The 57671-nt window shown below is 43.3% G+C and carries 51 protein-coding genes and 1 tRNA gene (1 of these 52 only partly in view); 33 read left to right on the forward strand and 19 right to left on the reverse strand.

The window, feature by feature from the left end:
• Positions 1 to 405: 405 nt before the first annotated feature.
• Both EAG18_RS06160 and EAG18_RS06165 read left to right on the forward strand, forming a co-directional pair.
• Positions 406 to 975, forward strand: a complete 570-nt coding sequence (locus tag EAG18_RS06160) for a YceI family protein (RefSeq protein WP_125251514.1) — start codon at positions 406 to 408, stop codon at positions 973 to 975.
• Positions 962 to 1492, forward strand: coding sequence for a DUF1285 domain-containing protein (locus EAG18_RS06165; RefSeq protein WP_125251515.1), 531 nt, complete (start codon positions 962 to 964; stop codon positions 1490 to 1492). The genes EAG18_RS06160 and EAG18_RS06165 overlap by 14 nt, the downstream gene beginning before the upstream one ends.
• A gap of 28 nt (positions 1493 to 1520) precedes the next feature.
• Here EAG18_RS06165 and yihA read toward each other — a convergent pair whose 3' ends face one another.
• Entirely contained in the window at positions 1521 to 2156 is a 636-nt protein-coding gene (gene yihA / locus EAG18_RS06170) for a ribosome biogenesis GTP-binding protein YihA/YsxC (protein ID WP_125251516.1), read from the reverse strand.
• 457 nt (positions 2157 to 2613) lie between these two features.
• Between yihA and EAG18_RS06175 the strand changes: the two genes are divergently transcribed.
• The 4 genes from EAG18_RS06175 to EAG18_RS06190 all read left to right on the forward strand — a co-directional run bounded on the left by EAG18_RS06175 (position 2614) and on the right by EAG18_RS06190 (position 5656).
• Positions 2614 to 3246: a c-type cytochrome gene (locus EAG18_RS06175; RefSeq protein ID WP_125251517.1), complete on the forward strand. Its 633-nt coding sequence runs from the start codon at positions 2614 to 2616 to the stop codon at positions 3244 to 3246.
• A 629-nt stretch (positions 3247 to 3875) separates the two neighbouring features.
• The gene (locus tag EAG18_RS06180) at positions 3876 to 4547 is read left to right on the forward strand and encodes a methyltransferase domain-containing protein (protein WP_125251518.1); all 672 of its coding nucleotides are present in this window, start codon (positions 3876 to 3878) and stop codon (positions 4545 to 4547) included.
• A 6-nt stretch (positions 4548 to 4553) separates the two neighbouring features.
• Positions 4554 to 5141, forward strand: a complete 588-nt coding sequence (yihI, locus tag EAG18_RS06185; RefSeq protein ID WP_125251519.1) for a Der GTPase-activating protein YihI — start codon at positions 4554 to 4556, stop codon at positions 5139 to 5141.
• Positions 5141 to 5656: a DUF2489 domain-containing protein gene (locus tag EAG18_RS06190; protein ID WP_125251520.1), complete on the forward strand. Its 516-nt coding sequence runs from the start codon at positions 5141 to 5143 to the stop codon at positions 5654 to 5656. Before yihI ends, EAG18_RS06190 begins: the two co-directional genes overlap by 1 nt.
• 309 nt (positions 5657 to 5965) lie before the next feature.
• On the opposite strand, the gene EAG18_RS06195 is transcribed toward EAG18_RS06190, so the two are convergent.
• The gene (locus EAG18_RS06195; protein ID WP_125251521.1) at positions 5966 to 6658 is read right to left on the reverse strand and encodes a 4'-phosphopantetheinyl transferase superfamily protein; all 693 of its coding nucleotides are present in this window, start codon (positions 6656 to 6658) and stop codon (positions 5966 to 5968) included.
• Positions 6659 to 7103: 445 nt separating this feature from the next.
• A complete protein-coding gene (locus tag EAG18_RS06200; RefSeq protein ID WP_125251522.1) occupies positions 7104 to 7670 on the reverse strand; it encodes an NAD(P)H-dependent oxidoreductase in 567 nt (188 codons plus the stop codon).
• A gap of 107 nt (positions 7671 to 7777) precedes the next feature.
• On the opposite strand from EAG18_RS06200, the gene EAG18_RS06205 reads away from it, so the two are divergent.
• Positions 7778 to 8659 carry a LysR family transcriptional regulator gene (locus EAG18_RS06205; protein WP_125251523.1) on the forward strand — a complete coding sequence of 294 codons (882 nt, stop codon included), beginning with the start codon at positions 7778 to 7780 and terminating at the stop codon, positions 8657 to 8659.
• Between the two features lie 206 nt (positions 8660 to 8865).
• On the opposite strand, the gene EAG18_RS06210 is transcribed toward EAG18_RS06205, so the two are convergent.
• The 3 genes from EAG18_RS06210 to EAG18_RS06220 form a co-directional block, all read right to left on the reverse strand.
• The gene (locus EAG18_RS06210; RefSeq protein WP_125251524.1) at positions 8866 to 10470 is read right to left on the reverse strand and encodes a S41 family peptidase; all 1605 of its coding nucleotides are present in this window, start codon (positions 10468 to 10470) and stop codon (positions 8866 to 8868) included.
• A 63-nt stretch (positions 10471 to 10533) separates the two neighbouring features.
• A complete protein-coding gene (locus EAG18_RS06215; RefSeq protein WP_125251525.1) occupies positions 10534 to 11154 on the reverse strand; it encodes an endonuclease in 621 nt (206 codons plus the stop codon).
• A gap of 90 nt (positions 11155 to 11244) precedes the next feature.
• Positions 11245 to 11949, reverse strand: a complete 705-nt coding sequence (locus EAG18_RS06220) for a hypothetical protein (protein ID WP_125251526.1) — start codon at positions 11947 to 11949, stop codon at positions 11245 to 11247.
• A gap of 178 nt (positions 11950 to 12127) precedes the next feature.
• Here EAG18_RS06220 and EAG18_RS06225 point away from each other — a divergent pair, with 178 nt between their 5' ends.
• On the forward strand, positions 12128 to 12508 hold the full coding sequence (locus EAG18_RS06225) for a hypothetical protein (RefSeq protein WP_125251527.1): 381 nt from the start codon (positions 12128 to 12130) through the stop codon (positions 12506 to 12508).
• A gap of 118 nt (positions 12509 to 12626) precedes the next feature.
• The gene (locus EAG18_RS06230) at positions 12627 to 13793 is read left to right on the forward strand and encodes a DUF3103 family protein (protein ID WP_125251528.1); all 1167 of its coding nucleotides are present in this window, start codon (positions 12627 to 12629) and stop codon (positions 13791 to 13793) included.
• 93 nt (positions 13794 to 13886) lie between these two features.
• Here the strand turns inward: EAG18_RS06230 and EAG18_RS06235 are convergent, their stop codons facing one another.
• Positions 13887 to 15497 carry an endonuclease gene (locus EAG18_RS06235; protein WP_125251529.1) on the reverse strand — a complete coding sequence of 537 codons (1611 nt, stop codon included), beginning with the start codon at positions 15495 to 15497 and terminating at the stop codon, positions 13887 to 13889.
• A 297-nt stretch (positions 15498 to 15794) separates the two neighbouring features.
• Between EAG18_RS06235 and EAG18_RS06240 the strand changes: the two genes are divergently transcribed.
• From EAG18_RS06240 to EAG18_RS06260, 5 genes are all read left to right on the forward strand, one after another.
• The gene (locus EAG18_RS06240) at positions 15795 to 17609 is read left to right on the forward strand and encodes an assimilatory sulfite reductase (NADPH) flavoprotein subunit (protein ID WP_125251559.1); all 1815 of its coding nucleotides are present in this window, start codon (positions 15795 to 15797) and stop codon (positions 17607 to 17609) included.
• 44 nt (positions 17610 to 17653) lie between these two features.
• Positions 17654 to 19375 (forward strand): assimilatory sulfite reductase (NADPH) hemoprotein subunit, encoded by a 1722-nt coding sequence (gene cysI, locus EAG18_RS06245; protein ID WP_125251530.1) that lies wholly within the window; start codon positions 17654 to 17656, stop codon positions 19373 to 19375.
• Positions 19376 to 19413: 38 nt separating this feature from the next.
• Positions 19414 to 20154 carry a phosphoadenylyl-sulfate reductase gene (locus tag EAG18_RS06250; protein ID WP_125251531.1) on the forward strand — a complete coding sequence of 247 codons (741 nt, stop codon included), beginning with the start codon at positions 19414 to 19416 and terminating at the stop codon, positions 20152 to 20154.
• A gap of 380 nt (positions 20155 to 20534) precedes the next feature.
• Positions 20535 to 21140 carry a hypothetical protein gene (locus EAG18_RS06255; RefSeq protein WP_275557238.1) on the forward strand — a complete coding sequence of 202 codons (606 nt, stop codon included), beginning with the start codon at positions 20535 to 20537 and terminating at the stop codon, positions 21138 to 21140.
• A 165-nt stretch (positions 21141 to 21305) separates the two neighbouring features.
• Positions 21306 to 21842, forward strand: coding sequence for a DUF4124 domain-containing protein (locus EAG18_RS06260; protein ID WP_125251532.1), 537 nt, complete (start codon positions 21306 to 21308; stop codon positions 21840 to 21842).
• Positions 21843 to 21847: 5 nt separating this feature from the next.
• On the opposite strand, the gene EAG18_RS06265 is transcribed toward EAG18_RS06260, so the two are convergent.
• The 3 genes from EAG18_RS06265 to EAG18_RS06275 form a co-directional block, all read right to left on the reverse strand.
• Positions 21848 to 22933, reverse strand: coding sequence for an NAD(P)/FAD-dependent oxidoreductase (locus EAG18_RS06265; RefSeq protein ID WP_125251533.1), 1086 nt, complete (start codon positions 22931 to 22933; stop codon positions 21848 to 21850).
• A 266-nt stretch (positions 22934 to 23199) separates the two neighbouring features.
• A complete protein-coding gene (locus EAG18_RS22325) occupies positions 23200 to 23322 on the reverse strand; it encodes a hypothetical protein (protein ID WP_263972638.1) in 123 nt (40 codons plus the stop codon).
• A gap of 78 nt (positions 23323 to 23400) precedes the next feature.
• Positions 23401 to 23838, reverse strand: a complete 438-nt coding sequence (locus EAG18_RS06275) for a hotdog fold thioesterase (RefSeq protein WP_125251534.1) — start codon at positions 23836 to 23838, stop codon at positions 23401 to 23403.
• A 95-nt stretch (positions 23839 to 23933) separates the two neighbouring features.
• Between EAG18_RS06275 and EAG18_RS06280 the strand changes: the two genes are divergently transcribed.
• The gene (locus EAG18_RS06280) at positions 23934 to 24695 is read left to right on the forward strand and encodes a hypothetical protein (RefSeq protein ID WP_125251535.1); all 762 of its coding nucleotides are present in this window, start codon (positions 23934 to 23936) and stop codon (positions 24693 to 24695) included.
• A 199-nt stretch (positions 24696 to 24894) separates the two neighbouring features.
• On the opposite strand, the gene acnA is transcribed toward EAG18_RS06280, so the two are convergent.
• Together acnA and EAG18_RS06290 are read right to left on the reverse strand one after the other, a co-directional pair.
• Positions 24895 to 27633 (reverse strand): aconitate hydratase AcnA, encoded by a 2739-nt coding sequence (gene acnA / locus EAG18_RS06285; RefSeq protein ID WP_125251536.1) that lies wholly within the window; start codon positions 27631 to 27633, stop codon positions 24895 to 24897.
• Between the two features lie 198 nt (positions 27634 to 27831).
• Entirely contained in the window at positions 27832 to 28203 is a 372-nt protein-coding gene (locus tag EAG18_RS06290) for an RNA-binding S4 domain-containing protein (RefSeq protein ID WP_125251537.1), read from the reverse strand.
• 199 nt (positions 28204 to 28402) lie between these two features.
• Between EAG18_RS06290 and EAG18_RS06295 the strand changes: the two genes are divergently transcribed.
• Positions 28403 to 28672: a hypothetical protein gene (locus tag EAG18_RS06295; RefSeq protein WP_125251538.1), complete on the forward strand. Its 270-nt coding sequence runs from the start codon at positions 28403 to 28405 to the stop codon at positions 28670 to 28672.
• An 80-nt stretch (positions 28673 to 28752) separates the two neighbouring features.
• A complete protein-coding gene (locus tag EAG18_RS06300; RefSeq protein WP_125251539.1) occupies positions 28753 to 29412 on the forward strand; it encodes a hypothetical protein in 660 nt (219 codons plus the stop codon).
• Here EAG18_RS06300 and EAG18_RS06305 read toward each other — a convergent pair.
• Positions 29389 to 30369, reverse strand: a complete 981-nt coding sequence (locus EAG18_RS06305) for an extracellular solute-binding protein (protein ID WP_247652034.1) — start codon at positions 30367 to 30369, stop codon at positions 29389 to 29391. The genes EAG18_RS06300 and EAG18_RS06305 overlap by 24 nt on opposite strands.
• Before the next feature lie 156 nt (positions 30370 to 30525).
• Here EAG18_RS06305 and EAG18_RS06310 point away from each other — a divergent pair, with 156 nt between their 5' ends.
• Together EAG18_RS06310 and EAG18_RS06315 are read left to right on the forward strand one after the other, a co-directional pair.
• Positions 30526 to 33183 (forward strand): EAL domain-containing protein, encoded by a 2658-nt coding sequence (locus EAG18_RS06310; RefSeq protein WP_125251541.1) that lies wholly within the window; start codon positions 30526 to 30528, stop codon positions 33181 to 33183.
• Between the two features lie 98 nt (positions 33184 to 33281).
• Entirely contained in the window at positions 33282 to 34100 is an 819-nt protein-coding gene (locus tag EAG18_RS06315) for an arylamine N-acetyltransferase (protein ID WP_275557239.1), read from the forward strand.
• Between the two features lie 79 nt (positions 34101 to 34179).
• Here EAG18_RS06315 and cysQ read toward each other — a convergent pair whose 3' ends face one another.
• From cysQ to cysG, 6 genes are read right to left on the reverse strand one after another with little or no spacing between them, the layout of a single operon-like run.
• Positions 34180 to 34950, reverse strand: a complete 771-nt coding sequence (gene cysQ, locus EAG18_RS06320) for a 3'(2'),5'-bisphosphate nucleotidase CysQ (protein WP_125251543.1) — start codon at positions 34948 to 34950, stop codon at positions 34180 to 34182.
• Positions 34951 to 34953: 3 nt separating this feature from the next.
• Positions 34954 to 35550 (reverse strand): adenylyl-sulfate kinase, encoded by a 597-nt coding sequence (gene cysC, locus EAG18_RS06325; RefSeq protein WP_125251544.1) that lies wholly within the window; start codon positions 35548 to 35550, stop codon positions 34954 to 34956.
• A gap of 11 nt (positions 35551 to 35561) precedes the next feature.
• The gene (locus tag EAG18_RS06330; RefSeq protein WP_185745561.1) at positions 35562 to 37286 is read right to left on the reverse strand and encodes an SLC13 family permease; all 1725 of its coding nucleotides are present in this window, start codon (positions 37284 to 37286) and stop codon (positions 35562 to 35564) included.
• Between the two features lie 33 nt (positions 37287 to 37319).
• Positions 37320 to 38735: a sulfate adenylyltransferase subunit CysN gene (cysN, locus tag EAG18_RS06335; RefSeq protein WP_125251546.1), complete on the reverse strand. Its 1416-nt coding sequence runs from the start codon at positions 38733 to 38735 to the stop codon at positions 37320 to 37322.
• Entirely contained in the window at positions 38735 to 39634 is a 900-nt protein-coding gene (gene cysD / locus EAG18_RS06340) for a sulfate adenylyltransferase subunit CysD (RefSeq protein WP_125251547.1), read from the reverse strand. The genes cysN and cysD overlap by 1 nt, the downstream gene beginning before the upstream one ends.
• Positions 39635 to 39676: 42 nt before the next feature.
• A complete protein-coding gene (cysG, locus tag EAG18_RS06345) occupies positions 39677 to 41098 on the reverse strand; it encodes a siroheme synthase CysG (RefSeq protein WP_125251548.1) in 1422 nt (473 codons plus the stop codon).
• Positions 41099 to 41448: 350 nt separating this feature from the next.
• Here cysG and deoC point away from each other — a divergent pair, with 350 nt between their 5' ends.
• The 14 genes from deoC to fusA form a co-directional block, all read left to right on the forward strand.
• Positions 41449 to 42204, forward strand: coding sequence for a deoxyribose-phosphate aldolase (gene deoC / locus EAG18_RS06350; RefSeq protein ID WP_125251549.1), 756 nt, complete (start codon positions 41449 to 41451; stop codon positions 42202 to 42204).
• Positions 42182 to 42682 carry a hypothetical protein gene (locus EAG18_RS06355; protein WP_125251550.1) on the forward strand — a complete coding sequence of 167 codons (501 nt, stop codon included), beginning with the start codon at positions 42182 to 42184 and terminating at the stop codon, positions 42680 to 42682. The genes deoC and EAG18_RS06355 overlap by 23 nt, the downstream gene beginning before the upstream one ends.
• Positions 42683 to 42778: 96 nt before the next feature.
• Positions 42779 to 42855, forward strand: a tRNA-Trp gene (locus tag EAG18_RS06360).
• Positions 42856 to 42988: 133 nt separating this feature from the next.
• On the forward strand, positions 42989 to 43366 hold the full coding sequence (secE, locus tag EAG18_RS06365; RefSeq protein WP_010376231.1) for a preprotein translocase subunit SecE: 378 nt from the start codon (positions 42989 to 42991) through the stop codon (positions 43364 to 43366).
• 4 nt (positions 43367 to 43370) lie between these two features.
• Complete coding sequence (nusG, locus tag EAG18_RS06370; RefSeq protein ID WP_010376230.1) at positions 43371 to 43928, forward strand: transcription termination/antitermination protein NusG; 558 nt, start codon at positions 43371 to 43373, stop codon at positions 43926 to 43928.
• A gap of 166 nt (positions 43929 to 44094) precedes the next feature.
• Positions 44095 to 44523, forward strand: coding sequence for a 50S ribosomal protein L11 (rplK, locus tag EAG18_RS06375; protein WP_099642992.1), 429 nt, complete (start codon positions 44095 to 44097; stop codon positions 44521 to 44523).
• A 6-nt stretch (positions 44524 to 44529) separates the two neighbouring features.
• The gene (gene rplA, locus EAG18_RS06380) at positions 44530 to 45234 is read left to right on the forward strand and encodes a 50S ribosomal protein L1 (protein ID WP_125251551.1); all 705 of its coding nucleotides are present in this window, start codon (positions 44530 to 44532) and stop codon (positions 45232 to 45234) included.
• Between the two features lie 335 nt (positions 45235 to 45569).
• Positions 45570 to 46064: a 50S ribosomal protein L10 gene (rplJ, locus tag EAG18_RS06385; RefSeq protein WP_125251552.1), complete on the forward strand. Its 495-nt coding sequence runs from the start codon at positions 45570 to 45572 to the stop codon at positions 46062 to 46064.
• 71 nt (positions 46065 to 46135) lie between these two features.
• Entirely contained in the window at positions 46136 to 46498 is a 363-nt protein-coding gene (gene rplL, locus EAG18_RS06390; RefSeq protein WP_125251553.1) for a 50S ribosomal protein L7/L12, read from the forward strand.
• A 347-nt stretch (positions 46499 to 46845) separates the two neighbouring features.
• Positions 46846 to 50871 (forward strand): DNA-directed RNA polymerase subunit beta, encoded by a 4026-nt coding sequence (rpoB, locus tag EAG18_RS06395; protein WP_125251554.1) that lies wholly within the window; start codon positions 46846 to 46848, stop codon positions 50869 to 50871.
• 109 nt (positions 50872 to 50980) lie between these two features.
• Positions 50981 to 55162 carry a DNA-directed RNA polymerase subunit beta' gene (rpoC, locus tag EAG18_RS06400; protein ID WP_125251555.1) on the forward strand — a complete coding sequence of 1394 codons (4182 nt, stop codon included), beginning with the start codon at positions 50981 to 50983 and terminating at the stop codon, positions 55160 to 55162.
• Between the two features lie 385 nt (positions 55163 to 55547).
• Positions 55548 to 55922, forward strand: a complete 375-nt coding sequence (gene rpsL / locus EAG18_RS06405) for a 30S ribosomal protein S12 (protein ID WP_010387308.1) — start codon at positions 55548 to 55550, stop codon at positions 55920 to 55922.
• A 101-nt stretch (positions 55923 to 56023) separates the two neighbouring features.
• Positions 56024 to 56494, forward strand: coding sequence for a 30S ribosomal protein S7 (gene rpsG / locus EAG18_RS06410; RefSeq protein WP_099031881.1), 471 nt, complete (start codon positions 56024 to 56026; stop codon positions 56492 to 56494).
• Positions 56495 to 56521: 27 nt separating this feature from the next.
• Positions 56522 to 57671, forward strand: the 5' portion of a protein-coding gene (gene fusA / locus EAG18_RS06415) for an elongation factor G (protein ID WP_125251556.1). The gene runs 965 nt beyond the window's last position; 1150 of the gene's 2115 nt are visible here — the first part of the coding sequence; its start codon is at positions 56522 to 56524; its stop codon lies beyond the right edge, outside the window.

Consider the following 57671-nt stretch of genomic DNA (forward strand, 5'->3'; position numbering starts at 1 on the left):
CTTAAATTTGTAGCTTCTGTTAATCTCCAGTAACAAAAAAAAACTTAACGTTGAAAGTTTATCAAATTGGCTTAAGTTTTGCTTTTTGGTGTTTATTTCTGGACATCTATTTGTTAGAGTTCGCGCCGTCCTCATCCTGTAGGACATCCTGTTGATGATGTATCTCTCGTAAGAGGATACAGTGTATTGATAGCTTCTCCCCAGATTGCTATAGCGGCTCGTTATTTTGACGAGCCGTCTTTTTCTCTGCTTTAGTGTCTTCCAATTATCGTCTAAATTTCCTTTTCAGCAATAGTCTGCAACTAGGTATTAAAACCCTTAGCGAGAAGGGCTTTATTTAATTTTAACTGCGTTTTACACTGGGTGCACAAACGTTATGTTCTCTCAATTAATAAGGAAGTCGTCATGCTTAAATACCTACTGTTAGGTAGTGCACTTTTTTCTGCTCAGTCTTTTGCGTCTTGGCAGCTTGATCAACAACATAGTAATGTCAGCTTTGTTTCTGTGAAACAGACACATATTGCGGAAGTACATCATTTCAAGAAAATAGCAGGCTCGCTATCTAAGCAAGGTGAACTTGAGATCAACATTGATCTTGCCAGTGTAGAAACCATGATCCCCATCCGTAACGAGCGGATGCAAACCATGTTATTCAATGTTGCGGATCATCCACACGCGAAGATAACGGCCAATGTCTCTAAATCACTTAGTAATTTAGTTATGGGGCCTCAGACGGTCACTGGAGTTAATGCTGCGCTGACGCTTCACGGTCAAACTCAAGAGATCACCCTAGACTTGCTCGTGACTAAAAATGCTGACGGTTTAGTCGTTACTCCAGTAAACGCGGTTGTACTGGATGCAACACAGTTTGGTTTTAGTGCGGGGATTGAAGCGCTCACTAAGATCGCTGGGTTAAAAACGATTTCCACCAGTGTGCCTATCACCTTTAATTTAGTTTTTGATGAACAAAATTGATGAATTAATTGCACAGTATGTGACAGCCCATGCGCCGACAGAAAGCTGGTCGGCACCTTCGTGTGGCTTTTCCGAGATAGTGATTGATACGGATGGACGCTGGTTTCATCAAAAAAGTGAGATAAAAAGAGCATCGCTCGTTGCGTTATTCGCGAGTGTATTAAGCTATGATGGAACACATTATTGGCTAAAAACTCCGGCAGAAAGCTGCATTGTGAAGGTGATGGCACATCCTTTTGTGATTGAGCAGTGGTACTTTTGTGAACATGCTTCACGTTTGTCACTTGTTCCGTGCATCATTGCTGTGGACAACATAGGACGTGAATGGCCGATTAGTAGCATGTTTCCACTGGCGCTAGAACGAGTAAATGGCGTTGATATTCCCTTTTTGCGGCTCAATTACGGATTAACTGCTAGAGTGTCACGAAATGTCTACTACCAGTGGGTGGAGATGTTGCAAGAAGATAAAAATGGATTTTATCTAATGTCGGCAAAGACGCGCTTCTATCTCGGATAGGCGCGCCTCTATTTCGTTATGGCGCTTTTTACTCTGTAGCTTCAGTCTTGTCTTTAACAAAAGGGCCTAGGTACCAATCGTCTAATTTCCAAGCCAGCTCGTTCAAGCCGATACCTTTCAAAGACGAAAACGCATGTACCGTTATGTCGCCATTTAGTTCTGCTAAGGCACGGCGAACTTGAAGCACTTCAGCTTTGCGCTTACCTTGTTTTAGCTTATCCGCTTTGGTCAGTAGCGCAAGCACGGGTATATTGCTACTAATTGCCCAATTGATAAGATCCATATCAAGATCTTTCAGCGGGTGGCGAATATCCATTAGCACCACAATCCCTTTTAAGCATTTACGACGCTGTAGGTATTCACCCAATGCTTTTTGCCACTTCTTTTTCATTTCTAGTGGTACTTTGGCAAAGCCATAGCCAGGCAAATCGATAAGACGCTGGTCCTCGCCCAAAGAAAAGGTATTAATAAGCTGGGTACGGCCGGGGGTTTTACTCGTTCTAGCAAGCTTTTGATCGGTTAATGTATTGAGAGCACTTGATTTACCTGCATTAGAACGACCCGCAAAAGCCACTTCAATTCCAGTATCCGGTGGTAGTTTACTGATATCTGGGGCACTGGTAATAAACTGTGCCTGATTATATTTCACGCGAGATTTTAGCACGCTGACTCCTAACTGATTAAACTTTCGCGGATTGAATTGCGTATTTTATAACAGTCTGGCTGAAACCAAAAGCGTTACGCTAACAGTTATGGGTGCTGCTTTTTGAGCGTAAGGCGGGGATTGATGCGCCATTATTAATTAATCTAGGTCAAATCCCTGTAAATTATAAGCTTAATATGGGCAGAAAACGTGCCAGAGAAAGTAATATCGTGTAGAATGTAGAAATTGCAATGTCAATCTAAAGAGTATACCCATCAGTAGTCACTACTGAACGAGGCATATTTGGGTGGATCGGTGCTGTTTGGCGTTATTATTGCTGAGTACTGCATGTAAGATTCATCTGATTAAGATAACAACCTAATTTTAGTACTGATTGGTATTATTTACCCAAGCGATAAAGAGAGCGACTTTAGTTCGCATGGGTGCAAATTACAGGGTCGGAAACAGAGAATTTACCATGAAAAAAATAGCATTAACTTTAACAATGTTGCTTGGTACGTTGTCAGCAAGCAACGCATCGGCATTCGATGGTGACGCAGAAGCAGGTAAGGCGAAATCTGCAACGTGTGCAGCATGTCACGGTCCAGATGGCAACGCCCCTGTGACTATGTATCCAAAAATTGCAGGACAGCATGCCGATTATATTTACAAGCAACTGCAAGAGTTTAAGCTAGGAATGACCTCAGGTGGTAAAGAAGGGCGTATGGATCCGGTAATGAGTGGTATGGCTATGCCTCTTTCAGATCAAGATATGAAAGACTTAGCTGCGTATTTCTCTACCTTATCTATGTCTGCTGGTACAACACCTGAAGATGTGGTTGCTGTTGGTCAGCAATTATATAAAGCGGGTGATGCTGAAAGAGGGATCCCTTCTTGTGCAGCATGTCATGGTCCTCGAGGCAATGGTACATCATTGGCTAAATTTCCTAAGATATCTTTCCAGCATCCTGAGTACATCAAAGCCCAGCTTGAAAAGTTCCGCGACGGTACTCGCAATAACGATATGAACGGCATGATGCGTGACATCGCGAAAAAGCTTACTGACAAAGATATCGAAGTACTATCAAAATATTTAGGTGGACTACACTAAAGTCGTATATTGAGTTTATGGCGCTCGTTGTAAACTCCTACTATTGAAAAAAGGGCAGCACACGCTGCCTTTTTTTATATCCTAAAATGTGAGATATATCTCACTTTTTCTGTGAGATATTGTCTTTGCTTAATTGTAAGTTTTAGCTTAATTTTAAGCTTTGGTTCATTGTAAGTTAATGTAATCAATATGATTTCTGTTTGATTAAAAAATTTAAGGTAAGAAATTTGTTATTGAACAGTTGTAACTCAGGCTCAGGAGCGTAAATTATTCGTTGTCGCCAAGCAATACAAAAAAAGGGACAATGCGATACGGAAGCGTAGGTGGCAATATTTAGTATCTAGATTGATACAAAGGACTATCAAGAAAGCGTTAGGAAGACCGAAAATAAGAAATTCATGGAAGTCTCATAACAATAACAATATGGAAATGTCACGGAAGTCTAAAATAAAAACAATACGGACGACAATAAAATAAGAATAATAAGGCTTAAAAGTCGAAGGGAGAAGTGTCCAGTTGTGACGCTCAGATTAGTAGGCGGTAGAGAGTAATCTCTGCCGCCTTTTTATTTGGTTGCTTTTCGCTTACCTGATACAATAGCATTCTTATTAAGCAATTATTGTTAACCATTGCAAGATTCAACTCTGATAAGTTGTGGCCTATGTCTAGGTGAGCAGCTTGAAACCTATCACCAAGACAAACATAGACTATATTGGCAATGTCAGTGCTGCCATCTGGTTATGGCGGATCCAAATTCAAGGCTAACACCAGCGCAAGAAAAAGCGATTTATGATAGTCATGAGAATGATTTGGAAGATGCAGGCTATCGCCGCTTTTTAACTCGGGTTTCTGAACCGCTAATAGCTCGCCTATCGAAGCCAAGTTTAGGGTTAGATTTTGGTTGTGGACCTGGCCCCTTGCTTGCAAAAATGTTGGAAGAGGCAGGACATCAAGTTTCATTGTTTGACTTGTACTACGCCAATAATCCCGAGGTGCTAAAACAACAGTATGATTTTATTGTTAGTACCGAAGTGGTGGAGCACCTTGCCAAACCAAGACAGGTACTACAGCAATTATTAGCACTGCTAGATTGCGGGCAACCGCTCGTATTAATGACTAAACTCGTGATAGATAAATCGCGCTTTGCTAATTGGCATTATAAGAATGACTTAACACATATTTCGTTTTTTAGTCAGAAAACCTTTGCGTATTTTGCTGCGCAACAAGATTGTGATTTAGAATTTATAGGGAATGATGTCATCATTCTCACCAAGCGTAATACACGCCAGAATTTCGAGTAATTGATTATGACCAGAAAGAAAAAGACACGTAAAATTGCGACCAACGGTACACCTAGGTTAAGTAAAGAAAAGCTTCAAGAGTTACGCGCAATGAAAGAGATGCGTAATAAAAAAACGAAAGGTAAAAAGCCTGGTTCAAGAAATGCGCCAGACATATCACCAAAAGCGCAGTCTGAAGTGACAGCAAAAAAAGATCCTCGAACTGGAAGTAAAAAACCTATTTCTCTGGTGGTTGAGTCGCAACCGGTTAAAGAAAATACACAACCTGAAATGAAGCGTCATTTACAGCCGCAAGCGCAGTTACATAACGCCGCTGAGGTGCTGACGCCAGAGCAAGAGTTAGAGCAACTTGAAAATGACGAACGTCTAATGTCGTTACTTGAGCGCCATGAGCAGGGTGAATTACTCACAGGCAAAGATGCTAAATACTTCAATCGTGGTATTGCACGTCATCAAGAATTATGTGAACTTTTAGGTATTGATGATGAATTTGAAGAAGGTGACATGGAAGAAGATGATCCGTTAGATCAATTTATGAGTAATGACTTAGCAAATGAATGGCTAGATGATGACTTAGAGGAAGATAACAAATAATGAACACTGCATGGATTGTCGCACTTTTTATCGGCGCTGTGATCATTGCTGGTTTGGCATTTTACGCTGGTAAATTGCTATGGCAGTTGAAGGTGCAAAAAGAAAAAATTGCCAAGCATCGTGAAGAAAAAGCGATAGAATTAGAGAAATCGCGTCAACAGCGCAATAGCAAGATAGCTGATAGCGTAAACCTTATCGCCCGGGCGATGAAAGAGAAACAGTGTGAGTACTCTGAAGGCTGTCTCAGAGTCTGGGTGCTTATCTCTCAATATAGCTTTGATAATGAGGTGGATTTACAGCTAGATTACCCTGGTGTCTATCAGATGTATGAGGAGGTTAAGGAAATGCCGACTCATGACGCACGCAAGAAATACTCTAAAAAAGAAATCTATAAAATGGACAGTCAGCGCTGGCGAGCAGAAGAGCGTTTGGAATCAGAGATTTTGAAAGATTGTGAGAAATTGATCGTGCGTTTTAAAGCTGCGGCAGGCAGTGAAAACGTGGTGTTTCAATAATACCAATTTAACTCATTACTTGTTCAATTTGAAGGAGTCAATCTGACGCTAACAGCGTTAAAAATTTCTCATTTAGAACAACTAAATAGCAAAATTTTTGCCTAGTTATTGATAAGGTTTTCTCGCCTCAAAATAGACCACTTAATTAAGCAAATTGGTATAACGTAAAACTAGGGTCTGTTGACCCTTGCTATTTGATTTTTGTTCCACTGAGTGCGTTTTGGTCGCAGCGCTCAACTTGCCGCCCAGTAATCTAAGCAAAAATTGAACATAATGAATAAACGCCCAGCGGGGCGTTTATTCATTATGTCATGCTGAGGTGATATGGTATTCACACTCGGTCAAAACCAATCCTGTCGTGCATTGATAAAATACTTTGATAGTTTGACCCATGCTCAATTGTGGATGTAAATTTTCCATAAGAGTGAAATACAAGGTATGGGTATCGAATTGACTCAATTTCACTGCATCGAATCCAAAAAATCGATTTACCGTACCATAAAGTGCTTTGTAGATGCTCTCTTTAGCTGAAAAGATGACGGTTAACGGGCAATGTACGTGTTTTGCTAGTCCACGAAAGCTCTCGAACTCAGCCGGATGTAAAATTTGTCGTTGTAATTCGATTTCTTGTTTTGGCTTCATGTCTCTTTCAATATCAATACCTAAACCAATGGTATGCGTATTGTTAGTGGCAATAGCAGCAGCAATTCCACGGGTATGGGTGATACTCGCGACTACATTGTTAGGCCAAATTGGGGCGCGGTCAGAGCCGTTCAGTACGGTAAAATTATCATGACCTAATGCTGTTAAACTCGCTTTCGCGCAGATCCTTCCAGCTAAAAATTCAGCTTTTCTCTTTGCAACTGCTTTCTCTAAAGTATCAGGAAGGAAGATGTTATGTTGCTCAAAAGACTGCTCAGAATAACTATCTGGGTCAAACTGAATACAATGAAAGTGATGTTGCAAAAACGGGGTAAATAGATGGCTGTGATTGCTTTGCAAAGCTAGCTCCTGTTATTCCTGTCCATAATGCCAGTTTGCGAGCTATCTACTTAGCCTAAAGTTGAGAAGAGCTGGCTGATTGCCCTGTAACGTTCACTGTAAATACTGGCGAGCATGTTTAGTGAGATTAATACAACAGGCGATAAAACCGGCAACCAAAGAGGTGTTCGTTATCGAAACTTAGCGTTATATCAATTTTCTTAATTAAGTGGTCTATTTTGAGGCGAGAAAATCTTGTCGATAACTAGGCAAAAATTTTGCTATTTAATTGCTTTAAATAAGAAATTTTTAACGTGGTTAGCGTCAGATTGACTCCTTCAAATTGAGCAAGCATTAAGTCAAATTGGTATTATTACCTGTTTGGTTAAAGTTGTCATTTGCTTTGGACGCTTAGTGTGCATGAGCTAAACGTCCATAGCAAGATATATGCAAAGCTATCTGTCCGTTATTTTAGTTTACTTGCAACAGATACTAGTTGCAGAGCAAGGTTAGAAACTTTTTCTGCTAGATCTGGGTCTTTAATTTTACCTTGTTCGTCAAAGGTATTAAATGCACTTGGAACCGCGAGCTGATCTGCCAGTACTAGGCTGCCAATTCCTGATAGTACGTCACGAACATGGTTTAAACCACGCAAGCCGCCAAGGCCACCGGGTGATGCGGCGTAAAGTGCAACAACTTTGTTTCTAAACGCAGGTACTGCACCTTGCTCTGTACGCGATGCCCAATCAATTGCGTTTTTGAGCGCGGCGGTAAATGAGCCGTTGTATTCAGGGCTAGCCAATAGGATCCCATCGGCATTACGAAGCTTTTCTTTGAGTAGTTGAACACCTTGTGGTGTACCTTGAGCTTCTAGATCTTCATCAAACATTGGAATATCTAAATCCCGTAATTTTACGACCTCTACCTCGGCACCACTTTCCAGTGCATAATTTGCCGCGGCTTGAATGAGAAGTTGGTTATAGCTGTCTTTTCTTAAACTGCCTGCCAGAGCGATAATTTTAGCTGTAGTCATCTTGCTTATACCTTATTTTGTTTCGTTGAATTTATAGTAGCAAAATTTCACTTGCATAAAAGCTGAATAAACGCAAAGCTTGTGTGCATATATGCACAGAGGTGGTTATGGATAAATTCACAGATTGGCAAGATCTCAAAGTCGCTTACACAGTAGCGAAGCTCGGCACGCTGTCTGCAGCAGCTGAGTATCTGCACATACATCACAGTACAGTACTTAGGCGTATTAATAACTTAGAAAAAGAGTTAGGTACGCGTTTGTTTCACCGTCATGCTCGTGGCTATCAAGTGACACAAACGGGGGAAAAGCTGTTAGCAACGGCGACGATTATCGACGAGCGTTTGATGGAATTGAGTACATCAATCGTTGCATCAGATAGTCAGCTAAGAGGCAAGCTATTAGTGACGACAGTCAGTGGTTTTATGGATATATTGTCAGAGCCTTGTCTTGCTTTTCAGCAGCAGCATCCCCAGGTGCAACTAGAAGTGTTGCTTGATCAAAAGCGTTTGCGGTTAGATCACGGTCAAGCACATGTTGCAGTAAGAGCCGGATCTAAACCGGATGAACCAGATTACGTGGTGCAACAATTGACTACTTTAGAAGCTGGATTATACGCGTCCTCCGATTACATTAAGCGTATGGGAATACCGACGACAGTAGACGCACTACAGGGGCATAATTTCGTCTCGGGGGTGACTGGTTTTAATGCTAGAGTCCCTTATTTTGCTTGGGTCGATGAGCATATTGCAGAGTCTCAAGTCACCTTCAGAGTATCTGAAACATCAGATGCTACACGGGCAATTGTGAATGGCCTTGGTATTGGCGGTGTTCAGCACAATGTTGCGAGACGCTACCCTGATTTACTGCCGATACTAAAAGAGGAGCTAAGGTGGTGTAGTCAGGTATGGTTAGTCACCCATGTATTAGTACATCGCACAGCAAAAGTACAAGCGTTATGTGAGGTGCTAAAGCGCCACTTTAACAACTGACAGCTCTTTAGCGCACGCTTTTCTTTTTTGCTTAGATTATTAGGCGGTAAGTCGAGCAACCATATTTAGGATAAAAAAATCAAACAGGAAAGGTTAACAGACCCCAGCTAGTTTGGCTTTTTATGCTTGCTTATTAGGAAGCGCAAGTAAGTGCATTCTCGCTCGCACTTCCTGTAGACAGTAGCGCAATTAATACAATATGCGGATCACTGTGACTCCTTTGGCTTCAGTAAGATTGCGTTATCGCGTAGAGGGTAATGTGGCAACGTCACAGCATTACCTGGTCTATCTCCTTGTCCATATTGCGTAGGTGCAAGCCTCGGAGCTGATTGGATAGCCTCAGGACATTTACCAGTATCTATATGAGAGAGTGCAGCGGCGAGCAAATCTTCATTTTGACTGCCGAGTGACTCTGAGAAGTCATCAGCCACAATACAACCTGGTACTTGTGACGACAAACCTATCTCACCATTACTGGACGCTCCTGAGGGTGTAAAGCCATCAGCATAGTCATCGAAGCCTTTGGCATTTTCTGAGCCAAACTGAATTGTGTAGTAAACTGTGCCGCAATTTTGTGCTGGTACAAATCCGTATGGTTTACCTCTCGTAGTGGTGCCAATGAGAAACACCTCAACATCAATACCACGTAATCCGTTGATCACATTCTCGCTTGCAGATGCTGTGCCTCGGCTTGAGAGGATATACACTCTAGGGAGGGAAACAGTTGGTAAATTGGTCGATGTAAAGGTGTTTTCAGCCCAGTTAATTACTCTGGACTCGAACTCTGTACGTTCTTCTTCTGCGGTGCGCTTGTCGTTCAAGGTACTAAACGTAAACGTTTTGTTTAGGCTATTATTCCCAGCAATCATATAACCTAGCTGAGCCGCCATAATTACACGACCCCCGCCGTTGTAACGCATGTCTAGTATTAGGTCATCGATTTGTCTTGTTTTGAATAGGTTGAACGCCTCGATTAGACCATCTTGAGCGGTTGGAATAAACTGATTAAATTGCACATACCCTACTTGCTTACCCGCGTAGTTAATAATTTGAGCATTTTGAATGGGGGATGTTTTGAAATCTACAGAGGTCAAAGTAACCGATTTTTGGTTACCTGCTTGGTCTTCAAATACGAACTCATGCTGTTCACTTTGAGCAGGAGACAGCCCTGCATTGAGTGTGGCACTGTCAGAGCTGGAGATAAAGTCGACTCCATCAATGGATAATACTTTATCGCCTCGTTGAATGCCTGCGGCAGCGGCGGGAGAGTTTGGCTCCACCGCAGCAACGGTAAAGTTGCGTGGCGGTAAAGTAGAGATTACTGCCCAGCGAATACCATAGCCAGTTGTGAACCCAGCTTGCGCTTGCTTTTGGAAGCTATCGTAAGACTCATAAAAATGAAATTGATCTTTATCGTTACCTGAAGGCGTTTTTTGGTTCGTTTTCAGTTGATCAAAGTAATCAGTAACCGTGTCAAATTGTGCAGGGTCGTTGTCAATGACCTCGTCATACCATAAGTAAGTTTCGTTGGTAAAAGACCGGAGCCACATCTTTTCGTGCATAGCGGTACCAACCTTATCGGGATAAGGTTGGTCGTTGTTGAATTGGTCGGTGCCAGTGCGTGGCGTTGCACAGTAATTAATGAACTGGCTCGAAGGTGAAAATTGGTTAAATGTCCAAATTGGCGGCTCGGTTTGCCCAGTATTATTGCCAGGGTTGTCAGTGCCTAAGGAGTCGCTACCGCCGCCTCCGCATGCTGCTAATACTAGGCTTATCACTGTTGATGCGAAAACTAGAGTAATACGTTGCATCGTATTTACGTTCCTGTTTTAGTTGTATAACTAAAAGCTAGCATCGCTTTGCTCATCTAGCAATCACTGTTTCTGCCAAGCTGTGAATAACTTTCGTTGTTGAGTCGATATTTTCAAACCATAGGTTTTTTCCATATAAAAATAGGCGTCAGCAATGCGTTTTCTTGCATAGTAAGGCGGCTCGATACGACGTAGTTTAAAGTCGATTTTAACAGGGCAAGCGCCATAATTTGCTTCGGTATTAGGGAGCATAGAAAAACGGTAATTAGATCTATCACCATTTATTTCGCCGATAGCAGGGGCGAGGTTGTGAATGTCAGCTTCCATTTTTCTAAACTTTTCACTCACTTTTCGACAGTGTTTTCTACCTCCCTGTTGCCAACATTGCAGTTGATGACCAAACTCCCATGCCGAGACTATATGCTCCCATTCAATGCGATTTGCTCGAGCATTTTCTTTACCGTTTCTTGTATAAGGCAACCTAGCGGCATACCCACAGCTTGTGGTGTCGGGTACCAGCTTTTTACCCCGCTTGGTGATACCACAGTTACAATATAAGGTGCGGCTATCTTCAGTGATCTGTTTTGAAAGATATTTCTTAGCTTGTGAGAAAGAGCTGAAATCTTGCGCACTGGCGGTTAGTGCAAAGAAGTAGAGCACTATAATGTAGAAAAAGCGTGACATAACCTCTCACCTTAGGGTGGAATACAGGGAATATCACTATATCAAAAAACTCATCAATACTAACAACTAAATAGGGCGGTACACGCCGTATTATGTATACCGTCGGCGTTTACGCCAAGGAGGAGACTGTAGTAATAGCAATAAACCGGTTATGCAGAAAAAGACGCTTGTTGCCGCAAATGAGACAAGTAATGGGTTATTAAAGTCCTCACGTTCGTCGTAATCCATAATGTGTAACATCCAGAAAAAATCGAAAATACGCCAAAGGCTGCTACGCACAGTAATGACTTCTCCATTGCTTGCGCTCAGATAAAGTGTGGTATTGAGCGCATCACCATACTCAACTTTCCATACGTTTTTTCTATAACCTATTTCTCTAGGCCCTTGGGTAAGGTGTGTCGCGCTACTCACCTGTGCAGTGATTAATACATGTTTATCAGCTTGCTGAATTATTTGCATTTTACTAGGTGCTGCCAGAGGGGCGCCAGTTATGCCATTAAATACTTGTGTCTCGTCATGATTTAGTTTGATGATAGGTAAACCAAGAAAGTGACTAAACTGGATATGCTCCAACTTCGTTGACTGCTGTACTAATTTATTGATGTCAGCACGATAGTCAGCAGAGGAAAACGGATTATCGAGTTTGCGCAAAGCAAGATGTTTGCCATGCACTTTTTCTAGAGGAATAGCACTCATCACTAAGCCCCCAAGCAGCCAGGCAAAAATCTGGAGGAAGAGTAAGTAGCCAAGATATTTATGGAGTTTACGGGCAGGCTTTAGCAGTTTTTTAATCATCACAATATGTTATTCTAGTTATTCGTGAATATGATAACGATAACATACGCAGTGTAGAATGCGTCACATTGTCGCATTCTGGATAACCTAAGTGTAGATTAGGTAATTGCTTACTTTTACAAAATCTCAGGTTATTAAGCCATTATAACATTTAGTTTTACAAGGTAGCTTTTAACACATGTCTGAAATTCAATTTTTAAATGTCGATTTGGAACTGGAGTCTAAGCAAGATATCAGTACGTTAGTTTCAGATTTGAAGAAAAACGCTATCGTGTTGCATTATGATCAAGATGATTATCGTCAGTTGGCTAGAATTGAAGCGAATACTACCGAACTAACACCTGATAAGGCGATTAACCAGCTGTGTGAGCTGATTGAGTCCTGCTCCAAGGTCGCATTAAAGCAATGGCTTAGTTGCACAAAACGCACCTTTGATATTGGTTTTAGTTCTGGCAAGTCTCCAAAGTGCTTTTCTCAAGCACTGCATGTTGATACGTTGCTCAGAATTTCTGCAATTGGTGCTGGAATAGAAATAACGCTCTACCCAATTGAAGAATAAAAACTCTAAAACTTAGAATAAATTGTTTTATATGTTAATGTTGTTAACTTGTTGATAAATTATTCCTGTTGTTTTATCTTGTTTGTTCACTAAGACGGATTATTTCTAGGAACGCAAGATGAAACAACATGTAACACTTTCTACCCTAACACTTGCCATGCTTGGTAGTGTAACTTTTTCAAGCGTAGCTGCTGCACAGACGCCAAATGCTTACAGCTCACTTCAAGGGCTTGATGTTTTTAACGCAGCACCTGTTCAGGTGGCAGATATAAAGAAACAGATAGCAAAAAATTTAGCACTATCGTTGCATCAAATTAATACTCAAGTACAGACCCAGCTTAGTGAATACCAAGACACTATCTCATTAGAACAATTACAAGTTGGTGGGGCGGCTGCAAAGTTAATGACAGAGGCTAGTCAATACACTCGTGCGTTGAAAGGGTTAACTGATAACACGTCTAACCTTTATCAACTACGTATTGCCTCAAGCCAAATGCTTACAAAATGGCAGCAAGGTGAAGTGCCTCTAATCGCATTTGCCCCCAAGGGCGATGATAAGTCGTGGCAATATGTCGAAGCATTCGATCAACATGGACAATTGCATTTACTGGATGCACACAAGATGCCTGAGCGGCCAGTGCTTATCGTGGAGCTTGACGCAAAGAAAACCAAAGCTGAAGGGCTTGAGGTCATGAAGCGAGTATTTGCAAAGCAAGGAATGATGATGCCATCGGCTGAAATGCAGACTAATGACGAAGCTACGCCGATTTCTACCAGTGTGCTAAAAAAGATTAGGTTGAATAATGACCAAGAGCCTTGGGTGTCTGGCGCAGCAGAAGTATATGGTATTGTGACAGGTGTTAACCCTTCGCGCGACGAGCCTGTACTTGATATTGTTGATATGCCATATCTAGATCATGATGGTAGAGACTACACACCAAATCAAATTATCATTCACTGGGAAAGATATCGTTGGCAAGCGGCTGATTTGTTATTGATGGAACAGGATGACAACACCAATTATCAAGAATTGGCGACAACTTTCTTAGATATTGTGACACAAGTGATGCGTGCGATCCCTGATCCAAACGTTCAAGGATATGCGCTGATCCCACAGCTAACCAACCAATTGATAAAGGCCATGCCAAGTCACTGGTTTACTAATGACGATGATTACGTTGATGTGTACTACACCTTATTTGAAGGCCAACGCTATAACGACCATATGGGGGCAAGCGGCAACGCCAAGATAACTTTAGAGCCGTTGACGATAAATCCGCGTTAGTGAAACACCACTCAGCAACTTTTGATAAGTTGTGTAGACTAGTCCTCCTCGTAAGGAGGACTAGGTTGTAAAGTCTAATTGTAGACTTTTACATTACCAAATTGCTTCAACAAATTCAGGGTGATCTACAAAAGGATTACGATTCCCTTGGAATTCATAAGCCGCTTGGTTGCGAGCTTGTTCAAGCGCATCAACAGGATCTTCGTTATGCCATCTTTTTAGCATATTAACAACCCAAGTCTCGAACACCTGATCCTGACTGCCATTTAATACAGCATCACTATAGCTGGTGTTATTTTGCCAGTTAGCGATAACATCTTGATAGCGTGTTGCCATATAAAAATAGGCGCGAGCAAAGTCACCTTTAAAAGCATCGATAGGCTCAAATACTGTACCACTATAGTTAATACCTGTAGCAGAACCTACGCGACTACCATTACTTGAGGTGTAAGAGGCACTGCCGACTTCACCAAAAGGGAAGTTACTCCGTTTTGAATTAACATAACCATCAGAGGCGAAAATATGATGGATGTCTGAATTCATCGGCTCTACTTTTCCGCCAAACCAAGATTTAGGGAAAGAGTGCTCACGGTTATAGCAGTCTCCTTCTACACGGTAGGTGCCACACTGTGAACCGGTTGAAACATAAGTGATGCTGTCACTTACCGATGGTTTTTCAGAGTACCTATCAAGAATACTATTATCTTTTTCAAAGTAGTTATCTCGTTCACTTTGATCTATGAAGCCCCAAATTGCCGAGTAGCCCTGAGATTGATGATTTCGGATGATACGGTGCAGTTCCGTTTTAAGTGCATAACCGCTTAGCCCCGCGGTAGTGGCGTAGTATCCATCTCCCGTTGGTGGTGGTAACGTGCTACCAAGGCTAAAGCTATGGTCTTGACGGCTGGTAAACTGTCCCCCAGATGCAATCGTTTTAGAGCCATGTGTTAAAGTATATTGCCCACTACCATTGCTACAACAAATGCCATCACCGTAGCTATCTAAAATAGTGAAGGTGTAATTACCATCGGCAAGGCAAATTCCCTCGTTAACGGATTGGTTGTTGCTATAATTACCGCCACTTGCCATTGTACTACCTGCGGTATTGGTAATTTTCCAACTGGTTTCACTGGCATAGTTATCAGTGATCAAAGCAAGATTTAAGCTGTTGCTTTGACAACTTGTCGGTGGTTCTGGCGTCACATTACTTGGTGCAAAGCCGTCAACATAAACGGTTTCACTGCCATCAAAGCCACTTCCATCATAAAAGCGTAAACCAACATTGATAGTAGTCGTTGCGGTTGCTGTATAGGTGTGATTAATCTGCTGCCATTGTCCGACATTGAACTGGTCTGAGTAACCATGATAGCCATCCACCACTAACCTTGCTTTGACACCACCCTCAGTATGATAAACCCATGCGCTAAATTGATAGCTTTTTCCCGCTTCAACATTAACTTGTTGTTGCAAGTCTGTACTACTTTGAGTTGCAGTATTAACCTGAATTGCGGCAGCATAGTTGCCATCTTTTACAGGGCTTGTGACTGAAGATAGCGTTATCCCAGAATCAATCGTCGTCCATCCACTTGGAGCCTGTCCACTCCAACTTTCAAAGCTGCCATTTTGCACTTGTGCAGTGGCGTTTAGGCTCAATAGTGAACAGCACGACCCGATGAGCAGGTGTTTATATTTCCCGTGTTTCATTTTTACTCTCATTATTATCATTATCTATATTATTGATTTGTCTATTTGACAGGTTGATTTTACATCAACTCTGTTACGGCAATGTTAATACTTTTGAAGGCTAAATATTGCACTTCTTTTAAGTTATTTTCTTTGGACTTTTTCATCTTCAATAACTAAAAGGAATATAAAAGCAGATTCTATTCTTTTTGATCTTATCTTTTGCCACGTATGCTTCAGGCTTATAAAAGCAGGCTCCGCTGTGAGCGAGCCAATGATGCAATGAGCAAGCAAACCTTTTGGGTACGGGGATCCATGATGTTGTTAAGTCAACTTAGTGCTGCAGCAAGTCCGCTGACAAATGAACAACTGCAAAAATTACAAGGCTTAGTTGGGGAGCTAAATCCAATCCAGCAGGCATGGGTGAGTGGCTACTTAGCAGCGACAGCCAATTCAGCTGCTTTATCAGGTGTAGCTGGTCAAGCAACTGCGAGTGTTGGTGATTCTGCACCATTAACTATTTTATATGGTTCACAAACTGGCAACGCAAAAGGCGTCGCAACGCTTATCAAGACCCAAGCTGAAGCGCGGGGATTGACGACCAAGCTCGTTAATATGGCAGATTACAAACCAGCTAACCTAAAAAAAGAAAAGTTTTTGGTGATTGCTGTTTCAACTTATGGTGATGGTGAACCGCCTGAAGATGCTGAAGCATTACATGAATTCTTGGTGAGTAAAAAAGCCCCTAAACTTGCTGGCGTGAAACAAGCTGTTATCGGTCTTGGAGATACCAGTTATGAATTTTTCTGCCAGACAGCAAAAGATTTTGAAGCGCGCCTAGGCGCGTTAGGTGCTGAGATTGCCGTCCCCCGTATTGACTTAGATGTAGACTATGAAGCGCAAGCACAAGAGTGGATAACACAAGCATTAGATATATTTGAGCCAGAGCTCAAAGCGCAGCAAACCGGAGGTGGTAATGTCATCAACATGCCCTTTGGCATGCCAGAGCCTGCCGCCAGTCAATATACCAAACAAAATCCGTTTGCAGCAGAGCTAAATGTGGTTCAAAAAATAACCGGGAGAAATTCCAGTAAAGACGTTCGTCATATCGAGATTTCACTTGAAGGCTCTGATATTACTTATCAACCAGGAGATTCTCTTGGCGTGTACTTCTTAAATGATCCACAAGAAGTGGCTGCTATTCTTGAGGTGCTTAACCTTGATAAAGCGCAAACTGTCAAGCTGGGTGACCTAACTGTTTCAGTAGAAACAGCCTTAATTGAGCATCTTGAGCTAACACAGTCATATCCAGGCTTTGTTGAAAAATATGCGATAGCGACTGGGAATGAGGAACTAAGCGCACTTGCAAACGATAAAGCGGCATTACGTGCCTATATTGAAGAGCGACAGATCTTTGATGTGATTAAACAAAACCCTGCGAACATTGAGGCGCAAGCGTTGGTTGATTGCTGTCGTAAATTGCAAGCGCGTTTGTATTCCATCGCGTCAAGTCAAGCGGAAGTTGAAGAGGAAGTACACCTCACCGTTGGCTTAGTGGAGTTTGATGCTTTTGGTGAAAAACACTTCGGCGGCTGCTCAGGCTACTTAGCGAATCGTGCTGAAGAAGGGGCTAAAGTTAAAGTATTCAGTGAGCATAATGATAACTTTAGGTTGCCGAGTGACAATACAACACCTGTGATTATGGTAGGGCCAGGTACTGGTATCGCGCCGTTCAGAGCCTTCCTACAAGAGCGTGAAGCACGAGACGCTGAAGGTGAAAACTGGCTGTTTTTTGGCAATCCACACTTCACTGAAGATTTCCTATATCAAGTAGAAATTCAAAAATACGTAAAGTCGGGTCTATTGACCCATGTAGATTTAGCGTTTAGCCGTGATCAGGCAGAAAAGATTTACGTGCAAGATAGGTTGAGAGAGAAAGGCGAAGCTGTGTTTGCTTGGCTTGAAAAGGGTGCCCATTTTTACGTTTGTGGCGATGCCACTAGAATGGCTAAAGATGTACATCAAGCACTTATCGACATCATTAAAACCCATGGAGGGAAAGATGATGAACAAGCTGAGCAATATCTTAAAGCATTGCGCAGCGCAAACCGTTATCAGAAAGACGTTTACTAACACGTCTTGTTATACCGTCAGCCAATTTTAATGTAGGAAAGACAATGAGCAATTCTGAAATCAAACCGAATAGTAAGCTCGATGCAAACGCAAAGTTTTCTGATAATGAGCGTTTGAAGTCACAAAGTGCCCACTTACGTGGCACAATTTCAACGGATCTGACCGATCAGCTAACCGGTGGCTTTACTGCGGATAACTTCCAATTGATCCGTTTCCACGGTATGTATCAGCAAGACGACCGCGATATCCGCCCTGAGCGTACTAAGCAACGCCTTGAGCCACTGCATAACGTGATGCTTCGCGCTCGTATGCCTGGCGGTATCATTAAACCACATCAGTGGTTGGCGATTGACGAGTTTGCAGCGGATAAAACTATGTATGGGAGCATTCGTCTAACAACGCGTCAAACTTTCCAGTTCCACGGTGTATTGAAGCCAAACATCAAAGGGATGCACCAGCTGCTGAATAGCGTAGGTATTGATTCTATTGCGACGGCAGGTGATGTAAACCGCAACGTGTTATGTACAACTAACCCGGTCGAGTCTGAGTTACACCAAGAAGCGTACGAGTGGGCGGCTAAAATTTCAGAACACTTGCTACCAAAAACCAAAGCTTACGCGGAGATCTGGTTGAATGGTGAAAAAACGGAAACAACGGCCGAGCCGATTTTGGGTGATACGTATTTACCACGTAAGTTCAAAACCACGGTAACCATACCACCAAATAACGAAGTAGACGTGCATGCTAATGACCTCAACTTTGTTGCTATTGCAGATGAGGGCAAGCTAGTTGGCTTTAATGTGCTTGTGGGTGGTGGTTTGGCGATGACCCATGGTGATGTGAATACCTATCCACGCAAAGCTGATGACCTTGGCTTTATTCCGCTTGAGCACACGCTTGCCGTTGCTGAGCATGTGGTCTCCGTGCAACGTGACTGGGGTAACCGAGTAAACCGTAAAAATGCAAAAACTAAATATACGCTAGATACATTTGGCACTGAGGCGTTTAAAGCGGAAGTTGAAAACCGTGCCGGTATGAAATTTGAGCCAAGCCGTCCTTATGAATTTACCCACCGTGGTGACCGTTTTGGTTGGGTTGAGGGGATTGATGGTAAGCATCACTTAACGGTGTTTATCGAAAATGGTCGTATTTTAGATTTCCCAGATAAACCGCTTAAAACAGGTTGTCGCAAAATTGCAGAGATCCACAAAGGGGATTTCCGCATGACAGCAAACCAAAACTTAATAATTGCTGGAGTTGCAGCTGAGGATAAAGCGCAAATCGAACAAATTGCCCGCGAGCATGGTTTGATAGATAGCGAGCATTCAGAGCAGCGTAAAAACTCGATGGCGTGTGTATCGCTACCGACGTGTCCACTTGCGATGGCAGAGGCGGAGCGTTATTTACCTGAGCTTGTGACAAAGGTAGAAGGGTTGCTTGCCAAGCATGAGGTTGCTGAAGAGAATATTATCCTTCGTGTAGTCGGCTGCCCCAACGGCTGTGGCCGAGCGATGTTAGCTGAAGTTGGATTCGTGGGTAAAGGACCTGGTAAATACAATATGTATTTAGGCGGTAACCGCGCGGGTACTCGTATTCCTAAACTGTACTTGGAAAATGTCGGTGAAGAGGTCTTTCTTCCCGCTCTTGATGAGCTGATTGGGCAGTGGGTTAAAGAGCGTAACGAAGGCGAGTGTTTTGGTGATTATGTTATCCGCAAAGAAATTGTTGCGGAAGTCAAAGTATCAAAAACTGATTTCCACGCTTGACTTAGAACGGGCAGCTAAGCTGCCCATTGGATGAGAAAATGAGTAATTTTAAACAAATATTAACTCTTGATGGTGCAACCCAGCAAATGTTACTTGCTGATGCTAATGCCTTATTGAGTGATAAAACAGCCGAGCAAAGAGTCGCTTGGGCACTGGAAAATTTACCGGATACTCACTTTTTGTCTTCTAGTTTCGGTATTCAAGCAGCGGTGATGCTACACCTTCTGACTCAACAACAACCAGATATTCCAGTGGTACTGACCGATACGGGCTACTTGTTTCCGGAAACGTATCAATTTATTGAATCGTTGACCGAGCGCTTGACACTGAATCTTAAAATATACCGCGCTAAACAAAGTCCAGCTTGGCAAGAAGCAGTATACGGCAAGCTTTGGGAGCAAGGTGAAGAGGGGATTAAGCAGTATAATACCCTAAATAAAGTGGAGCCCATGACTCAAGCATTGCGTGAGCTTAATGCAGGTACATGGTTTAGTGGCCTGCGCCGACAACAGTCTGCGACACGCGCTGACAAACCGATTGTTGAGTTAAGTCGAGGAACTGTTAAATTCTACCCTATCATTGATTGGCATAATCGAGATGTATACCAATACCTCACCAAATTTGATCTGCCTTACCATCCACTGTGGGAGCAGGGCTATGTATCAATGGGGGATGTACATACTACTCGCAAGCTCGAGCCAGGTATGACTGAGGAAGAAACGCGCTTCTTTGGTCTGAATCGCGAATGTGGGTTACATATTGATGGTGATGGTATTTAATGCCAACTACGCCAACGTTTCAACCTCGGGCTACCATATCGTGAGCATTGTTGCATAAAAGACGCCGCCTCGCCCATGCAGGTCAAGCCACCTTATACCTTAATTGGCTGCTGTGGGCGAGGATAGAGCGGTACAAGCGCGCTCTACAGTTTGAGTATCACCAAGCAACGCGGTGTGTACTTCATGAATACTCTCCTTGTTATGTTCATCTGAGCATCCAGTCAATTTTGAAAAAACAATGTTACCCAAAGACGCGTATTCGTCTATTTTTGTGTGTATGCTTCATATAACTGAGCCGAATTATCAAAGCCATTAACTTGGAAATTGGTGGCTATCAGTCATACTTAGGCTATTGCTTAATCAAAGTCGAGGAGGTGGCTTTGATCTCGTTTGTAAAAGTGGGTTATTTCTGTACATGTCTTTGCACTTTGCTAGCTGTTGTATCGGGGCGTGTTGCTAGTAGTGAGGAGCATATTAATTTTGCCATTCAATATTACCCTCCTTTTATTATTGAGCATGGCGCTGAGCAAGGGCTTATTATTGATGTGTTTAAACTCTTCGCAGCGCAGTATCGATATAAAATCAATTATCTACTGTACCCCGAAAGGCGCTCATCAGTTGAAATCGAAAAGGGAACAGTTGATGTTAGAATGGAATCAGAGCTGTGGTATCGAGGTATAACTCCGATGTGCTGGAGTGAGCCCCTTTATGTTATTGAAGATGTGATCGTGACACATAAACAAGCCGAACACTTTGATATGACGGACGTAAAATCGCATTTGTTTCTTGGGCGTTTTGGCTATACCTACCCTCAGTTGGAGCCGTATTTAGAACATGACCAGTTACAAAGGAAAGATTATTACTCTGAGCATGATGTTTTATCTGTGCTCGCCGGAGGGGGCATAAGGCAATCGCTTTTACTATTATTGGCAGACCTACCCTACGTTGGTACCAGCTACAACACGCTCATTTTGATGAGAAGCTAGTGATTCAAGGTATATCTGATGTTGCACCATTGCAATTACAATTTGGATACAGTCAAAAAGCAAAAACGCTTTGCGATGATTTTAATCATTTTCTAACTGACTTTAAAAAGACTGAACAATTTAAAAAGATACTGCTAAAGTATGGGCTCAAAGGACAATGAAGAGATGAAAATGAAAGCCGCGAGTTATTTGATGATTATGGTCATGCTAGTCGCAGTAGCCTGTTTATTTGTGCTCAAACGACCAGATGGAAAGCCTTGGTTAAGTGTGCAGTCGATAACCCAGTCGGTAGAACACAATGCAAATGAGTTGAAGCGCCAAGGAATAGATGCAATGGATCAAGTCAAATCACATACAAACGACTTGTTAGGTGACAGTATGCCAGTGTCGAGTTCGCATACACAAGTATATCGCTGGCAGGATGCAAAGGGACAGTGGCATTATTCTGATAAGCCAAACCCGCATGGTCATTCTCAAGCATATCAAATAGACGAGAGTAAAATTACAGTTATAGCAGCTGAAGATACAAGTGTTCTTGCCGCCAAGGCTGAACAAGAGCCCAATAACTCCTCTTCAAAAATAGTACCGACAGCGTTAAACCCTGCTGCGGTACAGCAGTTAATGAAGGACACCCAAGACGTACAAAAGTTAATGGACGAGAGAGCAAAAAAAATAGATGAGGCGCTAAAGGAAAACCGCTAAACAGTCTATAAGTGCTGCTCAACATACTCAGCAATCGCTAAGCTTGCAGTTAGGCCTGGGGATTCAATCCCCATCAAATTGACAAAGTTAGCGATACCGTGTGTTGCCTCGAACTGAATCACAAAATCACTTTGTTGGTGGCGGCTGAGCTTTGGCCTGATCCCGGTATAGTCTGGTGTCAGTCTAGAGGGGTCGAGTTGTGGCCAGTATTGAGCTATCGCTTTTATAAACTGTGCCTTGTGCGAGTCGTCAAAACGATAATCTATGTTGTCTATATACTCAGTGTCAGGCCCAAACTTTAACTGTCCAGCCAAATCTAATGTGGCATGTACCCCAAGGCCATGTCTATTTGGAATAGGATAAACTAAGTGTTGGAATGGGTGTTTCCCTTGATAGCGGTAATAGCGACCACGACAATAATAAGCGTCCACTTGGGGGTTATTACCAGTTATTTTGTTCAGTATATCAGGCGCTGACAGCCCTGCGCTGTTAATGAGTTGACTACAACACAGCTCATAATGCTCGTCCTTACAGCGCATCGCTATGACAAAGCCTTCGGCCAGCTTCTGAACATCCATGAATGCTGTTTGGGTTGCAACAATACCACCGTTGGCTTCAATTTCGGCAATCAAAGACAGCATCAACTGATGACTATCCACAATACCTGTGGTAGGAGAAAACAACGCACTGTGAATGCTTAAATGGCTTAATTGTTGGCTAATGGTTTGAGACGAAACGAAGCTCAGATCCGTGACGGTGTTGTTATACGCTGTCTGCTTGATTGCGTCGAGTTGCTGCGTCTCACTTTCGTCGGTCGCGACGATAAACTTACCGAGTTGCTTGTAAGGGATATTAAGTTGTTTACAACGTTCATAAAGAAGCGCTTTACCCCTAATACATAACAGCTGCTTGAGGCTATCTAAAGAGTAGTAAATTCCTGCATGGATTACTTCACTGTTACGGCTACTGGTATGTTCGCCAACATGAGTTTCCTTGTCGATGACAAGCACACTACGGTTATGGCTAAGCTTTGCTGCAATAGCAAGGCCGACAACGCCCGCGCCAATAATGATAGTATCAACTTTATCCACTGTTTAACGCCTATCTCAAACTCTTGGTTTAGGGTGCAGTAATCACACTCTAATATCAAGTAATACTGAGCAACTAGGTATTAAGCACCACATGTTATAACTCAATATTCCATTGCACTTAGACATTATTGTAGTTAACTAACAGACTTCTGAAATTAAGCTCAGAACATATTATTTTTTATGCTCGCGGCGCATGAGCAAAATAGTCAGATAGATTTTGGTGGGTAGTGAGCAAGTAAGGCCAAGAGCAATACAGCTGGCACCTACTACAAGCCCCTTGGCCCCAACTCATGCAGCCATTGAGTCGTCAGTATAGTATGACCTATCACAATGAGCGCAAGCCCTGATACGATAAGTAGGTGTAAAGGCCAGAGTTTGGAAGCCGACATTATATTCACCTCACCATGCTTGTTGGTGCAATAATCATGAGGTGAATTGCATCGTTATGAATTGTGGTAGATCAAGCTTTAACGTGATACCACTGCTGCTGTCATTCGTGAGATACAACATAGCTCATTTTTACTATTAGTAATACGTACTTCCCACACTGAAGAGCGTTTTCCTAGATGGATAGGTTTAGCAACAGCTCGCAGTATACCGTTTCGCGAGGCTTTTAAGTGATTTGCATTAATCTCCTGACCGACACAGTAAAATCGTTCGGTATCTACGACAAAGTTTGCCGCATAACTTGCGACGGTTTCCGCTAACACCACATTTGCACCACCATGTACAATTCCCATAGGGTTGTGATGCTGAGGGGTCGCAGGCATAGTCGCTACAAGATAATCATCGCCTATTTCGCTAATCTCGATACCCAAAGTTTTCATTAATGTACCTTTACCCGTCGCTCCCTCATCTAGTGATTTACACAACTCAAGGCTAATTGGGGAAAACCAAATGGACATGTTTGTCTCCTTTTCTTATACATATGCTTACATTTTTTTACTATGGCGATTTTTTCTCATCGTTACAATCTTTGCATTAACGTAAAGGGGAAAACATGAGAGTACTACCAATACTTGGGTTGTTACTTTATTCCGGTATGAGTGCAGCCAATTCACACGAAGTAAGTATCGGTTTCGGTGAGTTTTTGGAAATTGAGGATGGATTCTTAGGTGTTCAGTATAAGCATTATCTGACAACTTTGAAAAACAATAGCACACCTTATAGCTTGCAGGGCTATTTACAGAAAAGTGATAACTTTTCCATTGGGGGATTCACAAATGATGATTGGCAATTGTACCAAGCTGATGCTGAGCTGTTTATTGGGCGGCACTGGCGGGTGGCGGTAGATGTCACTCAATTTAGTGATGATGAGGCATTTTCTGTGTCCACCAAAGATACCATTGCATTGTTACAGGTGGGTCGTTTCGTCAGTCGAAATATGCAGCTAGGCTTAACATTTATCGGTCAACGTTCAGAGTTTGATGGCTTTGGTGTAGATGATCATAGTACTGAAACAGCACTTGCGCCCTTTTTTAGGTATACCGAGATTGAGGATGGTGTTGGGTGGGATGTGAAGATGCAAAAAGTGGCAGCAGATACGGACTTTTGGCAAGTACAGGCTGGTTATTATTTCAACAAAAGCTGGCAAGTTGCGGTGTCTGCGAGGCTACAAGAAGAAGAGTTTAATGAGTCAATCGTTGAGCTGCAAACAGAGTACTGGTTTAATGCTCATTCAGCGGTTCGATTTGGTTTAGGGTCGGATCTAAACGATGCCGATCTTAACACTGTTACACTTATTTATACGGGACGGTTTTGATACTTAACCTGAAGTTTGGGTAAGGTGCGCTTACTCTTTAACGCTCGAAAACCCTGAATTATTCACAGTTCAGGTGATTCAAGTTTGCACTGGTATAACAGCGGTGACAATAGAAAACGAGCTTCGCTGAAGCTCGGTATCAAAGTAGAGCATAGCGCTGATTTCAGCTGAAGTGCTATGCTCTTTTAATGCTGTTTGATTAATTGAGCATTTGTCTCAGCACATACTGTAATATCCCACCATGTTGATAGTATTCCCACTCTTTTGGGGTATCTATGCGAATGTCTGCTGAAAACTGTTTTTCCTCACCTTTGGCATTTTTGGCGGTAACGATGACTTCAGTTGCGGTGTCGTAGATCCCTTCTATTTCAAATTCCTCCTCACCACTTAAACTAAGCTCTTCATGACCTTCGCCTGGTTTGAACTGCAAAGGCAACACACCCATACCAATAAGATTAGAACGATGGATCCGCTCATAACTTTTTGCCAGAACCGCTTTTATGCCAAGGAGTAATGAACCCTTAGCAGCCCAATCTCTCGATGAGCCGGTACCATACTCACTACCTGCTAAGATCACCAATGGTGTATTACGTTGTCGGTACTGTTCAGCGGCATCAAATATACTCATAAGAGCGCCATCAGGTAATAACCTAGTGATCCCTCCTTCGGTACCCGGGGCTAGCTGATTGCGTAAGCGCACATTCGCAAAGGTGCCACGCATCATTACCTCATGATTACCACGGCGTGAGCCATAAGAGTTAAAATCCGCTTGCTTCACACCTTGTGATTGTAAATATTCCCCAGCGGGAGCTGACGCTTTAATGTTCCCGGCAGGAGAGATGTGATCGGTAGTAACTGAATCTGCGAGTTTAGCAAGGCACCTTGCGCCTTTGATGCTTGGGATCCCTGGTGGCTCTTTGCTCATATCATCAAAAAAGGGTGCTTTACGAATATAAGTAGAGCTATCTTGCCAGTGATAGCGTTCGCTTTGATTAACAGCAATCTCTTGCCAATGTTTATCCCCTTGATAAACATTGGCATAGTTTTCAGCAAACATGGCTTGGGTCACAGTTTGAGAAACTAGTTCACTGACTTCAGAGACCGATGGCCAAATGTCTTTTAAGAATACATCCTGTCCGTCATCAGTTTGGCACAATGCTTCATTGTAGACGTCAATATCAGTTCGCCCTGCGATTGCATAGGCTACGACAAGTGGCGGCGATGCGAGGAAGTTCATTTTTACATCTTGGTGGATCCGCCCTTCGAAGTTACGATTTCCAGATAGAATTGAGCTGACGACCAGCTGATGTTTAACGATGGCGTCGTTAATTTCTTTTGGTAATGGGCCGGAGTTACCGATACAAGTTGTACAGCCGTAGCCGACTAAATCAAAACCGAGCTCCGCAAGTGGCGCTAAAAGGTCAGCTTGTTTTAGATAATCAGTGACTACTTTTGAGCCTGGAGCTAATGACGTTTTCACCCAAGGCTTGGGCTTTAATCCAAGTGCTTTGGCTTTTTTTGCAACAAGGCCAGCAGCAAGTATGACACTTGGGTTTGAGGTGTTTGTGCAGCTTGTGATAGCCGCAATAACGCAGGCACCGTCGACTAATTCAAACTCTTGTTTTTTAAATTTAACCTTACCAACACCGAGGGTTGCCGGTTCGTTTTGGTCAACCCGAGAAGTCCCACCTTCACTAACGGTGCGAGCTTCATCTTGATCCGACGCGGCATTTTTTTCACTGCGCTCATGTTGAAATTCTCCTAAATGGGCTTGGATAATTTTACCTGCGTCATTGAGAGGGATTCTATCTTGTGGGCGCTTTGGACCTGCAAGACTTGGAACGACAGTCGCTAAGTCTAGTGTTAAAACGTCGGTGTAAAGTGGCTCATCACCGGGCTCGCGCCACATGCCTTGATGTTTTGCGTAACCTTCAATCAGCGCTATCTTCTCTTCGTCACGGTTGGTGAGGCGAAGGTATTCAAGGGTTTCATCATCAATTGGAAAGATCCCACATGTGGCACCATACTCAGGCGCCATATTAGCAATCGTGGCTCTGTCAGCTAGTGGCAGGTCAGCTAAGCCATCACCAAAGAACTCAACAAACTTACCCACAACGCCGTGCTCACGTAACATCTGCGTTACTGTTAGAACTAAGTCGGTTGCGGTTGTTCCTTCAGGTAATTGACCTTCTAATTTAAAGCCAACCACTTGAGGGATGAGTAAGGAAATAGGTTGACCAAGCATTGCGGCTTCAGCCTCAATCCCTCCTACGCCCCAGCCTAATATGCCAAGGCCGTTGATCATGGTTGTATGTGAGTCTGTACCGACAAGTGTGTCGGGGTAGGCGAAGGGCATGCCATTGATATCTTTTTCAAACACGACTCGTGCCAAATACTCTAAATTTACCTGATGCACGATACCCGTTGCTGGTGGCACAACCTTTAGGTTGTCGAATGCGCCTTGCCCCCAACGCAGGAATTCATACCTTTCTTTATTGCGTTGATACTCAAGTTTTGCATTTAAATCAAATGCGCCATCATGACCGTATTCGTCTACTTGCACTGAGTGATCTATGACCATTTCAGCAGGAGACAGGGGATTGATTTTACTTGGGTCACCACCTAGCTTTGCCATCGCATCACGCATTGCTGCAAGGTCGACGATTGCGGGCACACCGGTGAAGTCTTGCATTACGACGCGGGCTGGGGTAAAAGCCACTTCTTTGCTAGGTTTTTCTTCAGGCTTCCAGTTTAGTAGCGCATCGATGTCCTTGGCAGTAACATTTTTACCATCTTCATGGCGTAGTAGGTTTTCGAGTAAGATTTTCAGAGAAAATGGCAGTCTCTTTGCCCTATCGCTCAACGCTGGTAGTGAGTGAATGTGCACCTGACGCTCGCCGACGGTAAGCTGAGTCAGGGTATTATATGAATTGTTCATGCTTGACCCTTTTCCTTATTCTAATCATGCAAAGAAATTTGCATAGAATGTACCAATTGCAAACCTGCTGCATTTTTGTACATCTATAGTCCTAGTGTTGAAAAGGGAATTTTTCAAGAGATGAGTGCACTTTAGCGGGGCATTAGTGCACTACAGCGGTGAGAAAAGAGTTGTGGTTTGCTGTCAAAGCGATACGAGTTAACCAAAAGAAATGGGCTTACGGCCTGTATTTTTGTCCACTTGTGTGTAAGATTTTCCCGACTTTTGTCGTTTTTTCTTACTGGCAGTCGGCGTGGCAGTTGATGGTTTTGGTGTTGCAACTGCTCTAGGCTGTGGTGTCGCGTCTGGTGCTAACGTTAAATGAAATTCATCGCCATCAAAATGCAGAATATCGCCCGAGTAAATCTTTTTACGTTTTTGCGTACATATTTCATCGTTGACTGCTACATAACCTTCAGTGATCAATAACTTTGCATGTCCTCCAGTTTCTGCTAAGTCGAGCACTTTCAAAAGGTTGCACAACTCTATCGGCTCTTCTTCGAGCTCAATTTCAATAAACCCATCTTGCATTTTTATAACCTCAACATGCCGTATTTACCTAACACAGCGAGTGTCTTATTGCCTTATACGACAGTATATAAAATTACTACGATTAATGACGAAACTTTTTTGCTAAAACCTGTGTCTTTAACATTACTGAAGTATTTGGTGTGTATTTTGCAGGTCGTCCACGCGATTTGTTTTTATCAGTATGTTAATGGAGGCAACGATGGGGATTCGCACAGCATTGAGAAAAGAGCTTATGCAGGTCGATAAGACAGATCTAATGACCGCGGATGATGTACGTCACTATGTCAATGAGTCGCTTACTCAAGCCAAAGACAAGCTCTCAGTCATCTCACGTTTTAATGAGCATCACAGTCAAATCCAAGCAGGGTTACCGAGTCAAGAGCAACATTTACATCATCAACAGCACCATCTTTTCAAAGATATTCTTTATCCAAAATCTGCAGTTGAAACTTGGCTATCTAGGTGTTAACTTGGAGCAAAAATAGCACCAAACTTGAAGGTAAGTGGATAATATAATTCAGCCTCAAGTTATCGTGCTCAAGGATGAATATGAGATATATTTATTTAGTAGCCGCTTGCTTGCTGAGCGGTTGTAGTACCCAAACTTTACACATTTTTGAATCAGGGCTAGACGACACCACAAGACAAAATCTGATGCGTGAGTTAGCGCAGCGAGAGGTTAATTTTCGCTTTACTTCACTGCCTGTTCCTGAAAAGTATGATAGTGCACGTTTGAATATTGCGCCGATGACATCGGGTGAAAGATGGCTTGGAGAAGTTGAGGCTGCTGTAAAAGCGGTTGGTTTTGAATCGCTCACCACTTCTGAATTTAACATGGAAGGGCATCGCTATACTCCTGGGAATGCTGGGCTGTACTTGGTTAAAAATAGAGCCGTGCAGTTACTTCCAAACCTATTATTTTCTCATCAATGTGACGATGCGCTGCAATTGCAGCTCAACCCAAGGGGGAGCTGGGAGCAGGTTGGGAGCCACTACCAAGGTCGCTGGCGTTATGAAGGTGGTCATCTTACCTTGACGTGGCGTGAAAATGATAACAAATACCCCTATCAACAAGTATATTCAGAGCGTGAGCACAGTGTACAAACCCTACAGGGTCCAAAGCCGGCTAAGACATTTACCAGAATACAATTAGCCAAACGACCTGTACCAATATTTAATTGTGACTTACAGGTGATTTTCGCTAATTGATTTAATCACCGCCTGTGCTCGTTTGACTTGCTTTAGACCTTGTTTGATTTGTTCAATAGCTGGATGAAACGGCACACGGTTGTATTGTGCGCTGCCAAGGACAGGATATTCGTGAAGTAACTCAGCATACATAGACTGGGTACTTGGTTTTAATAAAAACTCCACAAACTGCATGGCTGCCTTGGCATTAGGCGCATGTCGTGAAATTGCTGCTGTGGTTGTGGAAACTGGAGTTTTACCCGAGTGCATTTTTATATGGTGGATCTCGAGTTGCTCTGCCAGTATCTTGTCTCTTTTATTGTCAGAGTGGTGCATCATTAGCCAGTAATAATGATTAGCAAACGCCAGTTCACATTGCCCAAGAGCAAGTGCTCTAAGTTGATCTCTATCACCGCCAACTGGGCGTTTTGCTAGCAATGTATTGGCTTGTTCTAGCCACATGTAATCACCAGAGTATGAAGAAGTATAGAGTATTGATGCCAGAGCGAGGTTATAACTATGAGACCACTGACGAATACAAAACTTCCCTTTAAATTGTGGCTTATTCAGATCAGAATAAACCTGTGGTAACGGTGTATTTGAAGCTTTTCTTCTAAATATGGCGCGAGTTCGCATCGAAACGCTGACCCAGCGTTTATCATCATCTTTAAACGCAGGATTAATGATGTGCCAACTTCCAATCTCATCTAATGGGCGTAGTAGATCTTTATAGTCATGCAATTGGATCAGATCAGAAGTCAGTAGTACGTCTGCTTGCGAGTTAATTCCATCAGTTCTTAAGCGTGAGAGGAGCTGCTGTGACTTGCCATTGACGAGATTGACACTTATGCCCGTCTCTTGCTCAAAAGCGTGAATAACAGGTTGGATAAGCTTGTATTTTCGAAATGAATAAACGTTAACTTGTGGCTGTGATGATTGCAGCGCGATGGCTTGATCAAAATGTACCCAAAAAAGCAAAAAAAGGAAAAGTTTACTTTTATTCATTGTAAATAAGAATTATTATCGAATGGCAGTAGCATACAATGTTTAGTAAATATGTCCAGATTTAAACGACCGCTAATTAGTAATATCAAAGATGTTAAAGCCTTGCGTACCATACGGCGATGCTTGCCAATGTTTGGTTTATTGTTTTTGTTTACGTCTTTGCTCTACGTAGGCGTGATTGTCAATATTTACTACCAAGAGCAGCTAGATCATAAACAAGAGCAGGAGTTATCAAGGCTTGAGTATTTACTTAATGGTAAATTGCAACATGTGGCTCATTTGCTTTATTCAATAGATGCTTATTTAAACCGACATCAAAGTGCTGATTTTTATGAAATTGCTCAGTCTCAGCTAGCTACAACCAATTTAGGGTTAAGTATGGAAACATATGTATTGGTTGAGCCCGGACAGTTCTCTGCACTTGAAACCGCACAGCGAAATCGTGGTTATTTTGACTTTAAAATCCGTCATAACGAGGTAAGTGAATCTGGCCGCTGGTTGGTGGTGACTAAAGCTGCACCCGTCTCAGAAGTTGGTCAAACAGTGGGGCAGGCTGAGCTTTTGACAGAAGATATATTTACTCAACAAAATCAAAATGCACTATCTACTTTTGTGTGGCCAAATCAAAAGAAGCTCAGCCTCTTAATACAGCAAGCTAAAGGGGACGAGTTTAACGTAATACTTGGGTTAAGCTTTGAATTACCTATTTTGCTGGAATCATTATTTGGTCAACTCTACCAACAACGCAAACAGCATCTCGTGGTTGCCTCCAAGGGGGAGGCTATTTATAGTTCCGATTGGCAACAGCAATTTGCTTTGGATGAATTCACACCAAGTGCTGAGCGAACCATCAACTTCTATGGTATGCCCATTACCATGCAGTTGTTTGATGAGCCTCTTTTGCATCCCAGCTGGTTAAATAATCATAAAATCTTAATTGTGCTTTTCTTATCCGTTATCACTGTGTGTATTCTTTTGGTTTGGTTGCAGCTGCAACAGCTAAAGAATCGCAACAAAACAGTAAATAATCTCGTGGTTGAGAGAACCAAACGATTGGAAATTACCAATCAAAGGTTACAAAGCGAGTCAAATAAACGACTAGGGGCACTGCAGCAACAGGTAGCGGCTGAACGAAAGTATAAAAGCCTGTTTATCAATAGTCATGAAGGGCTATTCGTTTTAAATCAAGATGGCAACATAGTAGACTCAAACCCGGCATTCAATCAGCTTTTGTTTGCGGGCAATCCGCCTAAGCCTGAAACCAGTTTTGCGACACTCATGCAAGATTATGAGTGCAAAGATCTATGGCAAGGCATTGTAACGAATAAGCACGCGCACCAAGAAATGGAGTGGCTGGCAACGTCTGAGTGTGGTGAGCATATTTGGCTTAGGCACTCAGGCAACTGGTTGCATCTCCCTGATTCATGTTTGTATGAAGGCCGAGTAACAGATATTACTCAAGGGAAATTACTTCAAGAGCAGCTGAGGTATAAAGCGCAACATGATAGCCTCACCGATCTCCTTAACCGACAAAGTTTTATTTCCTTAGTTGATAAAGTGCGCGAAAAACAGAGCGCAAAATATACACTGTTATACATTGATTTAGATAGGTTTAAATTGATAAATGACATGTTAGGACATCAAGCTGGCGATAAGTTATTAGCCGAGTTTGCTTCGCGCATGCGGGGGTTGCTAAGTGGTTACGCTGAGATTGCACGACTTGGAGGCGATGAGTTTGCCGTCCTCATTGATGATAAGCAACTACCGCAGCCGATAGAAGGGGTATTAGAAGATGTTTTAGTACAGATCCGTGCACCCTTTTCACTAAAAGATCAAGCGCATAGTGTAAGTGGCAGTATAGGAGTAAGGCATTTCACAACACCTTGCATCAGCTGTGATGCTGAAAAGTTACTGCATGATGCTGATATTTCGATGTATGAAGCCAAAAAGCGCGGCAAAAATACGTATCATATTTTTACTAACGCGATTGCTAACGAGGCGGGACGAAAGATTCAATTGGAGCAGGCATTGAACGTGATGAACCCTGTTCAAGAGCTGACGTTAAATCTGCAGCCTGTGTATTGTCAGCAAGGTAAATGCTTGAAGGGGTTTGAAGCATTGTTACGATGGCACAATCCTTTGCTCGGTGATGTAAGCCCAGCTGAGTTTATTCCCATCGCTGAGCAGTGTGGAAAAATTACCATGCTTGGTCAGTGGGTTTTTGAACAAGCGCTGAGTTTCATTCATGATGTGGGGGATGACAGTATGTTTGTTGCTGTCAATGTGTCTCCGTTACAGCTACATTCTCAGCAATTTGTGGATTGGCTGATAGAACAGTGTGAAGTCGCGTCGATCTCTGTATCACAAATTAAGCTAGAGCTAACCGAATCTGCGATGATGGCAGAGGAGAATATGCTAGTTGAGCCATTAAAACGCTTACATGACGCAGGATTTGGGATCTATATTGATGACTTTGGTACTGGTTACAGCAGTCTGGCTAGGCTCAATCATCTGCCAATTGACGGAGTAAAAATCGATAGATCATTTATCGCAGGGATTGAGTATGATGACAAAGCCGAGCAGCTTATTGAGGCAATTTGCGCTATTGCTAAGAGCTTCAATCTTGTCGTAACAGCAGAAGGGATAGAAACGGCGGCGCAATTAGCTGTGATGTCTCGGCTTTATTGTCAGCAAAGTCAGGGGTATTTAATGTCAAAACCTTTATCAGTAGAGCGCGCAAAGCACCTACTTTTATCAGACTCAAAAATACATCAGTTGTTTGCATGATGTTGATGGTAAAAAGTTTATATTAAGTATTGACCTAAACTTAAGTCGAGGTTTTAACCTGCTCCCATCAACTTAAGGATTCAGTGATGGAATTAGCAATGAATATAAAAAATTACCTAGATAGCTTGTCTCTAGAGCAGGGCTCAGGCCTTGCACTTGTAACTGAGTTGCAGCAAAAACATTTAGATCGATACGCCTTTTCAAGTATTAATGCTATGTATGGTGAACGCTTATTACTTGATGAAGACGCTTTATTTAATCGCCTAATCACCCAAAAGCAAGGTGGCTATTGTTTTGAACAAAATAAGATTGCCTATTTGGCGTTACAACAGCTAGGCTTTACGGTTCGACCTGTGCTTGCAAGGGTAATGCTCAATGGTCAACAGGACAACCCTCGCTCTCATCGCATGACGCTACTAGAACTGGAAGGGGAAGAGTATTTAGTTGACGTTGGTTTTGGGGTAAAGTCTCCCCGAGCACCCATCAATATCAACCAAGCGCTTAGTATACAAGGACGCCAAACTTATCAGGTACAAAAATCATCTGATTATGTGAAAGTGACATTGTTAGAGGAAGGAGAAGCTCCGCTCACTTTGTATCATGTTGACTTGGGTGAAATCATTGAATCAGATTGTGAAATCGGCCATTTTTTCTCTCATCAACACCCTGATGCTGGGTTTGTCAATAACTTGATTGTATCTCGTGTCAGTCATTGCCATCGCTACTTGATCCGAAACCAAAGCTACTTTGAATGGCATGAGTGCGATGGAAATGTAGTAGAGCAACCGATCGAAAGCTTTGCACAGCTTGAGAAGTTAGTAAGAGAACAATTTTCTTTAACTGTACCCAGCGAAGTTTTAAAACAGGTGTACGATAAAGTACTGACTCGGGCTGCGAATAAACCAACCAATACTTAGCATAAGTAAACCCTACGCCAAGATTGGCGGTATCGGTTGAGTTAATCTCGGGCTAACATGTATAAGCGATTATGTGGTATCACTCTTCTAATCTAGACACCACAAAGTAGGGATTGAGATAGTCAGCTTTTTGGTTATACCGTAGCGGCTCACCATTGAGCTGGGCTACGCTTGCTCCAGCGATATTTGCAACTGCATGTCCAGCGCCTGTATCCCATTCAGAAGTGGGGCCTAGGCGTGGGTATACATCGGCTTTGCCTTCTGCGACTAAGCATAACTTCAATGAGCTTCCCTTTGGTACCATATCAACTTGTTCAAAACGGGTAAGATATTGTGCAAGATCAGCTGACGGGTGGGAGCGCGAACCAACCACTTTAATTACGCCTTGGTTTGGTTTAGTGGTGACTTTAAGTTCAATGCGCGCTTCACCGGTTTGTTTGAAAGCGCCAATGCTTTGTTCAGCGAGGTAGCTTTCATTGAGTGCCGGAGCATGAACGACACCCAGAATGGGTTCGCCGTTGTTGATAAGCGCGATGTTGACGGTAAACTCCCCATTTTTTTTGATAAATTCCTTTGTGCCATCGATTGGGTCAACTAGCCAGTATGATTGCCACTGGCGGCGTTCTTCCCAGTCAATTACCGCACTTTCCTCGCTTAAAATTGGGAGCTCTGGGGTAAGTTCTTTTAGTCCTGCAACTATCACTTTATGTGCAGCAAGATCTGCCTCAGTGACTGGACTCTCATCTTCTTTAAATTCAATGTTAAAGTCCTTGGCATAAATCTTCATAATTGCTTCACCAGCGCGAATACTCAGATTTAATACTTCTTCTAGCAGATCCGTATGATTCATGACTTACCTTATGATATTTTTTGACAGTAGATACTCTATTAGTTGCTGGACAGAACATTCCAACGACTGCTCAGAAGTATTTAAACATATTTCTGGGTTAATTGGGGGCTCATACGCAGAATCAATGCCGGTAAAATGTTTTATCTCGCCTGCACGCGCTTTTTTATACAGTCCTTTTGGGTCTCGCTGCTCACAAACGTCGAGTGGAGTATCAAGGTAAACCTCAATAAACTCACCTTCAGACACCAAGTCACGAACCATATCTCGCTCGGCTTGAAAAGGCGAAATAAAAGCGGTGAGCACGAGCAGTCCGGCATCGACCATTAGCTTACTTAACTCACCAACCCGGCGAATATTTTCGACACGATCAGCATCGCTAAATCTTAAATCTTTACAGAGCCCATGTCTGACATTATCGCCATCTAATAGATAGGTATGTATATTTCGCGCTAACAGTGCATGTTCTAAGGCATTGGCTACAGTACTTTTCCCCGAGCCTGAAAAGCCAGTAAACCAAAGTATACAAGGTCTATGAGCTTTTAATTGGCTGCGTTTGGTTTTATCTACGGCATAGTGATGCCAAACAATATTTTCGTCCATATTCTGCTCTGTTAAAATGGAAAGACAAATGGAATTACAATGAGTACCGTTGCGGAATAAATCAACGACAAGGGCAGCCCTATGGTGATGTAGTCACGAATACGGTAGTTGCCTGCGCTATACACCATTAGGTTTGTTTGGTAACCAAATGGTGAAATAAAACTTGCTGATGCACCAAACGCGACCGCCATCACAAAAGGCAAGGGGTTGACCCCAAAGCCGCTCGCGAGTGCATAGGCAACCGGAAATGACAGTGCGGCTGCCGCGTTGTTAGTAATAAGCTCTGTAAATACTACCGTCATCACAAAAATAGCGATAAAGGCACCATAAGGACCAAAATCTCCGAGTAGCCACAGCAGGCTAGATGAAATTTCAGCTGCCAACCCAGTTTCAATCATGAGTTTGGCGAGCCCAATTGCACTGCCGACGATCGCGACCAGCTCGATGGGAAAGCGACGTTTCATCTCAGGGACTTTAATAGTACCAAGTAGTACAAGTGCGCCTAATAAAACAATTAGCCCTTTAACTAGCGGCACAATACCAAAGATACTCAAGCCAATGACGGTGGTAAAACTGGCCAACACCGTATTAGACTTATTGCTAGAAAGGTGTGCTTGAAGGTCTAGTCCTGAAATATAGACAAACTCGCGTTTCAGGTTTGGCAGTGCATAAAAGTCACTACTCGGTGCCAAAATTAATGAGTCACCTGCTTGTAACTTAACTTGCCCAATCCCTCCTTGTAGTCGATCATGTCCACGACGAATGGCGATAATCGCAGCATGAAACTGTTCTCTAAAGCGGATCTCTTTAATGGTTTTCCCTAAGAACCGAGACGATTGGCTAACAACGACTTCGACTAAATGCTCCACGTCTTTTTCGTGTTTATCATGGACTATCTTGAGTCCATCAAAACGTTGCAAGAGGGGGACTGAATTGATGTCTCCAACAAATAATAATACGTCGCCTGAAAGGATCTCTTGTTGTGGCGTAACTGCACAAATACGCCTTTCTCCACGTATGATTTCGGCAAGGAATAAGTCTTTCAAGTCGCGCAGACCATTTTCCTCTACGGTACGACCGACGAGTTTTGAGCTAGGCTCTACTCTTCCTTCAAGATAGAACGGCACCACTTCGTCATCATTTTTTCCATTATCAGGCAAATACTTAAGCATGATGGTGATAGTCACCAAACCAACGGCCAAAACCGCCAGTCCTACTAAGGTAAAATCAAAGAAGCCAAATGGCGCCATACCAGCTTCAACAGCAAAACCATTGACGATTAAGTTTGTTGATGTCCCTATTAATGTCAAAGTTCCACCTAAGATGGCGGTATATGACAATGGGAGTAGAAGCTTAGAGGGGGCGTGGGTTTTACTCTCCTTAACCTTAGTAATGAGAGATGCCACTACAGCTGTATTATTGGTAAAAGAAGATAAAAATGCAGTTGATAGTCCAAGCTTTAAAACCGCTTTTGTTAAGCTCCCTTGTGCCATTGACTGGGCAAGTTTGCTTACCAGCGTTGTTTTTTCTATTGCTATGGAAACCAAAATGAGCAAAACAAGCGTGATCAACGAAGGATTAGCATAATTGGCTAGCATGGATTCTAAATCGATCAGTCCAGTCAAATAGCTCGTTGCAATTGCACCTGTAAACAGCCAAGCTGCGTTAATACGTGTGGCAAATAGACACACGATTAACGCTAGCATAATGCCTGTTAAAATGACTTGTTCCATAATACTGTCATACCTCGACTAACAGGCGCTGGTGCATTATTTTAATTTCGAAATATCAAGCGCTTGCCAATGTGGAAAATGCTTGCGAACTAATGCGTTAAACTCAATCTCAAAGTCGCTAAATTGACTTGAGGATGTGGTGGTCGCAGTTTGTACCTCTGCTACCATACCTGCACCAATGGTTAGGTTGGTGAGGCGGTCAATTAAAATGAACGAGCCAGTCTCATGATTGTGGCTATACTCGTCAGCAACTACATTTTCAGTCAGCTCGAGTGTTACAATGGCAATTTCATTTAATGACAATGAATCTGCCTGGCCATGCTCAAGAGTATTGACATCAATGGTATAGTCAATGTGCGTTATGGTTGCAGTGGTTTTCTTGCTACCTAGTTTGATATTGTAGCTCTTACCAAGTTGTAGCGGCGTTTCATGCATCCATACAAGCTTAGCACTAAGTTTATTGGTAACTTGAGCGCTGGAGTTGGCTGGCACAATGACATCTCCACGGCTGACATCTACTTCGTCATTGAGGGTGATGGTGAATGCTTGACCCGTTTCTGCCTGTGCTAGGTTACCATCAAATGTCACCAACTCTTTAATCGTTGACGTTTTGCCTGAAGGTAGGATCTTAACGGCGTCACCTACACGTAAGTTGCCAGATGTTAGAGTTCCCTGAAATCCACGAAAATCTAAGTTTGGTCGCACTACATACTGTACTGGGAAGCGCGCTTCGAATGTGTGATTCGGTTCTGCTGCCGGAGAATCTTCGAGTAGCTCAAGTAGTGGCTTATCATTGTAATAAGGTGTTTTTTCTGAGCGATTAACAACGTTGTCACCTTTCAATGCAGACATGGGTACAAAGCGAATATCTTCTACATTCAGTTGCTCAGCAAACTTTAAATAGTCAGCTTTAATGCGTTCAAAAACGGCTTCTTCAAAGTCAACAATATCCATTTTGTTTATCGCGACTACAAACTGCTTGATGCCTAAAGAGTCACAGATAAAACTATGACGCTTTGTTTGTACTTGAACACCATATCGGGCATCAACCAGAATAATGGCTAAATCACTGGTCGAGGCTCCTGTTACCATGTTGCGGGTGTATTGCTCGTGTCCCGGCGTATCGGCAATAATAAATTTACGCTTCGCTGTCGAGAAATAGCGGTAAGCCACATCAATGGTAATACCTTGTTCACGCTCAGCCTGTAAGCCATCAACAAGTAATGCTAAATCTAGCTCTTCACCAGCATTGCCGACTTTTTCATTGTCTTTGTGTAGTGCCGCTAGTTGGTCTTCATAAATTTGGTGACTATCGTGGAGCAGGCGACCAATCAGTGTTGACTTACCGTCATCAACGCTGCCACAGGTCATCATACGCAACAAGCTTTTGTCTTGTTGACGCGTTAAATAGGTTTCAATGCCTAATTCTTTTACTTCATTTGCCGTTGACATTAGAAATACCCCTCACGCTTTTTCTTCTCCATTGACCCTGCTGAATCATGATCAATGACTCGGCCCTCACGCTCTGACGACGTTGATAGCAACATCTCTTCAATAATACCAGTTAATGTATCTGCTTCTGACTCAACAGCGCCCGTTAGCGGGTAGCAGCCAAGTGTTCTGAAGCGTACAGATTTCATTTCCGGCACTTCACCTTCAGCAAGTGGCATACGATCATCATCAACCATGATAAGTGTACCGTTTCTTTCTACTACCGGGCGGGGCTTAGAGAGATACAACGGAACGATTTCAATTTGCTCTTGATAGATGTATTGCCAAATATCAAGCTCAGTCCAATTAGATAATGGGAATACGCGGATGCTCTCACCAGGATTCACTTGGCCGTTATAGGTATTCCACAGCTCTGGTCGTTGATTTTTTGGATCCCAGCGGTGATGTTTATCTCTAAATGAGTAAACTCGCTCCTTTGCTCTGGATTTCTCTTCATCACGACGGGCGCCGCCAAATGCAGCGTCAAAGCCATATTGGTCAAGAGCCTGCTTTAGGCCTTGTGTTTTCATAATGTCGGTATGCTTGGCGGAGCCGTGGACGAAGGGGCTAATATTCATTTCGAGCCCTTCAGGGTTTTTGTGCACAAGCAATTCAAAGCCATATTCTTTTGCTAAGCGATCGCGAAATTCAATCATCTCTCTGAATTTCCAGTTAGTATCAACATGGAGCAAAGGAAATGGTATTTTTGCAGGGAAGAATGCCTTTCTCGCCAGGTGCAGCAGTACCGAAGAGTCTTTGCCAATAGAATACAACATTACTGGGTTTTCAAACTCAGCGGCAACCTCACGAATAATCTTTATGCTCTCAGCTTCTAATTGCTGGAGATGAGTTAAAGCCATGATTTATGTCCTACTTATAAATTTAACTATCTTGTACAGTGATTACGCAACTTGCGTAATCGGTTGAGCGAAACTGCTTATTTGATTGTTCTTATTAAACCAAGCTAGTTGCTCATGTAATGCAGCGACCTCACCGATTATCAGCAGAGCAGGCGAGCATATACTATGTTCATCGATTGCTTTGGCTAATTGGTCAAGCTGTGTTCTTATTACCCGCTGTGATTGTCGCGTGCCATTCTCAACTATGGCGACAGGGGTGCTAGGTGAACGACCATGCGCAAGCAATTGTGCTTGAATATGGGGAGATTTGATCACACCCATGTAAACCGCGAGGGTTTGGTTGGCTTTCGCTAACCCCTCCCAATCTAATTCTTGGCCATCTTGTTTACAGTGGCCAGTAACGAATTGGATCGCTTGAGCATGATCTCTATGCGTTAGCGGGATCCCTGCATAGGCGCTACAGCCAGCTGCTGCTGTGATCCCAGGTACGATTTGATATTGGATCCCATGCTCTGCAAGTACTTGAACTTCTTCTCCACCTCGGCCATAAATAAAGGGATCTCCCCCTTTTATACGACAAACTTTCTTGCCTTGTTTTGCGAGATCTAACAGAATTTGATTGGTTTGCTCTTGCTTTACACTATGGTTACCTGCTTTTTTACCGACGCAGATCAAATCAGCGTCGCGACGTACAAGTTCCATTATTTCATCAGAAACTAGATAGTCGTACACTACCACATCGGCTTGCTGCATTAGTTGTAATGCCTTAAGCGTCAGTAGCTCTGGGTCGCCAGGGCCCGCACCGACGACATAAACCTCGCCTTCAGGTGAAGGAGTACTTGCTAACATGGCTTCAAGTTGCATTTGTGCACTTTCATTATTGCCAGCTTGTACTTCACTAACTACATTTGAATCGAAAACTGATTCCCAAAATTGTCGTCTATCAGCAAAGTGCTTAAAACGTGACTTTACCTTATGTCTAAATTGACCCACTAAATTCGCAAGTGGGCCGATATGTTGAGGTATCAGTGTCTCTAATTTTTCACGTAAGCGCCTTGCAAGTACCGGAGCTGTGCCTGCACTGGATATGGCGATGGTAATTGGATTTCTGTCGACAATAGAGGGGAAGATAAAGTTGCACTTCGGTTGGTCATCGACAACGTTGACAAATAAGTTACGTGCTTCTGCTAATTGCGCGACTTCGGCGTTGACAGCTTCAATGTCGGTGGCTGCAATTACCAGCATCGCATTATCTAAATCTGTTTCGTCAAACTTTTTATTTCTAAGTGTCACTTGAGCTTCGGCAGCAAGTGTTTCAAGTTCAGCGCAAAATATTGGAGCGACTAGCGTAACAGCTGCGTTTACTTTTAAAAAAGCACGGCACTTTCTGAGTGCAACTTCACCACCGCCTATGATTAACACAGGTTTATTTTCTAATTTGGTAAAAATAGGCAAGTATTGCACAGCGACCTCTTAACTTTTTGATAATGGATGTCAGACCGGTGTCCAGCATCATTGATAGTTGGCAGCATATAGAGTTGCAAAACGAGGAAAAAATAATTTAAACCGACCCCATATAACCAAAAGTTATAAAAATCACGGTTTAAATTAATTTTTCTATTTTTTCATGCGGTTAAGTTTGTTTTGACCCAGCCTAAGTTAATATATAGCCTTTGGTTATGAGTTATTCATTATAAAGTAGCAAGAGCCACAGTATGGGTAGTTATCCATCAAAGTGCGGACATTTGTCCTATTGCTGTTTTAGCGTATGCTTTTAACTTGGCTTTCTAAATACAGTGAAAAGGAAAACAATAATGACAGTTAAAGCTGATGCTCAGCTGGCACTGAGTTTGATGGATTTAACCTCGTTGAAAGACAATGACACTACGCAAAGTATCATGGCGTTGCTAGACAGCATAGATCCAACTATTGGTTTACCTGCCGCCATTTGCGTGTACCCACAATTCGTCACACTGGTGAAGCAGCAACTGCAAATACGCCAGTGGCAAACAATAAAAGTAGCAACGGTTACAAACTTTCCGTCAGGGGAACAAAAGCTAGAGCAAGTACTGAAACAGACTCAGCAGGCCATTGCCGATGGCGCTGATGAGATAGACCTGGTATTGCCTTATCAACAATTGATAGCCGGAGACCCTGATACGCCATGGCAATATGTACAATCTAGTAAGGCGCTGTGTGCGGGGAAAGCCAAACTAAAAGTGATTATTGAAAGTGGTGTGCTAGCAACATCTAAGTTAATTGCAGAAGCGTCGCAATTAGCGATTATGGCGGGTGCTGACTTTGTCAAAACAAGTACTGGCAAGGTTACGGTGAATGCAACACCTGAAGCGGCTGAAGTGATCTTGCAGGTCATTAAAAATAGCGGTAAAGACGTTGGTTTCAAAGCGGCAGGTGGCGTAAAGTCTGTGACTGAAGCCCAAGTCTATTTACGCATGGCAGAGGAGATTATGGGCGCAAATTGGTTGAACGCTGATAATTTTAGGTTCGGTGCTTCAAGCTTATTGAGTGATGTTGCAGTGGTTGTAAATGGACAGAGCAAGCGAAGCTGAAAAAATTAAATTAGAGCATGATGCCGTGAAACTGTTTTTACGTTGCTATGAAGAACAGTTTTCGGTACCTATGCGTCATATTTGGCATAACCAGCCAAATAAGCCGGATGTGAGCTGCTATCAAGGAGAATACAAACTTGATATAGAGGTTGCCCATTTTTATGCCAGCGAACAAGAAGCCATGGCGGTGCTCGGGCGTCCATTATCACTTTCTATTCAACGCGAATTGGCGGCAATGAGTCAAACTGTTAATAGCGATCCTTTAAGTATCGGGCTGCAACGTCTGTTAAATCAAAAAGCTAAAAAGAAATATGATTCAGAGCGCGTATGGCTACTAATTCGAAATGCTAGCCCCATTTATCATAGTGAGGATTTTAAACGTCTCAAAAACAGCTGGGCGATACCGGATAGCCATCCATTTGAGGAGGTTTGGCTACTTTGTGATTTTTATCAAGGGGAGCTTTTGCAGCTTTTTTAATCGCGATACAAATTCAAGATCTGATTAATTGCTACTTTGCACATCTTTTACACTTGTTTTCGTTTGCTTCGTCAGTATAATGGGCATCCACTTTGCAGGGGCGTAGTTCCAATTGGTAGAACAGCGGTCTCCAAAACCGATGGTTGCGGGTTCGAGTCCTGCCGCCCCTGCCAATTCAGCAACAAGTCCACATTTAAAATAACGTGACCCAAAACCACTTAAGTCGCTTATTTGTAAATTTGGATTGAATGGATTTACCCTGTTCTATGCAGGGTTGTTGTGTCTGTATTTAAGGTAAAATTGATTATGAGCACTAATGTTGAAAACTCGTCAAGCTCGATGGACACGGTAAAGTGGCTAGCTGCTATTGCACTTCTAACTGGTGCCGTAGTTGGTAATTATCTATATGCCGATTTATCTGTTTTAGTACGCGCTGTTGGCGTAGTTGCAGCTATCGCTGCGGCTTTGGGCATTTTGGTAACGACTGAGAAAGGCCGTACCTTTATCGCTTTTGCTAAAGAATCACGTATTGAAGTACGTAAAGTTATCTGGCCAACGCGTCAGGAAGCGACTCACACTACTTTCATCGTGATCATTGCAACGGTGATTATGGCATTAATCCTATGGGGATTAGATGGTATACTTTTCCGTGCAGTAGGCTTTTTAACTGGATTGGAGATCTGATCCCATGTCGGATGAGAATAAAGAAAAGAAATTACGTTGGTACGTGATCCAAGCGTTTTCAGGTTTTGAAAAACGCGTAGCACAAACCATTATCGAGCATATTAAAATCGAAGGGCTAGAAGACCTATTCGGTGAGATCCTTGTGCCGACTGAAGAAGTGGTTGAAATGCGTGCAGGTCAGAAACGTAAATCTGAGCGTAAATTCTTCCCTGGCTATGTCTTGGTTCAAATGGTAATGGACGATGCGTCTTGGCACTTGGTGAATAGCACACCACGTGTAATGGGCTTTGTTGGTGGTACGTCAGACCGCCCTGCACCAATCAGTCAGAAAGAAGCTGATCGTATTCTTAACCGTCTGCAAGAAAACGCGGAAGCACCGAAACCAGCGACATTGTTTGAACCTGGTGAAGTCGTTCGTGTTACCGATGGTCCATTTGCTGACTTCAACGGTGTGGTTGAAGAAGTGGATTACGAAAAGAGCCGCTTAAAGGTATCGGTACTTATTTTCGGTCGTTCAACGCCTGTAGACCTAGAATTTGGTCAGGTTGAGAAAGACAAGTAAAATCTAACTTGAAAAAGTTGTCAAAGGCCGCTGATTAATCTATAATCAGCGGCCTTTTTGTTATTGCGTAAAAAACGCGACAAAAAGACTGTTTTTTTAACTGGGAAGCCGTTTGAGTACGCGTCCTCGCGCGCACGAGGCAAAGACCCACAATTGAGGTATTATCATGGCTAAGAAAGTTGAAGCTTTAATCAAGCTACAAGTTGCTGCTGGTATGGCTAACCCTAGTCCTCCAGTAGGTCCTGCACTAGGTCAACACGGTGTGAACATCATGGAATTCTGTAAAGCGTTCAACGCACGTACAGAGTCTCTAGAGAAAGGTGCACCTGTTCCTGTAATTATTTCTGTTTACAGTGACCGTTCATTCACTTTTGACATGAAGACTCCACCTGCTGCATACCTTCTTAAGAAGGCAGCTGGTATCAAGTCTGGTTCTGGTCGTCCTAACACTGAGAAAGTTGGTACAGTTACTCGTGCTCAACTTGAAGAGATCGTTGAGATGAAACGTCCAGATCTTACTGCTGCTGATATGGATGCAGCTGTACGCACGATCGCAGGTTCTGCACGTGCAATGGGCTTGAACGTAGAGGAGTAATAGAGAATGGCTAAATTAACTAAGCGTATGCGTACTATCCGCGAAAAAGTGGATGTCACTAAAGAGTACGAAATCAACGAAGCTGTTGCTCTTCTTAAAGAACTTGCTACTGCTAAGTTTGTTGAAAGTGTAGACGTTGCTGTAAACCTGGGTATCGATGCTCGTAAATCTGACCAAAACGTACGTGGTGCAACTGTACTTCCTCACGGTACTGGTCGTGAAGTACGCGTAGCGGTATTCACTCAAGGTGCAAATGCTGAAGCTGCTAAAGAAGCTGGTGCTGATTTAGTAGGCATGGAAGACCTTGCTGAGCAAGTTAAAAAAGGCGAAATGAACTTTGACGTTGTTGTTGCTTCTCCAGATGCAATGCGCGTTGTTGGTCAACTAGGTCAAATCCTAGGTCCACGTGGTCTTATGCCTAACCCTAAGACAGGTACTGTAACACCTAACGTTGCAGAAGCTGTTAAGAACGCTAAAGCTGGTCAGGTTCGTTACCGCAACGACAAAAACGGTATCATCCACACTACTATCGGTAAAGTAGACTTTGACGCTAACCAACTTCAAGAAAACCTTGAAGCGCTAATCATTGCGCTTAAGAAGGCTAAGCCTTCTACTGCAAAAGGTACTTTTGTGAAGAAAGTAAGCATCTCTACTACGATGGGTGCAGGTGTTGCTGTAGACCAAGCTACACTAAATACTCAAGTAGTATAATTTAGAGTTTGGCGTTTACATGGCGTAAAAATTAGACTATAATATTGCGCCATTTTGTAGAGAAGTGTGCTTCTTTACAAAGCAAAGAATTCGGGTTGAAGCGTATAATTTCGAAAATTGTTGTCTTAATAGTCTACAATAAATCGATAAATTGCGTTTCCGTCCAAGACCGTAGGTGCAAAAGCTTGCTTTTGCTTAATTAATCGCCTACGTAGACGGTGTGAATCCCAGCTAGATTTTCCTAATCTTCTGGTTCTCGCCGTAAAAAGCAGCTCTACTTCGGTAGAGTAAAGTAGAACTGGGAAGTTTTTCCCAACAAACCAGGAGTAACACCCATGGCTTTAAATCTTCAAGACAAAAAGGCAATTGTTGCTGAAGTCAACGAAGCTGCCAAAGGTGCTCTATCTGCAGTTGTTGCAGATTCTCGTGGTGTGACAGTAGACGCGATCACTGCTCTTCGTAAAGAAGCTCGTGAAGCGGGTGTATGGATGAAAGTCGTTCGTAACACTCTAGCTAAACGTGCTGTTGAAGGCACTGACTATGAATGTCTTAACGAGTCGCTAGTAGGCCCAAGCCTAATCGCTTTCTCTTCAGAGCACCCAGGTGCTGCTGCGCGTATCTTTGCTGATTTCGCGAAAAAGAACGAAGCATTTGAGCTTAAAACTGCTGCATTCGAAGGTAACATCGTTGACGTAGAAATGCTTGCTAAGCTACCTACTTACGACGAAGCTGTTGCACGCTTAATGAGCGCTATGAAAGAAGCGTCTGCCGGTAAATTGTGTAAAACAATTGAAGCAGTACGTGTACAGAAAGCTGAGCAAGCTGCTTAATCCAAGCACCGCTCCTTTCATCAATAAATTTTTAGAACCACTTGGGTTCGTGAATAATTAGGAAATTTGAAATGTCTGTAACTAAAGACCAAATCCTTGACGCGATTGCTGAAATGTCAGTAATGGAAGTTGTTGAACTAGTTGAAGCTATGGAAGAGAAGTTCGGTGTAACTGCAGCTGCTGCTGTTGTTGCTGCTGGCCCTGCTGAAGCTGCTGAAGAAAAGACTGAGTTCGACGTAATCCTAGCTGCTGCTGGCGGTAACAAAGTTGCTGCAATCAAAGCGGTACGTGGCGCAACAGGTCTAGGCCTTAAAGAAGCTAAGGCGCTAGTTGAGTCTGCTCCTGCACCTATCAAAGAAGGTGTATCTAAGGACGAAGCTGAAGCACTTAAGAAAGATCTTGAAGAAGCTGGTGCTGAAGTTGAGATCAAGTAATCTAGCTCCCGCTAGGTTCGCTGCCTGAGAAATCAGGCAAGGGCTGGTGATTATTTAATCACCGGCCTTTTTGCGCTATAGAGCGATGTATTTCTATCGTGCATATAACTTCAAATTTCAGTGTAATTTTCAATAACTTAGATCTTTGTTGAAAATCGCAATGGCGTTTGAAGATACACTGTCTTGGTTACACTAGAACTTCAATAAAGCGCAACTGATGCGTATTAAAGTCCCTAGTTAAGCAAGTTAGTGTGACAATTTAGATGTTGTTATCATGGCTTAGATGCCAGTGAAGTCTGTTCAATTTTGGACAGGTTGGGTCAAAGATCAGCAAGCTGAGGAACCCCATGGCTTACTCTTATTCTGAAAAGAAACGTATCCGTAAGGATTTTGGTAAACGTCCACAGGTTTTGGATATACCTTTCCTACTGCAAATGCAGTTGGAATCGTTCGATAAGTTCATTGCGCCTGACGCTGATGGTGATACTGGACTGGAAGCTGCATTCCGTTCTGTATTTCCTATCAAGAGCTACTCGGGCAATTCTGAGCTTCAATACGTTAGTTATCGTATTGGCGAGCCAGTATTTGACGTTAAAGAATGTCAAATCCGCGGTGTGACATATTCTGCTCCACTTCGCGTTAAACTACGTCTTGTGCTAATGGACAAAGATGCACCTGGCACGGTCAAAGACATAAAAGAGCAAGAAGTTTACATGGGCGAAATCCCGCTCATGACTGACACCGGTACTTTTGTAATTAATGGTACTGAGCGTGTTATCGTTTCTCAGCTACACCGTTCACCTGGTGTATTCTTTGATAACGACCGTGGTAAATCACATTCATCTGGTAAAGTACTATATAACGCACGTGTAATTCCTTACCGTGGTTCATGGTTAGACTTTGAATTCGATGTAAAAGATAACCTTTACGTACGTATTGACCGTCGTCGTAAATTACCTGCATCTATCATCTTACGTGCACTTGAGTACACGACTGAAGAGATTTTGGCACTATTCTTTGAGACAACCAGTTTCGAAGTAAAAGATGGTAAAGTGTTGATGGAGCTTGTACCTTCACGTCTGCGTGGTGAAACCGCAGCATTTGACATCAAAGATGCAAATGGTGATGTACTAGTTGAGCAAGGCCGTCGTATTACTGCACGTCATATTAAGAGTATCGAAAAGCAAGGTATTGATACCCTTGAAGTACCGCATGAGTACATCATTGGGCGTATCGTTGCTAACAACTATATTGACGAGTCAACAGGCGAAATCATTGCAGAAGCGAACGCTGAGCTTTCTCTTGAGCTTATGGCTGAGCTGGTAAAAGCTGGTCACACGAAGATTGATACCCTTTATATCAATGAAGTCGACAGCGGTGCGTACATGTCAGAAACAGTACGTATTGACTCTACAAATAACCGCCTAGAGGCATTGGTAGAAATCTACCGCATGATGCGCCCTGGTGAGCCACCGACAAAAGAAGCTGCAGAAGCGTTATTTGATAACCTATTCTTCTCTGAAGAGCGTTATGATCTATCGACTGTTGGTCGTATGAAGTTCAATAGCCGAGTTGGTTATGATTCAGACGAAGGCGAAGGCACGTTATCTAAAGAAGACATCGTTAGTGTGATGAAGGTGTTAATCGACATCCGTAACGGTAAAGGCGATGTAGATGATATCGACCACTTAGGTAACCGTCGTATTCGTTCTGTAGGTGAAATGGCAGAAAACCAATTCCGTGTAGGTCTTGTACGTGTTGAGCGTGCGGTACGTGAGCGTCTAAGTCTTGGTGACCTAGATAACGTTATGCCACAGGATTTGATCAACGCTAAGCCAATCTCAGCAGCAGTAAAAGAATTCTTTGGTTCTTCACAGCTTTCACAGTTTATGGATCAGAACAACCCGCTTTCAGAAGTAACGCACAAGCGTCGTATTTCTGCATTAGGTCCGGGTGGTTTAACACGTGAACGTGCAGGCTTCGAGGTACGAGACGTACACGTAACGCACTATGGTCGTGTTTGTCCAATCGAAACGCCTGAAGGTCCAAACATCGGTCTAATCAACTCACTATCTACTTACGCGCGTACAAACGACTATGGTTTCTTAGAGACTCCATACCGCAAAGTAGTAGATGGAATCGTTACTGACGATGTTGATTACCTATCAGCAATTGAAGAAGGTCAGTTCGTTATCGCACAGGCGAATACAACGCTAACTGATGATAACCAATTTGCTGAAGAACTAATTCCTTGTCGTTTTAAAGGTGAATCAACCTTTATGCCAAGCGACAGCATTCAGTATATGGACGTATCTCCACAGCAGGTAATCTCTGTGGCCGCGGCACTTATTCCATTCCTAGAGCACGATGACGCAAACCGTGCATTGATGGGATCGAACATGCAACGTCAAGCTGTACCTACACTACGTGCTGATAAGCCGTTAGTTGGTACTGGTATCGAGCGTACACTAGCAAAAGACTCTGGTGTAACTATCGTTGCGAAGCGTGGTGGTATTGTTAAATATGCTGATGCGAGCCGTATTGTTGTTAACGTTAATGAAGATGAGCGTATCCCTGGTGAAGCGGGTATCGACATCTATAACTTAACTAAGTACACACGCTCAAACCAAAACACTTGTATTAACCAGAAACCAACTTGTATGGTTGGTGAGCCGGTAGTACGTGGTGATGTACTTGCTGATGGTCCTTCAACAGACCTTGGTGACTTAGCACTTGGTCAAAACCTTCGTGTGGCGTTCATGCCTTGGAATGGTTACAACTTCGAGGATTCAATCCTACTTTCAGAGAACGTTGTAAAAGAAGATCGTCTAACGACTATCCACATCCAAGAGCTTCAATGTATTGCCCGTGATACTAAGCTTGGCCCAGAAGAGATCACTGCGGATATTCCAAACGTGGGTGAATCTGCACTTGGCAAACTTGATGAGTCTGGCGTTGTATACATCGGTGCTGAAGTAAAAGGCGGCGATATCCTTGTAGGTAAAGTAACACCTAAAGGCGAAACGCAGCTAACACCAGAAGAAAAGCTACTACGTGCAATCTTCGGTGAAAAAGCATCTGACGTAAAAGATAGCTCGCTACGTGTACCAAACTCAGTATCTGGTACAGTAATCGATGTACAAGTGTTTACGCGTGATGGCGTTGAAAAAGACAAACGTGCATTAGAAGTTGAAGAAATGCAGCTTCGTGAAGCGAAGAAAGACTTCAACGAAGAGTTTAGAATCCTTGAAGGCGGTATCCTAACTCACGCTCGTAACCTACTGATCAAAGCAGGTATGAGTGAAGAGCAAATAGCTGGCTTTAATACTGAGAAATTGCTAACGCAAAGTCTTGCGGATGAAGAGCATCAAGCAGAGCTTGAGCAACTAGCTGCACAGTATGACGAGCTTAAAGCTGACTACGACAAGCGCTTCGAGAACAAGCGTCGCAAGATCACTCAAGGTGATGACCTAGCACCTGGCGTACTTAAGATTGTTAAAGTATACCTAGCTGTTAAACGTCGTATCCAACCTGGTGATAAGATGGCTGGTCGTCACGGTAACAAGGGTGTTATTTCAACTATCGTTCCTGTTGAAGATATGCCTTACGATGACAAAGGTCGTACTGTAGACATCGTACTTAACCCTCTAGGTGTACCGTCTCGTATGAACATCGGTCAGATCCTAGAAACCCACATGGGTCTAGCTGCTCGTGGTATCGGTGAACGTCTTGAAGAAATGATGAAAGAGCAACGCGAAATTCATGAGCTGCGTGAATTCATCAAGAAAGCTTACGAAATTGGTGATTGTCGCCAGAAAGTAGATATTGCTAACTTCTCTGATGATGAAATCCGTCGCTTGGCAGCAAACCTTAAAGGTGGTCTACCAATCGCAACTCCAGCATTTGACGGTGCACGTGAAGCTGAAATCAAAGACATGTTAGAGCTTGGTGGTTATCCGAGAAGTGGTCAGGTTACGCTATATGACGGTCGTACTGGTGATGCGTTTGAGCGTCAGGTGACAGTGGGCTACATGTACATGCTGAAACTGAACCACCTAGTTGATGACAAGATGCACGCGCGTTCAACTGGTTCTTATAGCCTAGTAACTCAGCAGCCGCTGGGTGGTAAGGCACAGTTCGGTGGTCAGCGTTTCGGTGAGATGGAGGTATGGGCACTAGAAGCATACGGTGCTGCCTACACGCTACAAGAAATGTTGACAGTGAAGTCGGATGACGTAAACGGTCGTACCAAGATGTATAAAAACATCGTTGACGGTAACCACAAGATGGAACCGGGTATGCCTGAGTCGTTCAACGTATTGTTGAAAGAAATCCGCTCACTAGGTATCAACATCGAGTTGGAAGAAATTTAATCCGACCGCCGCAGTGCGCTGCGGCGTTGCTTAACAGCAACCGGACTGAAAAGAATGTAGGGGTAAACAGCGTTTACCCTCAAGATTAACCTCCGACAGGAGAGCTAAGGTGAAAGACTTACTTAAGTTTCTGAAGCAACAAAATAAGACCGAAGAATTCGACGCAATTCGCATTGGTCTTGCTTCGCCAGACATGGTGCGTTCATGGTCTTACGGTGAAGTAAAGAAACCTGAGACAATCAACTATCGTACTTTCAAGCCTGAGCGTGATGGCTTATTCTGTGCCCGTATTTTCGGCCCAGTAAAAGATTACGAGTGTTTGTGTGGTAAATACAAGCGCTTGAAGCACCGTGGTGTTATCTGTGAAAAGTGTGGCGTTGAAGTAACGCTAACAAAAGTACGTCGTGACCGTATGGGTCACATTGAGCTGGCTAGCCCAGTTGCACATATTTGGTTCTTGAAATCACTTCCGTCACGTATTGGCTTAATGCTAGATATGACGCTTCGTGATATCGAACGTGTACTTTACTTCGAATCATTCGTGGTAACTGAGCCAGGTATGACTACGCTTGAGCGCGGTCAATTACTAGGTGAAGAAGAATACCTAGATGCGCTTGAAGAGCACGGTGATGAGTTTGAAGCTAAGATGGGTGCAGAAGCTGTACTTGATCTACTTCGCGAGCTAGACCTTGGTCAGTTAATCGCTGAAATGCGTGAAGAGTTACCAACAATCAACTCTGAAACCAAGCGTAAGAAAATCACCAAGCGCCTAAAACTAATGGAAGCGTTCCACCAATCAGGTAACAACCCTGAGTGGATGGTAATGAGCGTATTACCAGTACTTCCACCAGATCTACGTCCTCTAGTACCACTAGATGGCGGTCGTTTTGCGACTTCAGATCTGAACGACCTTTACCGTCGTGTAATCAACCGTAACAATCGTTTGAAGCGTCTTCTAGACTTAGCTGCACCTGACATCATCGTACGTAACGAAAAGCGTATGCTTCAAGAGGCGGTTGATGCGCTACTTGATAATGGTCGTCGTGGCCGTGCAATTACAGGTTCTAACAAGCGTCCACTTAAGTCGCTTGCAGACATGATTAAAGGTAAGCAAGGTCGTTTCCGTCAAAACCTTCTAGGTAAGCGTGTTGACTACTCAGGCCGTTCTGTTATCACCGTTGGTCCTACGCTGAAACTACATCAGTGTGGTCTACCTAAGAAGATGGCACTTGAGCTATTCAAGCCATTTATCTACGGTAAATTAGAGCGCCGTGGTATGGCGACAACCATCAAAGCTGCGAAGAAGATGGTTGAGCGTGAAGTACCTGAGGTTTGGGACGTACTAGACGAAGTTATCCGTGAGCATCCGGTTTTACTTAACCGTGCACCAACACTTCACCGTCTAGGTATCCAAGCATTCGAACCTGTACTTATCGAAGGTAAAGCGATTCACCTGCACCCGCTAGTGTGTGCGGCGTACAACGCTGACTTCGATGGTGACCAAATGGCGGTTCACGTCCCACTGACGCTTGAAGCGCAGTTGGAAGCGCGTGCATTGATGATGTCTACCAACAACATCCTAGCACCAGCGAACGGTGAGCCAATTATCGTTCCTTCACAGGACGTTGTACTAGGTCTTTACTACATGACTCGCGATCGCATCAACGGTAAAGGTGAAGGCACCGTATTTAAAGATGCAAAAGAAGCTGAAAAAGCATACCGTGTAGGTGCTGCTGAGCTTCACGCTCGTGTTAAAGTGCGTATCACAGAAGTGACTATCGACGAAGAAACACGTGAGCGCGGCACGTTAACTCACCTAGTAGATACGACAGTAGGTCGTGCAATCCTTTCATTGAATATCCCTGAAGGTTTGCCGTTTGAACTGATCAATAAACCACTAGGTAAGAAACAAATTTCAGGTCTTCTTAATGAGTGTTACCGTCGTCTAGGTCTTAAAGATACAGTTATCTTTGCTGACCAGGTGATGTATACCGGTTTCCACTACGCGATGAAGTCTGGTGTTTCTATCGGTATCAATGACATGGTAATCCCACCAACTAAAGGTGAGATCATCGATCGTGCGGAAGCTGAGGTTGCAGAAATCAACCAACAGTTCCAATCAGGTCTTGTAACTGCCGGTGAGAAATACAACAAAGTTATCGATATCTGGTCACGTGTAAACGAAAACCTTTCTCGCGAGATGATGGCTAACCTTTCAAAAGAAACGGTTATCAACGCTGAAGGCAACGAAGAAGAGCAACCGTCATTTAACTCAGTGTTTATGATGGCAGACTCGGGCGCTCGTGGTAGTGCTGCTCAGATCCGTCAGCTAGCGGGTATGCGTGGTCTAATGGCACGTCCAGATGGTTCAATCATCGAAACGCCAATTACAGCGAACTTCCGTGAAGGTCTAAACGTACTACAGTACTTTATCTCGACGCACGGTGCACGTAAGGGTCTAGCGGATACTGCACTTAAGACAGCGAACTCGGGTTACCTAACTCGTCGTCTAGTAGACGTAGCACAAGATTTGGTTATCAACGAATCAGACTGTGGCACCGAAGAAGGTCTAGTAATGAAGCCGCTAATCGAAGGTGGTGACGTTGTAGAACCACTTCGCGAGCGAGTACTAGGTCGTGTTGTTGCGGAAGATGTATGTAAGCCAGGTACTACTGAAGTACTTGTTGCACGTAACGTAATGATTGACGAAAAACTGTGTGATCTTTTAGAAGAGCACTCAGTAGACGAAGTTAAAGTACGTTCTGTAATCACCTGTCAAAACGATTTTGGTGTGTGTGCACACTGTTACGGTCGTGACTTGGCCCGTGGTCATATCATCAATCCTGGTGAAGCAGTTGGTGTAATCGCGGCACAGTCAATCGGTGAGCCGGGTACACAGCTTACGATGCGTACATTCCACATCGGTGGTGCGGCATCTCGAGCGTCTGCAGAGAACAGTGTTCAAGTTAAGAACAATGGTAACTTGAAACTGCACAATGCGAAGTTTGTAATCAATGCTGATGGCAAAATCGTTATCACGTCTCGTTCAACCGAGATCACGATTATCGATGAGCACGGTCGTGAGAAAGAGCGTTATAAAGTACCTTACGGTGCAGTATTAACTGTACAAGATGGTGCTGACGTTAAAGGTAACGACATCGTTGCTACTTGGGATCCGCATAGTCACCCAATCATCATTGAACATGAATCAAAAGTATCGTTCAGCGATATCGACGATTCAAACACTGAAGCACAGACTGATGAGTTAACTGGTCTAACACGTGTGGTTGTTAAGGATCTTGCGAAAGTAAACGCGAAAGAGCCTAAACTAATCATTGAGAACGAAGAGCGTGGTCTTCAAGAGATCCGTCTACCTTCATTCACAACGATTGAAATCACAGATGGTGCAACAGTACTACCAGGTTCTGTACTAGCTCGTATCCCACAAGAAGGTTCGAAGACACGTGACATTACGGGTGGTCTACCTCGAGTTGCTGACCTATTCGAAGCGCGTAAACCAAAAGATCCTGCAATTCTTGCAGAAATCACAGGTACTGTTAGCTTCGGTAAAGAGACCAAAGGTAAGAAGCGCCTTGTGATCACACCTGATGAAGGTGATGCGTACGAAGAAATGATCCCGAAATGGCGTCAGCTTAACGTGTTCGAAGGTGAGCAAGTGGCTAAAGGTGAAGTTATTGCCGATGGTCCAGAATCACCGCACGATATCCTACGTTTGCGTGGTGTTACTGATGTATCTAATTACATCACTAACGAGGTACAAGAAGTATACCGCCTACAGGGTGTAAAGATTAACGATAAGCACATTGAGACTATCGTTCGTCAGATGCTTCGTAAGTGTATCATCCTTGATGGTGGTGACAGCGAATTCTTAGCAGGTGAGCAAGCAGAAGTTGCGCGCGTTAACATCGCAAATCGTGAGCTAGAAAAGCAAGGTAAGATCCCGGCTAAGTTTGAAATTCAGCTGATGGGTATTACCAAAGCATCACTTGCGACTGAGTCGTTCATCTCAGCTGCATCGTTCCAAGAAACAACTCGTGTTCTAACGGAAGCGGCTGTGAATGGTAAGAGCGATGAGCTACGTGGTCTGAAAGAAAACGTAATCGTGGGTCGTTTGATCCCAGCGGGTACAGGTTTTGCTTACCATGAAGAGCGTATCAATCGTCGTAAGCAAGGCGAAGCTGCACTTGAAGAACAAACAGTAAGTGCGGAAGAAGCAACTCAAGCGCTAACAGACGCATTAAACGCTGATTTACTAGGTGGCAACGAGTAATCGAGTCAGTTAGCTAAATAAGTTAAAAACCGCTGTGCTAACTCCACAGCGGTTTTTTTATGCCTATACTATTATGGTCTATTTAAGGAAAAGCATGCCAAAGTTGCGACCTGTCGTGTTGCCATCAAAACGTCATATGAATATGTATACTGCAATAATCGTTTTTCCGCTAATCCCATAAGATTTGTTAACTTTCAATAAGTTCAAGCTGAAAATAGGCTAGGTTCAAGGTATTTAAAGACCGCTAATGATTACTTTTGGTTGACAGGTTAAACTTTGGTCATTAAAATTCGGCCACCCATTTTAGTCGTTCAATAAATTGAAGCAGACTTAAATGGTAAGATTTTATTTTTCAGTAGTAATTTATTAATTCAGGAGCTATTTAATGGCAACTATTAACCAGCTAGTGCGTAAGCCACGTCGTAGCAAGGTTACTAAGAGCAACTCAGCTGCTCTTAAAGCTTGTCCACAAAAGCGTGGAGTATGTACTCGTGTATATACAACGACACCAAAGAAACCAAACTCTGCATTACGTAAAGTAGCGCGTGTTCGTCTAACGAACGGTTTCGAAGTAACTTCATACATTGGCGGTGAAGGTCACAACCTTCAAGAGCACAGTGTAATCCTAATCCGTGGTGGTCGTGTTAAAGACTTACCAGGTGTGCGTTTCCACACAGTTCGTGGTGCGCTTGACTGTGCGGGTGTTAACGACCGTAAGCAAGGTCGTTCTAAGTACGGTGCAAAACGTCCTAAGGGCTAATGGTTCTCCGTTAGTAAGGCCAAGCACTTAAGTTTTAAATTTTTATATATTGTTTTGGGAATCCGTGTAACACACGGACCTGAAGATACCGGAGAAAGAAAATGCCTAGAAGACGCGTAATAGGTCAACGTAAAATTCTTCCAGATCCGAAGTTCGGATCAGAGCTTCTTGCTAAATTCGTTAACGTAGTAATGCTTGACGGCAAGAAATCTACTGCTGAAAAAATCGTATATGGTGCGCTAGACGTGGCTGCTGAAAAATCAGGCAAGTCGCACCTAGAAATCTTTGAAGCTGCACTTGATAACGTTCGCCCACAGGTAGAGGTTAAATCTCGCCGTGTTGGTGGTTCAACGTACCAAGTACCAGTAGAAGTACGTCCAGTGCGTCGTAACGCACTAGGTATGCGTTGGTTGGTTGAAGCTGCTCGTAAGCGTGGCGAAAAATCAATGGGTCTTCGTCTTGCTCAAGAGATGATCGACGCTGCTGAAAACAAAGGCACTGCGGTTAAGAAACGTGAAGACGTTCACCGTATGGCTGAAGCGAACAAAGCATTCGCTCACTACCGTTGGTAATCTGCTAACACCCTTTAAGAGGATATTATGGCACGGACAACTCCTATTGAGCGCTACCGTAACATCGGTATTTGTGCTCACGTAGATGCGGGTAAAACAACTACGACCGAGCGCGTACTTTTCTATACTGGTCTTTCTCATAAGATTGGTGAAGTACATGACGGTGCCGCAACTATGGACTGGATGGAGCAGGAGCAAGAGCGTGGTATCACGATCACTTCTGCTGCAACAACGTGTTTTTGGAAAGGGATGGATGCTCAGTTTGATGAGCATCGTATAAACATCATCGATACTCCAGGACACGTAGATTTTACTATCGAAGTAGAGCGCTCATTGCGTGTACTTGATGGTGCTGTTGTTGTGTTGTGTGCTTCATCAGGTGTGCAACCGCAAACTGAGACGGTTTGGCGTCAGGCAAATAAGTATGAAGTGCCACGTATGATTTTTGTCAATAAGATGGATCGTACGGGTGCAGATTTCTTGTCTGTAGTTGAGCAAGTTAAAAAACGTCTTGGTGCTACACCTGTGCCTATTCAGTTGCCGATTGGTGCTGAAGACGAATTTAAAGGTGTTATTGACCTCATCAAAATGAAAGCGATTAACTGGAATGAAGAAGACCAGGGGATGACTTTCACTTACGAAGAGGTCCCTGCAGACCTTCAGGAGCTTGCTGAAGAATGGCGCTCTCATCTAATTGAGAGTGCAGCAGAAGCTTCTGAAGAACTAATGGAAAAATATCTTGAAGATGGTGAGTTGAGCGAAGAAGAGATTAAATCAGCCCTTCGCCAACGCACATTGGCCAATGAAATTGTGCCTATGACGACAGGTAGCGCATTCAAGAACAAAGGTGTTCAAGCTGTGCTTGACGCTGTAATTGAATTCATGCCGTCGCCTACTGAAGTAAAGGCTATCCAAGGTGTCTTAGATGACGAAACCGAAGATACGCGTGAAGCTGACGATAATGCACCGTTTGCGGCGCTTGCATTTAAGATCGCAACCGATCCATTCGTCGGCACACTTACTTTCTTCCGAGTTTATTCTGGTAAAGTGAGCCAGGGTGATTCGGTACTAAATCCTGTTAAAGGTAAAAAAGAGCGTTTTGGACGTATTGTTCAAATGCACTCTAACTCGCGTGAAGAGATTAAAGAAGTTCATGCGGGTGACATCGCGGCTGCTA

The organism is Pseudoalteromonas sp. J010 (assembly GCF_003934235.1).
Taxonomy (GTDB): Bacteria; Pseudomonadota; Gammaproteobacteria; order Enterobacterales; family Alteromonadaceae; genus Pseudoalteromonas; species Pseudoalteromonas peptidolytica.

Coding starts and splice junctions, on each gene's coding strand:
- EAG18_RS06160 (WP_125251514.1), top strand. CDS start 406: ATGCTTAAATACCTACTGTTAGGTAGTGCACTTTTTTCTGCTCAGTCT.
- EAG18_RS06165 (WP_125251515.1), top strand. CDS start 962: ATGAACAAAATTGATGAATTAATTGCACAGTATGTGACAGCCCATGCG.
- EAG18_RS06175 (WP_125251517.1), top strand. CDS start 2,614: ATGAAAAAAATAGCATTAACTTTAACAATGTTGCTTGGTACGTTGTCA.
- yihI (WP_125251519.1), top strand. CDS start 4,554: ATGACCAGAAAGAAAAAGACACGTAAAATTGCGACCAACGGTACACCT.
- EAG18_RS06190 (WP_125251520.1), top strand. CDS start 5,141: ATGAACACTGCATGGATTGTCGCACTTTTTATCGGCGCTGTGATCATT.
- EAG18_RS06200 (WP_125251522.1), bottom strand. CDS start 7,670: ATGACTACAGCTAAAATTATCGCTCTGGCAGGCAGTTTAAGAAAAGAC.
- EAG18_RS06205 (WP_125251523.1), top strand. CDS start 7,778: ATGGATAAATTCACAGATTGGCAAGATCTCAAAGTCGCTTACACAGTA.
- EAG18_RS06210 (WP_125251524.1), bottom strand. CDS start 10,470: ATGCAACGTATTACTCTAGTTTTCGCATCAACAGTGATAAGCCTAGTA.
- EAG18_RS06215 (WP_125251525.1), bottom strand. CDS start 11,154: ATGTCACGCTTTTTCTACATTATAGTGCTCTACTTCTTTGCACTAACC.
- EAG18_RS06220 (WP_125251526.1), bottom strand. CDS start 11,949: ATGATTAAAAAACTGCTAAAGCCTGCCCGTAAACTCCATAAATATCTT.
- EAG18_RS06225 (WP_125251527.1), top strand. CDS start 12,128: ATGTCTGAAATTCAATTTTTAAATGTCGATTTGGAACTGGAGTCTAAG.
- EAG18_RS06230 (WP_125251528.1), top strand. CDS start 12,627: ATGAAACAACATGTAACACTTTCTACCCTAACACTTGCCATGCTTGGT.
- EAG18_RS06235 (WP_125251529.1), bottom strand. CDS start 15,497: ATGAAACACGGGAAATATAAACACCTGCTCATCGGGTCGTGCTGTTCA.
- EAG18_RS06240 (WP_125251559.1), top strand. CDS start 15,795: ATGTTGTTAAGTCAACTTAGTGCTGCAGCAAGTCCGCTGACAAATGAA.
- cysI (WP_125251530.1), top strand. CDS start 17,654: ATGAGCAATTCTGAAATCAAACCGAATAGTAAGCTCGATGCAAACGCA.
- EAG18_RS06250 (WP_125251531.1), top strand. CDS start 19,414: ATGAGTAATTTTAAACAAATATTAACTCTTGATGGTGCAACCCAGCAA.
- EAG18_RS06260 (WP_125251532.1), top strand. CDS start 21,306: ATGAAAATGAAAGCCGCGAGTTATTTGATGATTATGGTCATGCTAGTC.
- EAG18_RS22325 (WP_263972638.1), bottom strand. CDS start 23,322: ATGTCGGCTTCCAAACTCTGGCCTTTACACCTACTTATCGTATCAGGG.
- EAG18_RS06275 (WP_125251534.1), bottom strand. CDS start 23,838: ATGTCCATTTGGTTTTCCCCAATTAGCCTTGAGTTGTGTAAATCACTA.
- EAG18_RS06280 (WP_125251535.1), top strand. CDS start 23,934: ATGAGAGTACTACCAATACTTGGGTTGTTACTTTATTCCGGTATGAGT.
- acnA (WP_125251536.1), bottom strand. CDS start 27,633: ATGAACAATTCATATAATACCCTGACTCAGCTTACCGTCGGCGAGCGT.
- EAG18_RS06290 (WP_125251537.1), bottom strand. CDS start 28,203: ATGCAAGATGGGTTTATTGAAATTGAGCTCGAAGAAGAGCCGATAGAG.
- EAG18_RS06295 (WP_125251538.1), top strand. CDS start 28,403: ATGGGGATTCGCACAGCATTGAGAAAAGAGCTTATGCAGGTCGATAAG.
- EAG18_RS06300 (WP_125251539.1), top strand. CDS start 28,753: ATGAGATATATTTATTTAGTAGCCGCTTGCTTGCTGAGCGGTTGTAGT.
- EAG18_RS06310 (WP_125251541.1), top strand. CDS start 30,526: ATGTTTGGTTTATTGTTTTTGTTTACGTCTTTGCTCTACGTAGGCGTG.
- EAG18_RS06315 (WP_275557239.1), top strand. CDS start 33,282: ATGAATATAAAAAATTACCTAGATAGCTTGTCTCTAGAGCAGGGCTCA.
- cysQ (WP_125251543.1), bottom strand. CDS start 34,950: ATGAATCATACGGATCTGCTAGAAGAAGTATTAAATCTGAGTATTCGC.
- cysC (WP_125251544.1), bottom strand. CDS start 35,550: ATGGACGAAAATATTGTTTGGCATCACTATGCCGTAGATAAAACCAAA.
- cysN (WP_125251546.1), bottom strand. CDS start 38,735: ATGTCAACGGCAAATGAAGTAAAAGAATTAGGCATTGAAACCTATTTA.
- cysD (WP_125251547.1), bottom strand. CDS start 39,634: ATGGCTTTAACTCATCTCCAGCAATTAGAAGCTGAGAGCATAAAGATT.
- deoC (WP_125251549.1), top strand. CDS start 41,449: ATGACAGTTAAAGCTGATGCTCAGCTGGCACTGAGTTTGATGGATTTA.
- EAG18_RS06355 (WP_125251550.1), top strand. CDS start 42,182: ATGGACAGAGCAAGCGAAGCTGAAAAAATTAAATTAGAGCATGATGCC.
- secE (WP_010376231.1), top strand. CDS start 42,989: ATGAGCACTAATGTTGAAAACTCGTCAAGCTCGATGGACACGGTAAAG.
- nusG (WP_010376230.1), top strand. CDS start 43,371: ATGTCGGATGAGAATAAAGAAAAGAAATTACGTTGGTACGTGATCCAA.
- rplK (WP_099642992.1), top strand. CDS start 44,095: ATGGCTAAGAAAGTTGAAGCTTTAATCAAGCTACAAGTTGCTGCTGGT.
- rplA (WP_125251551.1), top strand. CDS start 44,530: ATGGCTAAATTAACTAAGCGTATGCGTACTATCCGCGAAAAAGTGGAT.
- rplJ (WP_125251552.1), top strand. CDS start 45,570: ATGGCTTTAAATCTTCAAGACAAAAAGGCAATTGTTGCTGAAGTCAAC.
- rplL (WP_125251553.1), top strand. CDS start 46,136: ATGTCTGTAACTAAAGACCAAATCCTTGACGCGATTGCTGAAATGTCA.
- rpoB (WP_125251554.1), top strand. CDS start 46,846: ATGGCTTACTCTTATTCTGAAAAGAAACGTATCCGTAAGGATTTTGGT.
- rpsL (WP_010387308.1), top strand. CDS start 55,548: ATGGCAACTATTAACCAGCTAGTGCGTAAGCCACGTCGTAGCAAGGTT.
- rpsG (WP_099031881.1), top strand. CDS start 56,024: ATGCCTAGAAGACGCGTAATAGGTCAACGTAAAATTCTTCCAGATCCG.